We start from the raw sequence: 57,671 nt of genomic DNA on the forward strand, positions 1-57,671 counted from the left end.
TGCGATGACATATCATCAGATGCAAAGTCACCCAAGTGGGAACCACAATTACCGCAGTTCCGTGCCTCGGGAGGCACGCCTACAGTTGATACCAAAAGCGTTTCTGGAATCCTTACCTCGCTTAGGCTCGGATCGCGAGCAGGCTCGCTCCTACAGCGGCTTCGTAGAAATGCAGAAACCCGTGAACTTTTCCAAGGTTTTCCATCCAATCGAGTGTAGCTTGTAGCTCGCAGCTGCCCTACAACGCAAAACGCCCGGTCATAGCCGGGCGTTTTGGTTTGGACTGGACGCTTACTTCAACGACAGCATCAAGTTCGGATTGAAATCTTCGTCAGCGAGATCCGTCAGATACCCCTCGACAAAATCACGGGTTTCCGCATCGGCCTTCGCGGCCAGCGCTTGCATGGCATCGGACAACACCATGGTTTCGCCATTCAGCGCTACCTGAGATGCAGACAGGCTCAGCCCCATATCGATGACCGCATACTCCAGATTCTCTGCCTGGCGCGTCATCACCATGCGAGACAGTACCGTTTCACCGTCGCCGCATTGCAGTGACAGCAATTCCTCGCCGCTCGCTAGAGAAAACTTATCCGCTTCAATCAGGCTGTCTACCAGACCTCCCAAAGCACTGTCTTGGCCTGCTGCGTGACACAGCTGCCCAGCGACCGATTGGTCAACCTGCGCCTGTGACATGGATGCACACGCTAGTAAGACTGCACCTGCAAGAATCCGCATGACTCTTCCCTCTGTTCTCTGATTGGGCCAACGCTTCGGTTACGGGAGGCAATTATACGAACAAATAATTACTTTGGGTAACCATCATGATGCAAAAAGGTTGAACTTTTATGACATAAGGCAATGCGATATTCGGGCCAAGTTCATAAATTTGCCATACCTGAAGCTTAGATTCCCAACAAAATCAGGGACTTCAGTGCACCGGCGTCCCGAAATGAATGAAGCAGGCATACAAATTGCTGTAGCCAGAAAGCACCACAACTATTTACCCAAACCGTTCCAGCAAGGAGGCTGGACCACCAAGAGAGTGTCTCTATGTCAGTTATCATCATGCCCGATACCGTCTACCGGCCCCACGCCAACAGCCGCAATAAAGCCTCTCTCAGCCCGTTAAGCCTGACGGCAATCGCACTCACCCTGTGTGGCCTCACAATTGGTGTTCTGGATATCAGGTGGTCTCTACAGTTGGTGAGCCTGGGCTGTGTCTATTCTGGTGCACTGTTGGCCACAATGGGGCTTCTTGTCCATTTGCTACGAGGAAATGCGGCCTGGGCCGTGGATGGGAGCCTGCTGCTGGGGCTTGCAGCGCTGGTCTACAGTGGCCCAGTGCTGCCCGTCATGGTGCAGGATTACCTTGAATATCTTATGCCCTGAAGCCCAGATAATCGGAGAGCACTTGAGACATGGCAGCCAGAGATAAAGGCTTGATGATCTGGCCATCCATGCCCGCACGGCGAATGGCGCCAGCCTGTTCGTCCACTGCATGGGCACTCAACGCCAGAATCAGGCAAGAGGAGCGACCGTACCGCTCCTCGAATGCCCGCATGGCCGCAGCACTGGCAAAACCATCCATCACTGGCATATCGAGATCCATCAATACCAGATCAAAAGGCGTGACACTGTCCTGAAACGCTTCTAAAGCAGCCTGGCCATTGGGAGCCATCACCACTTGCTCCACCCCAAGTTTTTCCAGATAGCCCTGAGTCACCAACTGGTTGATCGGGTTGTCTTCGGCCACCAATACATTCAACTGCTCGATCGAAGCAACAGCGTCCCGATTGACAGGGGCTCCGCCAACCGGAATCCCCCCCGTGAACAGGTGCAACAGCTCGTGCACAGTGAGCACCGACCTGCGCAGCAGACGCAAGGTGTCCGGTAACCCGTCCGGGATCTCGCTGCGCATGCCAAGCATCAGAATCACCGAACTTTGTGGGCTGTAGGTGTCGAGCAATTCCAGCACCTTCTCCAGCGCATCCTGTGAAGGCAAGCCATTGATCAGCAAGTTGAGACCAGGCTCCATCGCCAGCATCTCCATGGATTCAGGCTCTGCCAGGCAACGTACTTTCTGAAAACGCGCGTCATTGCTGATCCAGTCGGCCAGATTGCCCTGTACATCCCAGAGCAGGGACGGTGGAGCCGCCATGTCGGCCATGGGGAACGCCGCCTCATCCACCGGCAGCTGCACACTGAAGCTGAATCTGGCCCCTCGTCCTGGCGAACTATCCACCCGAATCTCGCCCCCCATCAGACTCACCAGCTCATGACTAATGGACAGACCCAGCCCCGTTCCGCCAAAGCGTCGGGAGGTATCCGGTGATGCCTGGGAAAAATGCTGGAACAAGCGTGATTGCTCTTCCTGACTCAAACCAATCCCGGTATCCGTGACCGCAAACGTCAACAAGGGGGCCTGACCAGGGGAATAGCGGCAGGCCAGCGACAATACCACCCTGCCCCCACGGGTGAACTTGACCGCGTTACCCAGCAAATTGATCAGTACCTGCCGTAATCGAACCTCATCACCCAACACTGTAGACGGCGTATTGGAGTCCACATCCAGCAGCACCAGCACCTCATTGTCGCTGGCGGAGAGCTGGAACATCTGGGCGCACTCTACCAACAGGCCGGGCAAATCAAACGACTCATTCACCAGCTCCAGTTTGCCCGCTTCAATCTTGGCAAAATCCAGGACGTCGTTGATCAAGGCGCTGAGAGTACGGCCTGCACTGTCAATCAGGGTGATGTATTCACGCTGACGTGGTGATGGGTCCGTCTCACGCAGCAGCTCGGCCAAACCAATAACACCATTCAGGGGCGTCCGGATTTCATGACTCATCCGTGCCAGAAACAGGTCCTTTGCCTGGCTTTCCGCCCTGGCACTGATCGCTCTGGAGTTGTTGCGGTAAACCATCATCCCCAACCCGAGCACGAGCAGGTAGACCATCACCACACCCGCCACCAGCAGAATGCCCTCGTTAATCTGATCCTGACGGGACGCCACCAGCAGACTGTCGGCCAGTGCCAGCAGCATTTCCGACATGCCATCCAGCGACTGGATGGAATGGCGACTACGATCGTAGGCTTGATCCCAAGTCATTATCACCTGAGGCGCAAGAATCAACTCGTTCTCGGTCCAGTCGAGAAAATGCTGTAACTCCTGCCGCACCAGTCGCCATTGTTGCTGCAGCTGAACCGCCCCTGTGCGGGCGGCAAGCGCCTTGACCTCGCCATCAATAATGGCCAGCTCCCGCTGCAATTGCTGCCAGGCATTTTCCAGCCGACGGGCATCGTTATCCCCCAGGTAACCTCCCCTCAAGCTGACATACAGAGCCAGGGCTCGTATCAGGCCGATATTTTCTTCACTCTGACGAAAGGAATTGAGCGGTAAAGACAGGACCTCATTGGGCTGGAGTCCCGGACCAATGGACATATCGGAGATATAAAGGATGGTCGACAAGGTGTTGGCCACCCGGTCAGCTACCTGATTCACATTATCGAAGGGGCCGGACACATCCTCGATGGGAATACCGGTCTTGGCAGTCAGTCCGGCCCAGCTCTCGCTGATCAGGCCCGCCTGATCGTTCAGCGCCGGCAGGTTGCGTTCACGAATCGAGTCAAGAAATGCCGCCATGCGGCTACTCGTACGTGCCCGGCTCAACGCATAGCGGGAGAGAATTTCCGGGTCCTGGGTATGAATCGCCACCGGAGCGAGATCACGCATGTCCTGCAACGGACGCAATGCCTCCAGCCCACTCTCGAATAACGCCAAGTCCTTGCGCATTCCCGCATTGGCATCAAGAATCTCTATCCGATGCTGGATAATCAACACCATGGCGATCAGGAAAGGCACCGTCACAATGGCAAACAACAATGCCATGGCCGTTCCTGTATGCAGTCCATTATGTGATGGTCTATCCATCGGCCCATCCCGAAAAGGGCTAGTATTCATGATTAATCGTTGCGAAATACACTACGACAACAGCACATCCCTAATGACAACAATACATTGCACCACTCTGCGTCCCAATACTGTAAAAGTTTGCTATTTGTTGCTTATTACAGCCTGTTTGGCATTTTCTGGCTGCCAAACTGCCGGACAACAAGGTGAAAGCACCGACAATCGTGGCGTCGCCAGGAAATTACCGCCACTGGCCGCAGACCCGGCTTCCGTCAATGAGGTTGCCCATGCCCTGCCTCAGGACAAGAGTGACCTGTCTCGCTTCACGATTCCGCAAACGTTGGTAGGGCTGAAGCTGGACGGCGAAATCAGTTCCGGCGCGGCACGCACTTTCCGCTACATGAGCGAAAACCGCCAAGAGACACTGCAGCTGGTACTCAGCAACCTTCCCGCTGGCTGGGAATCCATGACTCCCGAACGCGCCGTGGCCAGCTACTATAGCGAAACCCGGCAACGGCGCGTACAACGGGCATTGAGCAATCCGGCAAACGCCCTCTCAATCCTTAGTGAAGGACTTCTGGATCTGGAAGGCCAACCCGCAGCCCAAGCCCAAATGCGCTGGATTGAACCCAACAAACCCATCCAGAACCAGTCTCTGGTGATCACCATGGTCGATGGCAGCTTCATTCGCATCAGCAATGCCAGCTATAAGCAGAATAGTCGTTGGCTGCAGCAACAGGCCAAGCGCTGTCTTGCAGAGTTCAAGGCCGCACAGGAATAGCGGCAAGCTGCATCTCAGTTCTTCGCTGTCGCTCGGTTCGCACCCTGGAAGGGAGCTCCTGCAGTGGCTTCGTAGAAATGCAGAAACTCGGAAACTTTACCGGGCTTTCCAGTCGTAGCTCGTAGCCAACGCCTCTAGCCTGTATATTTCACCTTTTACAGTGGACACTCGTCTCGCTTCCGTCGCGGCTCCAGCGCTCTCCACATGACAGCCCCGGATTCGCGTTGCAGCTTGAGGCTTGTAGCTTGTCCCTGGCAGCTCACAACTCGAAGCTAGTAGCTCATGTCTCTCCCCACCTTCTCACCCATCCAGCCTGCCAATATCGAATGGCAGGAAAACACACCCGTGGCCTCCGACTACGATGATCCGTATTTTTCCCGTCAGGATGGCATGGCGGAAAGTCGTTATGTCTTTCTGGATGGCAACCGGCTGAGCGAACGTTTTTCCGGCCTGCAAGCTGACCAGTACTTTGTCATCGGTGAAACCGGCTTTGGCACCGGGCTTAACTGCCTGCTCGCGGCACAACAGTTTCTCGCCACTGCACCAGCAGGCGCTCGCTTGCATCTGGTTTCGGTGGAAAAACACCCCCTGCGTCATGATGACCTGCGTACCGCCCTGGCCCATTGGCCCGAGTTAGCCGAGCTGGCCGCTGCATTGCTGGCCGCATACCCGGCACCCACCCCCGGACTGCACCGCCTGCAGCTGCATGATTCCATCAGCCTGACCCTGCTCTACGGTGAGGCGGAGCAACTCTGGCCGCTGTTCAATCACCCGGTGGATGCGTGGTTTCTGGATGGCTTTGCTCCATCCTGCAACCCGGACATGTGGCAGTCTGCCCTGTTTTCCCAACTGGCAAGGCTCAGCCGCCCTGGCACCACCCTGGCCACCTTTACTGCAGCCGGCTTCGTTCGACGCGGCCTGCAAGAAGCGGGATTCCGCATGGAAAAGCGCAACGGTTTCGGTCACAAGCGTCACATGCTCACCGGCACGTTCAGCACAGACAGCACGACGACGGACATCCCGGCAAGACAACAGACCTCCCCAAGCGTGCTGGTCGTGGGCGCGGGTCTGGCCGGCGCCACTACCGCCCGAGCGCTGGCCGAAAGGGGCTGCCAGGTCATCGTCACCGACCCCGCAGGCATCGCCGCCCATGCTTCCGGTAATCTGGCCGGGGTGGTCTACAGCACCCCAAGCGCCCACCTGACACCGCAAAACCGCTTCTATCAGCAAAGCTACAGCCATGCCCTGCGATGGCTACAGCACCATGATTTTCCCTCGTCACCAGAGCAAGGCCGGCTGAACGGCGTGGTCCAGCACTTCGTAGACGACCGGCAAAAAGCCAAGATCACCCAGGCCATGGACAGTGGCGCCTGGCCAGAGGAACTGCTGAAGCCCGTCGGGGGGATTGGTGTCGAGCTGGTGGGCGGCGGTTATTTGAGTCCGGCGGACTGGTGCAAGCACCTGCTGAACCACCCCGGCATTACGCTAATCAGCTCTGTCATTACCGATATAGAGGAAGGCGCACCGGCCCGTGCCATGCTCGCCGATGGCGGCCAGCTTCACGCCGATGCCATCGTTCTGTGCACCGCTGGTGCCACTCCCAGATTACCGGGGTTGGGCTGGCTTCCCCTTAAACACATTCGTGGTCAGGTCAGCTATTGCCGCGCAACTGAGGCCTCCAAACAGTGGCAACAGGCCCGCTGCCACGGCGGCTACCTGACTCCTGCCATCAACGGGCTGCACTGCGTTGGCGCCACCTTTAACCTGCATGATGCCAGCCCGACACCGAGCAAGAGCGACGATGACGAAAACCTGCAACAACTGAAAACTTACCTGCCCGGGCAATGGCAAGAGTTGGGCGGCGAAGACATCGAGATCGCTGAACGACGGGTCGCATTTCGCTGCCAGAGCATCGACTTCCTTCCGTTGTGCGGTCCTTTACCCCTGGCCAATGAAAACCCGCACCGCGCTGCCCGGGGACTGTATCTCAACCTGGCCCATGGCAGCCGCGGCATCACCGGCACACCGCTGTGTGCCGACCTGATCGCCGACATGATCTGCGGCACACCGCTACCCGTTGACCAACAACTGGTTGACGCCCTTGCCCCGGAACGGTTTATTGTCCGCAAACGACGAAAACAACCCGAGTGGAAACCATGAATCTTGTCAGCTTGCCGATTACCGCCATTTACGCCGCCCTGAGCGCCTTCCTCGTCATCGCCCTTGCCGCCAATGTGGTGCGCTTCCGCCTCAGCAAACATGTCTCCCTGGGCGACGGTGGCCACAAGGAAGGCAGCCGCGCCATCCGTGCTCATGGCAACACCGTGGAATACGTCCCGCTGGCCTTGATCCTGATGGCCCTGCTGGAACTTAACGGCGCCAGCGATACGGCCCTGCACATCTATGGCATCTTGCTGGTCGGCGGGCGACTCCTTTACAGCTATGGCCTGCTATTCCCCAAACCCAGCGCCAACCTGCCAAGACAACTCGGCGTGCTCAGCAGCTGGATTGTGATTGTGGCGGCCGGGGTGCAGTTGTTGATCATCTAAAAACAGTTACGAGGTGCGAGTTTCGAGTTGCGCAAATCAAAGCCAAATACCACTGCAGATCTTTCTTTTGATCTTGCCTTTCGAAACTCGTCACTCGCGCATGAACCCGGTAAAGGCTACAACACCTCCGCCTGGCCGCACTTTTTCGCTATTAACTATTCACTGTTAACTATTAACTGATCTCTATGCCTCTCATCGTTCCCTGGAAAGACATTCCCGCCGACACCCTCGACAACCTCATCGAGGAATTCGTCACCCGTGACGGCACCGACTACGGCGACCACGAAATCGCCACCAGCACCAAGGTGGAACAGGTCCGTCAGCAACTGAAGCAAGGCTACGCTTTTGTGGTGTTTGATGAAGCCACGGAGAGCGTGTCGGTGATGGGGAAGGAGCAGGCGGAAGAGGCAATTAATAGTTAATAATGAATAATTAATAGCTGCGCGAGCAGCGATTTCTGTAGTTTTAAAGCAATGAGGCCGCGCTCAGACTCTGGGCGCGGCCTCATGCGTTTCAAAACATGAAAAACCGTCTCACGACGTTATTAATTATTCATTATTAACTATTAATTGCTACGAAATCGCCCCTTCCCGCGCCCACTCACACCGTACCCTGAGGGGCATATCGGAAGGTTCGTGGCAGACATCTGCGCTGTCCCACACGAAGGTGTGGAAACCAGACAATTCGGTTTCCAGGTGAACAACAGCATTCACCCAGTACATGTTCTTGAGCAGGGATTCGAACTTGGCAATCCAGTGCTCCCATTCGTATTCCACCGCACGGTAGGACATGCCGAAATGAATGACCTGGGTCTGGAATGTGCCCCCCATGAGGTCGTCTCCCGGCACGGTAAACATCTCGCGACAAAGGAACGGCCACTCATCTGCCTGGGGCAGCTGGCGAATCGCTTTGCGATTTTGAAAACAGCTGGCCTTGCGCTCCTGAATGGAGCCAAAAGGCAAATGTTTGATACAGCCGTAAACGATGGATTCGTTATCCAAGAAACACCTAAACAGCAGGAGCTAATGTCAAGTTGCACGATGCAACGCGATAAAGGGTTTGCCTAACCTACCAAGTTTGGCGCTTCGATTCACCGGTTTGTTTGGCAAAATCCTCCCCTGCTCCTCGCCAGGACCCGGATCGCCTGCAAGCAGGCTCCCACAGCCACCCGCCCGCAACAACATCAGATCAGTGCTGTAGGAGCTCCCTTCCAGGGGGCGAACCGAGCGCAGCGAGGCGACCGAAGGGAGGGTTTTAATTAGTTGTAAGTGTGGTGCTCGTGCTCAAGAGAGCCAAGGAGCCAGCGTGACCGCAGTTCCTCGCTGTCGCTCGGTTCGCCCCCTGGAAGGGAGCTCCTACAGCGGCTTCGTAGCATTTTTCCGGTGTTTCCCTTTTCAACTTTCAACTCAGCCCCTGCAACGGCTAATTAAGGACATGCATATCCCTGCTGGCTTCAAGCGCTCAGCCATGAAAATGAACCAATGCCATCAGCACGGTATCTTCCCCGTTAGAGTGAGTCGAGGAACGGAGCCCTGTGACGGCGTAGAGCAAAAAACCTGTCTGAGCGGAGCGAGTCTTTCTTGCGTCCGTCACAAGGTGAGTACCGGAGTGTGCCTGCGGAGCAGGCCGAACGGAGTCGGGGCAAGGGGGCGTAAGCGGGGTTTGCAAAACATGTTTTGCCCGCTGGAGCGCCATTCCCCTACCGGGGAATGGCCGGAATGCCAGAGGGGTGCGCGCTACACCCCTTTGAGCCCGTCCGGCGAGGACACGCACCTATCATAGTGCGATGAAATACCAGCAGAGACCTTGTCATCAAGGTGGGGACCACCATCACAGCAGGTTCGCACCTCAAGTGGTGCCTGTGCAGTCGGTACAAAAGGCGTTTCTGGAATCCTTACCTCGCTCAGGCTCGGATCGCGGTCGAACGACCGCTCCCACAGCGGCTTCGTCGAGGTTTTTTGGTGTTTCCCTTTTCAACTTTTAACTTTCAACTTTGAACTCAGCCCCTGCCGCAACCCCGCATTTGCTGCTGGTACTGGTTAGCCATCTGCGCGGTGCGCTGGGCTGCACCTTTCATCCACTGGTTATTCTTCCAGGTGCCACGGGCATAACCGCCATGACCGGCATAGTAATTGAGATAGAGGTTGTAGGTATCGTTGCGGGCAACGCCGTTTTTCTTGTAGCTCTGGTAGTGATACCAACCCACAAATTGCACCGCATCTTTGAAGTCATCGCGGTCCGCGCCTCGGCGCCCAGTAACGTCCTTGTAGTGATCCCAAGTGGAATCCAGCGCTTGAGGATAACCGTAAGCTGTAGAAGGACGCTTCCAGGGGATGAAGCCCAGCAACTTGGTTCTCGGCGGCTTGGCCTTGGCGTTAAAACCGGATTCCTTGTAGATGGTGGCCATCAACACCGGTACCGGCACACCGTATTCCTTTTCGGTGTTCTTGGCGTATTTGTACCAGTTGTTGAACCAACCACCTCGCTGGTCAAACACCGAACAGACATTGTCGGTATTGGTAGGCGTACCGGCACAACCACTCAGTATCCCTACCAGCAACAACAACATCAGACGGATTTTCATAATGCTCCCGGGTCAATACCGTGCTCTTCAAACAGGGACAGTAGCGCGGCCTCGTCACACACCTCAACCCCAAGGGATTCAGCCTTGGCCAACTTGGAACCCGCAGAAGCCCCCGCTGCCACCATGGAGGTATTCTTCGACACCGAGCCCGCCACCTTGGCACCCAGCTGCTGCAAACCTTTCTTGGCCTGGTCACGAGTGAACTGCTCAAGGGTACCGGTCAGCACCCAGGTCTGGCCTTCCAGGGGCTTGCTCTCGGCCTGCTCCGGCGCCCGGGCCTGCAGCTCGACCGCCATGGCTTCCGCCTGTTCCAGGCGCGCCTGCCAGTCATTCTCAGCCAGCGCCTTGCGCAGCTGCAGCATGACACCGGAACGCACCCCTTTGGGCTCTGCCCCGGCACCTTCAGCGGCACCAGCCACCAACTCGGCCACAGTCTTGTAATGGCCGGCCAGCGTTTCCAGCGACTTGTCGCCAATACCTTCCAGATCCATACCCAGACGCTTGGCGGATTTGAGCAGGTGCGCCAGAGTCAGGGTACCGGTAAAGGCTGCGGACGGTTCACCGCTGGACTGCGGCGACACACCTTCCGTCAGCAAACCATCGATCACCGCTTCGTTATCCGCCTCGGCAAAGAAAGCACCGATGGCCTTGGCCACTTCCATACCCACGTCCGGCACCGCCAACAACAGGATCGGCGGCGCACGACGAATCGTCTCCAGATCCCCGAAGCAATCCGCCAGGTTCTTGGCGGTCTCTTCGCCAATCTGCAGGATGCCCAGCGCAAACAGGAATCGGCCGAGAGAGACCTTTTTCGACGCTTCCAACGCGGCGATCAGGTTATCCGCCGACTTCTCGCCCATGCGCTCCAGGCCCGCCACCTGTTCCGCTTTCAAACGGTAGAGATCGGCAATGGTGGCAATCAGCTCCTGATCCACCAGCGCATCCACCAGCTTGTCACCCAGGCCATCAATATCCATGGCCCGGCGGGAGGCAAAGTGCTTGATCGCTTCGCGCTGTTGGGCACCACAAATCAAGCCACCGGTACAGCGGGCCACCACCTCCCCCTCACCACGGAGAATATCGCTGCCACAGACGGGACAGTGAGACGGTAGGGAAATCGTTTCGGTATTGTCAGGGCGGCGCTCGGGAATGGCCCGCACCACTTTGGGAATCACATCCCCGGCGCGGTACACCACCACGGTATCGCCGACACGAATATCAAGACGCTGGATCTCATCAATGTTGTGCAAAGTGGCATTGCTGACAGTGACCCCGCCCACGGACACCGGTTCGAGGCGAGCCACTGGTGTCAGCGCCCCGGTACGGCCCACCTGCCAGTCCACGCCGTTCAGTACGGTGAGCTCTTCCTGGGCCGGGAACTTGTGGGCGGTGGCCCAGCGCGGCGCACGGCTAACAAAGCCAAGGTCCCGCTGCCAGTCGAAGCTGTCCACCTTGTAGACCACGCCGTCGATGTCGTAGTCCAGGTTGTCACGCTTGTCGAGAATGCCGTGGTAGAAAGTCAGCAGCTCATCAACGCCCTGGCAGACCCGCACCTCCGGATTCACCCGCAGGCCCCAGCCACGCAACATATCGAGCATGCCGGAATGGGTCGCCGGCTCTTCCACGCCTTCCAGCTGCGCCATGGAGTAGGCATAAAACTCCAGCGGCCGCTCGGCCGTGATCCGCGAATCCAGCTGGCGCAGGCTGCCTGCCGCGGCATTACGCGGGTTGGCAAACACCTTCTGCCCCGCCGCTTCCTGGCGTTCATTCAATCGGTCGAAACCGGCATGCGGCATCACCACTTCGCCACGCACTTCCAGCCGGGTCGGAATCGTATCGCCTCGCAGGGTAAGTGGCACCGAACGGATGGTGCGCGCATTGCTGGTGATATTTTCCCCGGTCTGGCCATCGCCCCGCGTGGCCGCCCGCACCAGTTCACCGTTTTCATATAGCAGGGAAATCGCCAGGCCATCCAACTTGGGCTCGGCCACGTAATCAATCTCACCCTCCACATCCAGGCGCTCGTGAATACGCTTGTCGAAGGCTCGCAGTTCATCATCCTCGAACACGTTATCGAGGCTGAGCATGGGCACTTCGTGCTGCACCTGATCAAAGGCATCCAGCGGCACATCCCCCACCCGCTGCGTCGGCGAATCCGCCGTCACCAGCTCGGGATGCGCTTCTTCCAACGCCTTCAGCTCCCGATAAAGGCGGTCATATTCCGCATCGGGAACCGCAGGATCATCCAGCACGTAATAGCGGTAAGACCAGTCGTTGAGCTGGTCGCGGAGGGATTGGGCTTTTTGGGAAAGGTCGTTGTTATTCGTCACGTTTCAGGTAGTGAACAGTTAATAGTGAATAGTTAACAGCGAAAACCCGAGGCTTCGCCCGTAGGGCGGAAATCGGCGCGAGCCGATCTCCGCCAAAAAAACGGCGGAGATTGCCTTCAGCAATTTCCGCCCTACGATTTTGCTTTTACTCGTAGCTGACAGCTCGAAGCTCGTAGCTGCCTTTACGCACTCGGTACCCGCTGGCGGCGTTCGAATTCCTGAACGCGCTGACGCAGGTGCTCCATCATCTGCGGGGTCAGCACGCTGTGCTGTTCGTCCTTCAATTCGCCGTTGAGCTCGCTGGCCAGGCGCTTGCAGATGGACAGCATCTTGTCCAGGGAACCGATGGCATCAGTCGGTCCCGGCAACTTCATAAAGAAGGTCACACCGGCAAAGGTCTTGTCTTCCATGGTATCCAGATCAAAAGTGCCGGGCTCCACTGCGTTGGCCATGGAAAATTGCAGCTGATCTTTGCCATCCACTTTCACGTGACGGTGGAAGATATTCATCTGACCATAACGCAGGCCGGATTCCAGCAGCATGCGCAACAGCTCACCACCAGCAAACGGTTCGCCACGGCGGGCGATCAGGTGTACCACGATCACTTCCAGCACCGGCTGGGGTTCGCGGGGGCGCTCGGCCTGGCGCGGAGCGGGTTGCTCTACGCGGGGCGCAGGTTCAGGTTCGGGTTCTGGCTCCGGCTCGGGTTCCGGAATGGGCTCTTCGGCTTGCACCGACACGGGTTCTTCCACCGCGTCTTCTGGTTCATCAGCGTTAAACAGGCTCTGCTGCTCAACAGCACGTGCCTCACTGACCGCCTCATCCGGCTCCATCATGGTCGGCGGCAGGACATCCGGCTCGTTATCCGGCTCATCGGCATACACCCGCGGCTCACTGCGGCGCACCACTCGGGCAGCACCAATCACTTCTGGATTGTATGCTTCTGCGTCTTCTTCTTCCGGAGCATCCCGATAACGCGGGTCGATGCGCATCCGCAACCGCCCCTGACGTTCACGAAACATCCGCCGCAACCCATCCGCCAGGATCAGCAGAATCAGGATTACCAGAATACCAATCAGTGTTTCCAGGTTCAGGCCCATTGCCTCTTCTTCCTTGCTTACGCTGACAGGCCGCCCATCGGCGGCACCCCATCATTCCCGCATTAAATCGTTTTACATTGCTGCCATTTCGGCAGCCTCTTCCACGTCCACGGCAACCAGGCGGGACACGCCCGGCTCGTGCATGGTGACCCCCATCAGGGTAGCAGCCATCTCCATCGCAATCTTGTTATGTGTGATGTAGATAAACTGCACTTTTGCAGACATTTCCGACACCAGGTTACAGAAACGGCCCACGTTGGCGTCATCCAGTGGCGCGTCCACCTCATCGAGCAGACAGAACGGCGCCGGGTTGAGCTGGAAGATACTGAATACCAGCGACAGCGCGGTTAGCGCCTTTTCCCCACCGGACAGCAGGTGAATGGTACTGTTTCGCTTGCCCGGGGGCCGCGCCATGATTGCCACCCCTGTATCCAGCAAATCTTCCCCGGTCAGCTCCAGGTAGGCATGACCGCCACCGAATACCTTCGGGAACAGCTCCTGAAGGCCGCGGTTGATACGGTCAAAGTATTCCTTGAAGCGCGCCCGGGTTTCCCGGTCGATCTTGCGGATGGCGTTCTCCAACGTCTTCAGCGCGTCTTCCAGGTCATCGTTCTGACTGTCCAGATAGGTCTTGCGTTCCGACTGCTGCTCATACTCATCGATGGCCGCCAGGTTGATCTGGCCCAGGCGGGAAATGCGCTGGCCAATCAGATCCATTTCCTCGCCCCACTCCTTCTCGTTAGCCTCTTCCGGGAGGTTGTCGAGAATGGTCTTGAGGTCAAAATTCTGCTCGGATAGCTGCTCCGCCACGGTCTGACGACGGGTACTCAGGTCCTGCCACTGCATCCGCTTCTGATCCATGGTGCTGCGGATTTCCTGCGCCTGACGCTCGAACTGGCCACGCTGGCCTTCGAGATTGCGCATCTCATGATCCACCGCTTCCAGCTCCCGGCGTGCCTCGGTGAGCTTGTGCTCGGCTTCCAGACGCACCTCCAGTTTCTCTTCCAGCTGCATCTGCAGCTCGGCACCGGGCTCGTCACCTTCGCGGGTCTGTTCTTCCAGCAGCGCCTTGCGCTCAGCCATGGCCTGCACCTGGGCTTCCAGACGAGACAGGTTCTGACGCAGGGAGTCCGCCTGGGTCTTGGCGCCCTGCACTTCCATGGCAATCTGGTGTGACTGATCACGATCGTGACGGGCTTTCTGGCGGGACTCGTCCAGCCGCAGGCGCAGTTCGTCGCGGCGGGACAGCAGCCCCTCACGCTGGCCGCTGTCGGCTTCCATGAGGTCCAGCGCTTCCGCCAGCACCGCACGGGCTTCCTTCATCTGTTCCTGTTCCTGCTCGAGCTGCTCCTGGGTCTCTTCCATTTCCCGACCCAGACGCTCGCGGCGCATGGTGATCTGCTCCAGACGCACCTGACGGGCACTCACCTGGGCATTGATCTCACCCAGGTCCCGGTTCAGACGGGCCGCCTGGCGCTGCACTTCCTCGCGCTCTTCCTCCAGCTCACCGATCTGCTCACGGGTGCTTTCCAGCTGCTCCTTGAGCTCATCGACAGTGACCTGCAGGGTTTCAATTTCGTCTTCCAGGCTTTCCAGCTCGCGGCGACGCTCGAGGATACCGGCTTCCTGATCTTCCTCTTTGGCCACCTTCAGCCAGTCCGGGCCCAACCAGATGCCGTCACGGGTGACCACGGATTCGTGGGCAGCCAACTGACCACGCAGAGTCAGCGCCGCATCCAGGTTGTCTGCCACGTAGACCCCGGCCAGCAGGCCTTCCGGTACCTGACCGTCCACCTTGTCGCGCAGCAGGTCAGTGACACTGCCCTCACCCTTCACCGCGGCAGGGCCAACCAGCGCCAGACGGCCATGACTCAGATCGCCCAGCCAGTCGCTGACCTGATCCAGGCCACTGATGGCCACCGCCTGCAGGGCATCGCCCAAGACGGCTTCCAGGGCCTTTTCCCAGCCTTCGGCCACCTGCACCTGATCGGCCAGTCGTGGCTCATCATCCAGCTCATGACGGTTGAGCCAGTCGCTGACCGCACCATCATCGCCCATGGCCGCTTTCTGCAGGGCTTCCAGCGAGGTGCGGCGGCCCTTCAGGGTCTGCAGTTTCTCACGGGCCTCTTCCAGTTGACGGCCACGGTCGCCGTTTTCCCGGCGCATCTGGTTGATTTCTTCCTGCAGGGATTCGCTGCGCAGCTCGCTTTCCTCACGCTGGGCATGGAACTGCTCCACCTGCTCTTCCAGCTGACGCATTTCCTGGGCCAACGGACCGGCATCCAGGGATTCCTGCTCTTTCTTGAGTCGTTCGATGCGATCGTTCAGGCGCTCCTGGGATTTCTCCAGATGCTGGATGCGGGACTGTTCCACCTCAGCCTGCCGGCGGGACTCGCCAGACTTGCCGTTGAACTCTTCCCACTCCTGCTGCCACGCCTGCATGGCTTCTTCCGCCAGCGCCAGTGCCTCATTGGAGGCTTCCTGCTGTTCGCTGATCATCTCCAGTTCCGGCTCACGCTCGGCCAGAATGGCATCCAGCTCGGCCACCTTCTCGGTGTCCATCTTCAGGTGTTCGTCAGACTCGCGGAAACTGGCATTGATCTGGTCCAGCTCCTCGTACAACTGCTGCTTGCGCTCGCGCTGGTTCTGGATGTTCTGCTCCAGACGCGCCACCTCGGCACCCAGGGCATAGAAATGCTGCTGCACCTCGTTGAAGCGTTCCTGCACTTCATGGTGCTTCTCGCGAAGGCGCTCCACTTCCGCGTCCACATGACGCTGCTCGGCGATTTTCGCCTCCATGGACACGTCCAGCTCGCCGATCACGTGATCCAGCTGCTTCACCTGGGTATCCAGCCCTTTCCAGCGCAGGGCCTTGAGCTGCGCCCCTTTCAGGCGTTCTTCTTCCTTCAGCTGCTTGTACTTCTCGGCCGCGCTGGCCTGACGGCTCAGGCGCTCCAGCTGACGTCCCAGCTCTTCGCGAATATCGGTAAGACGCTCCAGGTTTTCCCGGGTGCGGCGAATGCGGTTCTCGGTCTCGCGGCGGCGCGCCTTGTACTTGGAAATACCCGCGGCTTCTTCAATATAGACCCGCAGCTCTTCCGGCTTGGCTTCGATCAGGCGGGAAATCATGCCCTGCTCGATGATGGCATAACTGCGCGGGCCCAGACCGGTACCCAGGAAGATGTCGGCGATGTCCTTGCGGCGGCACTTGGTGCCGTTAAGGAAGTAGTTGGACTGGCCGTCCCGGGTGACCTGACGCTTGACGGAAATCTCGTTGAACTTGCCGTATTCGCCAGTGACGGTGGCATCAGAGTTATCGAACACCAGTTCGATGGAGGCCTGGGCCACCGGTTTGCGGGCATTGGAGCCATTGAAGATCACGTCCGCCATGGACTCACCACGCAGGTGCTTGGCGGAGGATTCGCCCATTACCCAGCGCACCGCATCAATGATGTTGGACTTCCCACACCCGTTGGGCCCCACCACCGCGGTGAGATTCTCCGGGAAATTGGTGGTGGTAGGGTCCACGAAGGATTTGAACCCGGCCAGTTTTATGGATTTCAGTCGCATAGTGTTTGCTTAAACTCGGGCCAGCTGGCCAAAAATTGGGCGAAATCAATCACTTTCGCCGCCCCCTCAAGCCGTTACGGCGCACCGCGGGCATTTAAAAGGAGTAAGTCTAGCGACAACCGCAGCCGAATTCATCAGGCACAATACCGATAAGCGACGCAACACGCTTCACGCAGCACGCAACATGCCAAAAACCGGCGGCGGTTTTACCGGATTTGATGATTTCGGGCTCCAGCCCCGCCTTAACGGTGCCCCCCGGTCTTGTGGGAGCGGTGGTTCCACCGCGATTGGAGCAGAAGCGAGTTACGAGTCACGAGTTTCGAAAGGCAAACACCCCGGCGGCGGGTATTGGGGTTCGAAACTCGCTCCTCGTGACTCGTGACTTCCCTTTTCCTCGCCAAGGCTCGGATCGCTTGCAGGCAGGTTATTCACTGCGCTCACCCCTTCGGGGCCGCACTACGTGCGTTACTCCGCTGCGCTACGTTCCCACAGCAGCCTTAAGCGTTTGGGCGAGAAAAGAACGCCATTGCCAACAGCACCGTATATCCCCGTTAGAGTGAGTCGAGGAACGGAGCCCTGTGACGGCGTAGAGCAAAAAACCTGTCTGAGCGGAGCGAGTCTTTTTTGCGTCCGTCACAGGGCGAGTACCGGAGTGTGCCTGCGGAGCAGGCCGAACGGAGTCGGGGCGCGGGGGAGTCCAGAGGGGTGTCGCGCTACACCCCTTTGGGCCCGTCCGGCGAGGACACGCACGTCTCATGGTGCGATGACATATCATCAGATGCCAATTCACGAAGGTGAGGACCACCATCACCGCAGAATTCGCGCCTCACCGAGCAAAGCGAATAACTGGCGCTCCTACAGCCCCCCCCCTCCCCTGCGCTTTTTCTTGCAGCTTGTGGCTTGCCGCTTTTTCCCCACCCTGTGCATCACGAGACCCGACAGGTACCATTCTGCACAACCTGTCTTTTCCTCGCAGCGGAAAGCGCAAAGCTGGCAGCTGCTCTTGATCAAGGATTGAACGTGTCCCAAATCGCCGATGCTATCAGTTACCTGAAACGCAGCCTGGACCTGGCCCGCAGCAAGGAACTCCGCCCCTACGTCATCATTCCGTTGATTTTTAACATCGTGGTCTTTGGCGGCCTCTACTGGGCCAGCGGCAGCTGGATCAGTGGCTGGATTGCGGCTTCCACCGCCGATTGGGCTTTCACTGGCTTCTGGAGCTTCCTTAACGGCGCCCTGGAATTCATGCTCGACGCCGCCATCATTCTGGTCTGGATCCTGTTGCTGGCCCTGTTCGCCAGCATCTTCTCCATCGGGGTCCAGCTGATCGCCGCCCCCTTCATGGGCTTTCTGGCGGAAAAAGTGGATTTTCAGGTCACCGGCCACCCCATGCCGGAGGAATCCATCCCCGCCATGATCGTGCGTACTTTCAAGCGGGAACTGCGCAAAACCTGGTACTGGTTATGGCGCGCCTTGCTGGTGCTGTTCGTGGTTGGGGTGATTTACTTCATTCCGGTGATCAACATTTTCGCCTCTGCCATCTGGTTCCTGTGGTCCGGCTGGCTACTCGGCATGCAGTACATCGATTTTGGTGCAGACAACCGTCAGGTACCTTTTGAGGTGATGCTGCAACGCCTGCAGAAAAAGCGCTGGCTGGTGCTCACCTTCGGTGCCGTTGTCATGGGCCTGACCATGATTCCTCTGGTGAACCTGTTCATCATGCCAGTAGCGGTGATTGCGGGGACGCTGATCTGGGTGGAACAACTCAGTGACAGTGAACAAGGAACAGTTAACAGTTAACAGCGGCGCGAGCCGCGCTTGCATTAGTCTTCAAGCAAAGAGGCCTCGCCCAACCCATGGGCGCGGCCTCATACGTTTCAGGAACCCCAAACGCTTAACGCGCACTGTTCACTATTCACTGTTAACTGTTCACTTACCGCATAAACCCCAACTCACGCAGCTGATGAATCTTGTCCCTTGTCGCCGCTGCATCCTCGAATTCCAGATTCTTGGCGTGTTCCATCATCTTCGCTTCCAGCTTCTGGATTTCCTTGGCCACTTCCGCCGGTGACATGGCCTCGTAAGGCGACGCTTCCTCCGCCACCTTCTTGTGCTTGCCCTTGCCCGCCTTGCGGTCGAACTGGCTGCCACCGCTGTCATCCATGATGTCGCGGATTTTCTTGTTGAGGGCCTGCGGGGTGATGCCGTGTTCCTTGTTGAACGCTTCCTGCTTCTCGCGGCGACGGTTGGTTTCCTCGATGGCCCGCTCCATGGAACCGGTCATCTTGTCGGCATAGAGAATCGCCCGGCCATTCACGTTCCTGGCCGCCCGGCCGATGGTCTGGATTAGTGAGCGCTCGGCGCGCAAGAAACCTTCCTTGTCCGCATCCAGAATGGCCACCAGCGCCACTTCCGGCATATCCAGGCCTTCACGGAGCAAGTTGATGCCCACCAGCACATCAAACTTGCCCAACCGCAGGTCGCGGATGATCTCCACCCGCTCCACGGTGTCGATATCGGAATGCAGGTAGCGCACGCTGATGCCGTGCTCGCCCAGGTACTCGGTGAGATCCTCCGCCATCCGTTTGGTCAGCGTGGTCACCAGCACCCGCTCGCCCTTCTCGATGGCCTCCTTCGCCTCACCCAGCAAATCATCCACCTGGGTAGACGCCGGACGAATCTCGATCTGCGGGTCCACCAGCCCGGTGGGACGCACCACCTGCTCTACCACCTGGCCGGCGTACTTCTCTTCATAGGGGCCGGGGGTGGCCGACACGAACACCATCTGCGGCGCCAGCCGCTCCCACTCCTCGAATTTGAGCGGGCGGTTATCCATGGCAGAGGGCAACCGGAAACCGAAGTTCACCAGGGTTTCCTTACGGGAGCGGTCGCCCTTGTACATGGCTCCCAGCTGCGGAATGGTCACGTGGGACTCGTCCGCAATCAGCAGCGCATTTTCCGGCAGGTAATCGAACAGGGTCGGCGGCGCTTCGCCAGGGGCGCGGCCGGAAAATAGTCGGGAATAGTTTTCCACCCCGTTGCAGTAACCCAGCTCCTGCAGCATCTCGATATCGAACCGGGTGCGCTGCTCCAGCCGCTGGGCTTCCACCAGCTTGTTCTGCTCCTTTAGCTCCTTGAGGCGCTCGTCCAGCTCTGCCTTGATCATGTCGATGGCTTTCAGCACCACCTCACGGGGCGTCACATAGTGGCTCTTGGGGTAAATAGTGATGCGACTGACCCGCTTGATCACCTCACCGGTCAACGGATCAAAGATGCTGATGGACTCCACCTCGTCATCGAACAGCTCGATGCGAACCGCTTCCTTTTCCTCTTCCGCCGGGAAAATATCGATCACGTCGCCACGCACCCGGTAGGTGGCCCGGCGGAAATCCATCTCGTTGCGGGTGTACTGCAACTCCGCCAGACGGCGCAGCAGATCCCGTTGATCAATACTGTCGCCGCGCACCAGGTGCAGCACCATGGCGTGATAGCTGGCCGGATCGCCCAGACCGTAGATGGCCGACACCGTCGCCACGATGATGGTGTCCGGGCGCTCCAGAATCGCCTTGGTAGCGGACAGCCGCATCTGTTCGATCTGCTCGTTCACCGAGGCATCCTTCTCGATAAAAGTGTCCGAGCTCGGCACATAGGCTTCCGGCTGGTAGTAGTCGTAGTAGGATACGAAGTACTCCACCGCATTCTCCGGGAAAAACTCCTTGAACTCCCCGTACAGCTGCGCCGCCAGCGTCTTGTTGGGCGCCATGATGATGGTGGGCCGCCCGGTCTGCTGGATCACGTTGGCCATGGTGAACGTCTTGCCCGAGCCGGTTACCCCCAGCAGGGTCTGATGACCCAGACCATCATTGATCCCCTCAATCAACTGGGCAATGGCCGTGGGCTGATCACCCGCCGGCTGGTAATCGGAATGGAGCTTGAACAGGCTTTCAGACATGGAGGCATCCTGATGGCCGCCATCTTGGGGAAGGCAGCAGAATCACGGTTTCAAAATCGGCACCTAGTGTAGCAGAGCTGGCATGGCAAAAGCGTGATCGCTCCAACTCACCTGTGGGAGCGGTCGTTCGACCGCGATTAGCCCCGCCCCGAACGGCATACAACACGACACCGCCCCTCCCGCCCCACAGGAAATACGGGACATTCCCTGCCAAGTCCGGTAAAATGCCGGCCCCTTTCTGCGCCAAAAGCGCAGCCATACGACTCTTTATGACGAACGAGGAGTGCATGTCCGATATCAGCCTTTCCGACCGCGTACAACGCATCAAACCGTCTCCTACCCTGGCCATCACCGCCAAAGCCGGTGAACTTCGCGCGCAGGGCAAAGACATTATTGGGCTGGGCGCAGGTGAGCCGGATTTCGATACCCCGGATCACATCAAGCAAGCCGCCATCGAAGCAATCAACGCCGGCAAGACCAAATACACCCCGGTCGACGGCACTCCTGGTCTGAAAAAAGCCATTATCGACAAGTACAAGCGCGATAACGGCCTGGACTACGAAGCCAACCAGATCCTGGTCTCCAGCGGTGGCAAGCAGTCCTTCTTCAACATGGCCCTGGCCCTGCTGAACGATGGCGACGAAGCCATCATTCCTGCCCCCTACTGGGTAAGCTATCCGGACATGGTGCTGGTTGCGGGCGGTGTGCCGGTGATTCTCGAAACCGACGTAAACAGCCGCTTCAAGATCACCCCCGAGCAGCTGGAAGCCGCGATCACCCCGAAAACCCGTCTGTTCGTGATCAACAGCCCGTCCAACCCGTCCGGCATGGCCTACTCCATTGAAGAGCTGGCCGCCCTGGGTGAAGTGCTGAAGAAGCACCCGAACATCATCGTCGCCACCGACGACATGTACGAGCACATCCTGTGGACCGGCAAGCCGTTCGTGAACATCGTCAACGCCACCCCGGAGCTGTACGACCGCACCGTGGTCATGAATGGTGTCTCCAAGGCCTACTCCATGACCGGCTGGCGTATCGGCTACGCCGCTGGCCCGCAGAAGCTGATTGCGGCCATGAAGAAGGTGCAGTCCCAGTCCACCTCCAACCCGGCCTCCATCAGCCAGGCAGCCGCCGAAGCGGCGCTGGCAGGCGATCAGGGCTGCGTAGACGAGATGGTCAAGCACTTCAAGGAGCGTCACGACTATCTGACTGCTGCTCTGGATGCCCTCCCCGGCGTGAAATGCGTCCAGGGTGACGGCACCTTCTATGCCTTCCCGGACTTCTCCGAAGCCATTGCCAACATGGACGGCGTCGAAACCGACACCGACCTGGCCGCCCTGCTGCTGGAGACCGCAGAAGTGGCACTGGTACCGGGTTCCGCCTTCGGCGCACCGGGCTGCATGCGCCTGTCTTTTGCCGTTGGCATGGACACATTGAAGGAAGCCATCCGCCGAATTGAGCAAGCTCTGGCTAAATAATCGGCAAACGCACCACGGGGGTGTTGACGACCCCCAGGTGCGTCACTAATATACGCGCCTCAAGACATTCCGCCTTAGCTCAGTTGGTAGAGCAAATGACTGTTAATCATTGGGTCGCTGGTTCGAGCCCAGCAGGCGGAGCCAAACAGAGAAGGCCAGTATCGTAAGGTACTGGCCTTTTTCTTTGCCCAATGATTGGTTGTCCTGCAGTCGATTGTTAATCATGGGCAACTCGTGAGGCTCAATTCTCCCAAGTTGGTCACGCTCAAAAGCCATTTTTTGAAGCCCTGAACCAAATCCCCCCCCTGAAGACCACCTTGGAATTGTGGATACCCGACAGCATGGTAGAATCCCCTCCTGCCTGACAGTCACCCGACACGGAGACAGGCCTTGTCACTGCCGACCCAGAATGAGCTGAGCATGCATCAGGATCCGATCACACTCTCCCCCTCTCGCCACAACCGCTGGTATGAGCGTGTTTTACTCAACTCAGTGATCGGCCACCTCCTGGCACTGGCGAGCATTACCTTGGGTGCCCAATTCATCAGTTACCAGTCTTGGGTACAAAACGATAATCAGGTCATCACGCTCGGCCTGCTTGCTCTCTGCTACGTGATCAGCATCTACCTTGGCAAAAACATCGCGAGATTTGCAGGCGGCAAAGCCATTTCTCATATGCTGGGGACCAGTCTAGTCGCCGTGGCCCTAGTGATCACCGTGGTACTGTTACTAAGACTGGAATACGCACGTAGCTCACTGGTAATTGGCGTTTGTATTCTGCTCACCACCCAGATGCTCTCCGTCGCGATAACTCAGCGCTTCAAGAAACTGAAGGTGGCTTTTGTTCCCACCGAGCACATTGAGGCCCTACTACCTCGCAATGCCAAAAATATGGAATATCGTGTTTTGAAAGAACCGGACCTTGGTGGGAGCCGCTTCGACGGTATTGTAGTGGACATGGATGCAGAGCTGGAACCTGACTGGATCCGCTTTATTAGTCACTGCAATATCTCAGGAATTCCAGTCTTTAATGCCCGTAAAGTTACGGAATCCCTCGATGGGAAGGTAAATCTTTCAACCCTGCAGAGCACAGATCTGGCAAACCTGCAGCCTCAACCGGTTTATTTGGCAGCCAAACGCGCCTTTGACATTCTGGTGACCTTGGCCGTTGCCCCACTGTTGTTGCCTGTTTGCATCATTGTTGCCATCTTGATTCGCCTCGACTCACCAGGCTCAACGATTTTTATTCAGCAACGTATTGGCAAGGGCAACTGCGTCTTCAGCATGTACAAGTTTCGGTCCATGCGCCCACTTGAAGACGCCAATGCAGCACCACAATTCGCCGATAAAGACGCTCATCGCATTACTCGACTTGGCGCCTTTATCCGCAAATTCCGCATAGACGAACTGCCGCAGTTTTTTAATGTTTTGAAAGGTGACATGAGCCTAATCGGCCCGCGCCCAGAACAGCCCGGCTTTGTGGAAAAGTTTGAAGAAGAAGTACCCTATTACAGCTATCGCCACATTGTAAGGCCAGGCATTACAGGCTGGGCGCAGGTCAACCAAGGTTATGCGACCGACACAGAGAGCACTCGCGAGAAAGTCGAAAACGACTTTTATTACATTAAGCACCTATCACCAAGCCTAGACTTCCTGATAATTATCCGCACACTCAGGACCATAGCCACAGGTTTTGGCGCAATGTAGTCAGAACAGGTTTTGAAAAGCCGGCATGATAGAAATTCATGTCATGCCAGCGTTTCTCACGACACCCTTTCAGCTCAACCAGCAGAAAGAAGGTTTTCGAAGTAAGTAATAGTTTTTTTCAGCCCTTCGTCCAAATTTATTCCTGGCTGCCAACCCAGCTGACTTTCTGCTTTCGTGATATCAGGTCGGCGCTGACGAGGATCATCTTGAGGAAGCGGCTCGAACACCAGTTTTGATGAAGACCCCGTCAAATCGATAACATGCTCCGCCAATTCTCGAACCGTAAACTCCCCCGGGTTGCCCAGGTTGATTGGCCCAGTCACAGATGAGTCACTGTTCATCAGGCGGACAAAGCCCTCGATGAGGTCGTCGACATAGCAGAAACTTCTTGTCTGATTCCCTTCTCCATAGACCGTAATATCTTCACCGCGCAGGGCCTGAACAATAAAATTGCTTACTACGCGGCCATCATCAGGGTTCATCCTGGGCCCGTAAGTATTAAAGATACGTGCAACCTTGATGGAAAGCTCAAACTGACGCTGGTGGTCAAAGAACAGCGTTTCCGCGCAACGCTTACCCTCGTCATAACATGAGCGAATACCAATAGGGTTCACCAGCCCCCAATAGCTTTCGGGCTGTGGATGCACCTCAGGATCACCATAAACCTCACTAGTGGATGCCTGAAACACTGTTGCTCCCAAACGCTTGGCAAGATCCAGCATATTCATGGCACCAAGAACACTGGTCTTCATGGTATGAATGGGGTCATGCTGATAGTGAACCGGGGAAGCAGGGCAAGCCAAATTATAAATCTGGTCTACCTCAACCATGAGGGGAAGGGTGACATCATGGCGGATCAACTCAAATTCAGGATTATCAAGCAAATGCAGTACATTGCTCTTTCTTCCGGTATAAAAGTTGTCAACACAAAGAACTTCGTTCCCCTCATTAAGCAAACGCTCGCAAAGATGTGAACCAAGAAATCCTGCACCGCCAGTGACTAGAACACGCATTTCACATCCTTCCTTTAAAAATTCTCAAGTAAACAGCTCCGCAGACATGAGTAAAGGTCATAAGCAAGGCTGCAGGCAAGCTGCGACCGGGATACTCCCTATGCATCATAAATACCTTTTTTGCCATTTCCAGCTTCGAACCGGAAATCTGCCCTTCAACCTTCCGGTAATTAAGAACAGGCAAGAGCAGCTTATGGCATACCACTCCGGATTCGAGAATACGGAGCCAGCAGTGATTATCCTCTACAGCCCGGTAGCGAATACTTTCTTCAAAAGGGTGACATAGCAACAGCTCTCGAAGAATAATCACGCTAGAGGTAGGAATCCTGTTGCGAATAGATTGCTGATTGAAATTCACAACTCCGAAACGCAAATCTTCGAACCTGGGAAACTTAATATGCCGGTCATCAGTGAAGTCCACCATCGCCGAGCAAGCAAATACGCCACCCCGCTCCTCCAGAAGGCGTAATTGCAGCACCAGCTTGTCCGGATGCCAAATATCATCAGCATCAAGAAAGGCTACGTACTTGCCCTTCGCTGCTTGCACCCCAACATTTCTTGGCCCAGCAGGCCCGCCAAAGTTTTCTGGCAGCGCAATTAGCCGAATACGTGGATCACGGTCACACCAGCCCTGAACAACCTCCCGTGTACTATCGCCGGAACAATCATCAACGATGATCATTTCCCAATTAGCAAAGCTTTGATCAATTACTGATTCGATGGTTTTGCCGATAAGTGCTTCAGCATTCCATGACGGGGTGACAACGCTTACAACCGGCAATGTATTCTCCATCATCCCCTGTCTCCTCGGGCAAACCAGGATCTCACGGTGTCCACCCAGCGGAACCCCAAACGGCGATTTACCGATTTGACAGGCAAAGTATTCGCCGAAAATTCGGCATCAGCCAGCTCGCCCCAATCTCTACGCTCTAACAGATCAACAACAGCTCGCTCACCAAGATCATTATCACCATATGATGGATCATCAGGCGAAATCCGCCCAGTCTCGATCATGGAAACAATTTTCCCTACATCAGCTCCCTCGTGATATCGGTAGCGAGTGGTCTCAATCGCCTTCACATGATCAACAAACTGCGGGAATCGATGGGAGCGGACATAAAGAAATCGAAGTGTTTTGCGTCTCACCAAATCAGGGTCAAGATCCTTCAGGCCATTATTTTCCATGTCCTCACGTGAGAGATAGACCTGAACAAACCCGGCTTCCTGGTAGGTTGAGGGTCCCAAACAAACCACCTGTTTACCACAGGCACCAGCTTCAACAGAGGAGCTCCCCCCGTTAAGAATGACCGTATCAGCCTGCTGAATCAGATCATAGGTGCTTGCTTTTTCTTCACTGCTAATGAAGTGAATTCCACGCTTTATAGCCCAATCCCGATAAAGAGAAAGAGACCTGTCGCCCTGCGCCTTACCAATATTTTCAGCCCAATTAGGATGACAACGCAGAACCACTTGCTCGGGCTTCACGCCAAAAACATCAAAAAAATCATCAAGAGCTTGCGTATTATCAACCCAGCTCGTCATCCACTCATCATGCCCAGCGAATTCATTTTTACTGCTTGGCACAATCAGGAACCGCTTACCCTCTGCCATCACCGGCCACGGAGCTGGCTCGGGGTTTCTATTGTAAAGGCGCCATTCCAGTGAATTGCGCTGAAGAAAACGCTCACCAATGAGTCTGCCAGCATAAGCAGCCTGGTGCGGAAGCAGAGGTTTGTCATCAAACTCAGCTACAAGCTGCCCAAGCCCCTTTAGTGATAAGCAGTTGGCATTGGGTATGAGTTGAATTCCATCACCAAACCAGGTTCTTTCATGGGTAATAAAAGGAATGTTCAGACTTTCACACGCATAAGTCAGTCCTCGAGTCAGATCCATTCTGCCATTAAAACAAATGACAGCCTCAAGCTGGTTAGCCTGAATCCACGACCTGGCACTTTCGTAAACAGAAGCCGTCGGTGCTTTCAGCCTTTCCCTTACCGAAACGACTTCTGGGTCCATCCATTCACCCTCAGACTCGGTACGAGTTACAGTACAGGAACTCGAAAGCACGAGCTTATCCAGCTTGGCATCGGAAAGCTGGCTTCCTTGAGTACGAATACCTGTAACGTTTCGACCTGTATAAGAGCGGACCCCGCCTACCATGCATTTCGTGCACTCTTTATACCTTGCCGAGCCTTTGATCTCCCTTGCATAGCAGTCCGACACTGCAGCATCACAGGTCAGGAAAAACACTTCATGTCCCGCCTCCCTAAACAGTTCAGAAAGGTAGAAGAGGTGTTCGACATGAGGCCGAAAGGAAAAAATGTTAGCAAATCCGACTCGCATATGAAGCTATCACCTATTTATCAAGAGGTCCCATGCTGAGGGTTTCAAAATCTACTACCTATCTTTCTGGCTGGCATTCCTGCAACAACTGAAAAATCTTCGACATCAGATGTCACTACTGAGTTGGCTCCAATGACAACCCCCTTACCAATTCTAACGCCTGGACACACAACCACATTGATACCCAGCCAGCAGTCAGGCCCGATCTCAATTGGACTATCAAGAGAATCAAGGCTGCCTTCCTTTTCACGAATGAACCTTTCCTGCTCCCGAATGGTTAATTCAGGGATTTCTCTGAAAGGATGTGTTCCTGATGAGATAAAGACGTTAGGAGCCAGAATGCAACCCTCGCCAATTTTAACAGACCCATTAATTGTGGCTCGTCGCTGAATCGAAGTTCCAGCACCAACAGAAATCATTGCTGCTGTTTCAATTTCAACACCATGAGATATCCATACTGCCGGCCCAACAAATAAACGCGCCTCTGGTGCAAGTGTAATAATAGTATCTCGGCCGATTTTTGTGCCGCGACCCAGTTCCATAGACTTCCAGTTGCCATCTATCAGCGCTTCGGGATGAACCCTTGCTCTGTCGCGAAGCGCAAAATGCAAGGAAGCCAACCATCGCACGATGAAAACTCGCCGAAAATGTCTAATCCTCAACATTCACCCAACCTCACTTTCAACGCGTAGCCAACAACAGCCAAGTACCTCACAACGGTCACAGTCAAGGCCATAAAGGCCATACTCTCAAACGACAGGGGTTCATGCCCCATCAATTGCAAACCGCCCCACCATAGCGACAGCCCCACAAGCCCGGAAGCAACCGTTATGGCAAGAAGAGGGCTTTCTTTACCCACCACGATAAGCATGCTCGACCAAAAGTCTGAAAACCGAAAAACCGCTATCACAATAAACAAGGGCAAAATGCTAGCTGCAAACACATATCCGGGATAGAACTCATTTATCAACCAAGCGAGCAGCATCGTCGCTGGTATAGAAAACAACAGACCTGCAGCTAGTATGAAGCAACTGGCCTTCACTACTCTCATGAAGACTTTCTCTATACCAAACTCAGCGTACGCACGAGCAAGACTTGGAAAAAAAGAGGCATTAACTATAACCTGCATAGATTGAGAAGCCGCAATAACAATCCATACAAATGCATAGCCAGCAAAATACTCGGGAGATAGCACCTCGGCGGCCACCCAACGATCGCCATTGGCAAAAATGAAGCCGATCACGATTACCGCTGCGAGTGAAATTGCGCTTGCCCAATCAATCTTGCTAAAACGAGCCAGTGCCACTGCTAACAATATCGAAAAAGAATACTTCCCTCTCCTGAACGTAGCGGACAAATGGAGTACAGAGAGACCGATCGATACCAACGCTTCAGCAAGGATGACATCAGTGGAGGAGTATCGATACGTAGAAGCTATATAACCTGCTCCCAGCACGATACAGGCACGATAAAGATTCTGATTACTGAAGCGTATTGATTCCCCCCGACTACGGCTTTCTATAGTAGCAAGGAGAAATGTCTGCTGACTGAGGCCATGTAATAGCCCCGCGAGCAGTCCCGCTGAGGCAAGTCCCGCCGCTTCACCTCCCAATACCGGCAGCAAAGAACCGACCAAGAAACAAACAATCGATACCATCAAAGACTGAAGCAACAAAACAAGCGAAGAGCGAAACCTGCCAGCAAGTAGATCCATGGGCATTTGTCGCTGCAGCATGGTTTGAAGGCCAAGACAACCGAGAATACTGAACGTGCTGGAGACCAAAAGTGCGGCGCTGTAGATGGCAAATTCTTCATGGCTGAGCAATCGAGCGTACAGCAATGGCCTCAGCATCATGACCAGCATGGCTATTGCCAAAATCGGCACATACCAGAGTTTCTTCATCTGTCAACCAAACTCATATCCATGCATGCGCAGGCATCTCAAGTAATGGCCTTTAATGTTTCCGGATCCCGGATGTCGTTGGCAACGCCATAGTCGAACAATGCAAACTGAAACTGAAGCAGCAGGCGTGGAGAATTGGTCGGAGTCATCCCCTTATGCAAGCACCATGTGTCTTCAGCAAATCCTTCTCCTGCATTCCCACAAATCTCTACAATGCTGCTATCTGGATAGGTTTCACTAACTTCTTCATCGCTATAACGGCGGATATTCCAACGATCCAGGAAGGACTTTGCCGGTGCCTTACCCTGAGAGCCCAAGACACAGACATGTGCACCATCCCCCTCCTTTACATCAGTCAGGTAGAAGAAGAATTTGAAAAAACGGAAATCATCCACGTCTCGATGAAACACATGAGCATGCCGGCTTCTGTCTTCATCCGTGGCATCAACAGGAAAAGTCCACCAAAGATTAGCACCAACAAATGTTGGCTTTGACTTAAGATAGAGGCCAGCTATCTGGTTCAAAACAGGATCACTAATTAGTTTGGCGACTTCCGGGCATTCGCTCAGCGTATTGAAGTATTGAGCCACCAGAATAGTCTTATCCAGCTGTTTCTCAGCGGCCACCCTGTCAGCAACAAGAAAGCCTTTATCAACATTCCGGTCTGCATAACAGTGCGTATCTCCAGTGAACTTTAGGATCTTCTCCACCACATGGCCCGGCAGTTTCAGCCCAAATGCAGCACCATCGCGTTCAAGATCTCTGGAAACCCTGACTGGATCCACGTCGGGGAAATAGGTATCCACCTCTAAACCAGGATTGACGCCCTCCCCAACCAACATTCTTCGACTATAAGTGAACAGCCAACGAAACAACGAAAATCGGGCAAAAGCACGCATCAATGTATAACCTGGCTGATGCCGCAAACTAACCAACAACTGTCGAACCTTGTTAATTGCGATACTTCTTGTCATCACACAACTCTCAACTAGACCAGTCGATGGAATCTTGACTCACTGGGGAAGCAAACTCGACATCCTTATCCAATCGCTTACCCACCACCTGATCATAAAACTTGGGGGGGAGCCCAAATCCAGGCCGAACACTTCTGATCGCGTCTGGAGTAATCACATCACCTTTCTGGAGTGTTTTGATAAAGTACAGAGAGCGCCGAAATTGTGCATTTCCCTGCTCGCTGGACTTTCTCCCATAATCAACAGCTCCCAGAGCTGACCAAACGGTTTTACTATCCCGGCACAGCGCTACCAGCTCTTTCGGTTCCAGCGAAAATGAATCGTCAGGGCCTCCGCCATTGCGATCCAAAGTAAAATGTTTCTCAATAATCGCAGCACCCAGTGCAACACTGGCAACAGCAGTTGTGTTATCCAAGGTGTGATCTGACAGCCCTGTGACCAAACCATAGCGGCGGATCATGTCAGGGATCGTCTGCAGATTGTAATCTTCTGCAGGTGCAGGGTAGCCGCTAACGCAATGAAGGATCGCCAGCTGCTCGCAGCCGCCTTCCCTCGCAGCTTCAATCGCCTCCTGAATTTCTTCGGCGTCGGCCATACCTGTAGAAATGATCATTGGCTTGCCGGTGCTCGCCACATAACGAATCAACGGCAGGTCGACAGCTTCAAAAGAGGCGATCTTGTACGCGGGAGCATTCAAGTCCTCAAGAAGATCTACTGCCGTGGGATCAAACGGTGAGCTGAAAACCTGGATGCTTCGCTTATGGGCATGCTCAAAGATGGGCTTGTGCCACTCCCAAGGCATATGCGCCTCTTCATAGAGCTCGTAAAGCGTTCGACCATCCCAGAGCCCACCTTTGATTTTGAATTCTTCAGAATCACAATCAAGCGTTATAGTGTCTGGCCGATACGTTTGCAGTTTGACTGCATCCGCTCCGGCACGTGCTGCCTCATCAACAATCTTGAGTGCCGTCTCAAGCTTGCCGTTATGATTGGCCGACAACTCAGCAATGATATATGGCGGGCGACTAGATGAAATTTCGCGGCCAGCGATAACTATCTTTGCTTCACTCATAATACTGACTCACTAACCAAGGCTTCCCATTCATTTTCCAACAGACCAAAACAGACGACATCTCTGTATTCCTTGCCATCATAATGTTGATCTCTCAGGCGACCCTCTTGTCTGAAACCCAGAGACAGGTGAAACCGAACGGAACGGTCGTTAAAATCCAACGCCTGACCACAAACTTTATGGAGAGAAAGGGCACTAAACGCAAAAGAAAGTGCCGAGTGTCCCAGCCTCCTACCAACCCCCTTTTCGGATCCAGGCGCAACATAAAATCCCCAATCAGCCACAGGCCGGCTGCGAGTGCGAGAAAGATTGACAAATCCCTTCGGTAATCCCTCTTCTTCGTAGATAAGCAGATCCACATCTGGGTTTTCGTCAACACTCTTGAACCACGCCCGATGCTCCTTAAGAGCAATTTCATGTGTTGTATACATATAGCGTCGTACATCTGGGTGATTTCGCCAACTGAGCACCATCTCAAGATCCGACTCAACCATACCTCTGATAAGCGATTCAGGCATTTTTGCCCCCTGTTATCTTCAGCATATGATGGAGCACGCGATCTAAACCCTGGCCATCGCAAATTTGTGATGCAGCCCGACTCATTGCTTCAAGAGCTTCACAATTGTCAGATTTCATCCGTTCAAGCCATTCTGCCAATGAGTGCGAAAGGCCCTCTTCCATGGCAATGAGATAGGCGGCACCGGAAGCGGATAAAGCGACAGCGCCGGCACGCTGATTTTCTGCAAGAATAACCAATGCGGTGGGCACCCCCAAGCAGCACCGCTCCCATGCTGAACCACCCGCGGCACCAATCACCAAATCGGCATGGCTCATCCGCTCAGCCATGTTTGAAACATTTACACTGACTGTCACTTTCAACGGCAAGCGCTGCTGCAACTCACGTACCTGTTGCAGGTGAGGCGCCCGTTCACCCAGCACCACGTCAAACTCAATCCCGGAGAAACCTCCGTGCTCCGCAACGGCAGTCAAAATCTGGCTAGTCACGTTATCGGCATCCACACCGCCAAGTGAAATCATGATGCGTTGCAGCTTTGCCTCAGATCGATATTGGAGGCTCACCGGCCTCCAACGCAGAAACTCAGAACGTAATAGTGCGTATTTTGGCCCGGCAAGACAGATAGCGGCCGAAGGAATCAGGCCTTTGTAAGAATCTTCGAACCGGCCCAGATTCTGATCTACAAGTAAATCGCACTGATGATCCCTGTTGGCAAGATCATCAATAACCAAGACATGCTCAACTTCCAAACGCTCAACGACCAGCTTTTCCCATTCAGCATCCAATGCATAGTGGTCCACCACCAACCAGTCCACACACCGATTAACCAAACAAGCAGCGGTCTCCAATGCATCATCGGCCAAAGATGAGCCAAGCCAGGACTTGTAATCTGTGCCTGCAAGACAATCGGGCTTGGGTTTGGAGCCAGAGGAAGTCAGTAAAACCAGCTCAAACCCGGCACTGATGATTCTCTTTCCCAGATGCCCTTCATGTTCACGACAAACAAACAAGCACTCATGACCTTCATCCCGAAGACGGGAAGCAAGGGCCAGGCAACGCATGACATGACCTGAACCGATCAACAGGGAAGCATCGGCACGAAAAACAACGTTCATGTTTCGAAACCGCCTTGAGCAGACCGCATAGCATGAAACATCCACTCAGCACGGGTCCAATCCTCTTGGGTATCAACATCCTGAACCCGGTGCCTTGGCAGCATCACTGGTACCGATTGAGGCCCAAATATAGTCGACTCATTCAACCATGCGTCTGCCTTTCCCCAATAGAATTGCCCAGCATCATGATATGCGTCTTCAAGATCCTGTGAGCGAGCCGCAAACAGCTCCGGGTTAAACATGGCTATTCTGCCATTAGCATCCAGCCTGAAAGCCCGCTGAATTGGAAATGCGTAACTGGTGGCTGAAAAGGCATAATCATGATCGCTATCCCTAATGAGACTCCAGCCCCGCTGCAAATCCCCCGTTTGAATAAAGGGCGCAGTTGCATAGATACAGCATGCAAACTCAACTGCGGCTCCATTCCCGCTCACCCACTCAACCGCATGACGAATGACCGGTAAGGTGCCAGTGAAATCATCAGACAGCTCGGGAGGCCTGATAAAAGGCACCTCAGCGCCATGCTGAATAGCAACTTCCGAAATTTCCGCATCGTCCGTAGAGACGATAACCCTGTCGAAGCACTGACTCTTTAATGCGGCCTCAATCGACCAAGCAATCATCGGCTTCCCAAAGAAGGGTTTGATATTCTTCTTGGGGATTCGCTTACTGCCACCCCGAGCAGGAATAACCGCCAGTCTCACGATGCCTCCATTGCCTTGGCCAAGGTAGCCACGACAAAATCCTGATCCTGGCTGCTCAGCCCCGGAAACATCGGAAGACTGATAGCTTCTTCGTAGTACTCCATGGCATGAGGAAAATCGCCAGCGGTAAAGCCCATCGCCTGATAATAGGGCTGGGTGTGAACGGGAATGTAATGCAAGTTGACGCCAATCCCTTGCTCTCGCAACAGCTCGAACACCCTGCGATGACGTGCCGGACCACCAGCGACTCGAATCACATACAAGTGCAAGCCCGAATAGCTGTCCGGGTGCTGCCAGGGAGTAATGACCGGGAGCGTCGACAATAATTCATCATAGCGCCCTGCCAGTTCGTGACGGCAAGCCACAAAATCATCAAGTCGCGCCATCTGGCTAAGGCCGAGTGCGGCCTGCAACTCAGTCATCCGGTAATTGAAACCAAGCTCCACCTGCTGGTAATACCAGGGGCCATCTGACTCATGTGTCATCTGCTTTGGATCACGGGTGATACCATGACTGCGCAGCAGCTGCATTTTCTCTGCAAACCCGTCATCATTGGTGACCGCCATACCGCCTTCCGCGGAAGTAATAATCTTCACAGGGTGGAAACTGAAAATGGTGATATCGCTATATCGGCCGCTTCCTATTGGCTCTCCATCGTACCGTCCGCCGATTGCGTGAGACGCGTCCTCAATTACCCGAAAAGCATACTTATCGGCCAGCTTGCTGATCGCCTTCATATCGCAAGGCTGACCACATAGATGCACCGCCACAACAACCTTTGGAAGTGCACCTTCCTTCTCTGCCATTTCCAATTTCGCTTCAAGGGCCGCCGGGCTCAAGTTGTAGGTGCGAGGGTCGATATCAACAAAATCGACGCTGGCGCCGCAATACAGGGCACAATTCGCGGAAGCGACAAAAGTGACAGGCGTGGTCCACAGTCGATCACCCGGCCCCAAACCCAAAGCAAGGCAGGCAAGGTGCAAGGCCGAAGTGGCGCTGTTAACGGCAATGGCATGGCGCGCGCCGCAATAAGAAGCTACAGCCTCTTCAAAAGCCGGCACCTTGGGCCCCTGAGTCAGAAAATCAGACTTGAGCACCTCAATCACAGCATCAATATCAGCCTGGGAGATATCCTGGCGGCCATACGGAATCATCAAATTTTCCCGATCTCACCAAAATTGTCGTCAATCCAGCTTTGTAGCTCCTCGTCTGACATCCACTCTCTATTATTGTCACTGGCGTAGACAAAACCCTCGGGAACCTTCGTCCCATCCTTTATCCGTTCCTTGCATGTAGCCCATTCATTGATGGTAGGGAGGATCTTGAAATGCTCTGGGTACTCGTAGGTGTAATAGGCATCTTCTGCACTGATCATCTGCTCGTGCAGTTTTTCACCCGGTCTAATACCGATTACGTCCTGCTCCGCATCTGGCGCAACGACACGAGCCAGATCCGTCACCTTCATGGACGGGATCTTCTTCACATAGATCTCGCCACCGACCATATCCTCAAAGGCATGCCATACCAGCTCCACCCCCTGCTCAAGGGAAATCATGAAGCGAGTCATACGTGGATCGGTAATGGGCAGCACTCCCTTGTCTTTAATCGACATGAAGAACGGGATTACCGAACCTCTGGAGCCCATCACATTGCCGTAGCGCACAACCGAAAACTTGGTTTCGTGGCCGCCAGCATAGGAGTTACCGGCCACAAACAACTTGTCGGAGGCCAGCTTGGTCGCGCCATAAAGATTGATCGGGCTGCTGGCCTTGTCAGTCGACAACGCCACCACACCCTTGACGCCCTTGTCGATACAGGCATCAATCAGGTTCATGGCCCCATTGATATTGGTTTTAACGCATTCAAAGGGGTTATATTCGGCTGTGGGGACAATTTTTGTCGCAGCGGCATGCACCACATAGTCCACACCATCAAGGGCACGATAAAGACGCTCACGATCCCGAACATCGCCAATAAAGAACCGAAGACGGTCATCTCCCTGATACAGCTTGGCCATTTCCCACTGTTTCATCTCATCACGGGAGAATACGATGATTTTCTTGGGGTTATACTTTTCCAGGGTCATGGGAATGAACTTGTGCCCGAAGGAGCCTGTTCCGCCCGTCACCAGGATTGTCTTGTCTTGAAACATCGAAATACCCTTAAACTCTACGGATAACCCCTGACAAGGCTAGCCTCCCTGGATCATCCTGATTAAGCCGGAGAGCCTTCCGGCTCAACCATACCAATAATTTGTTTTATTTCAGAAGGTTACAGAAATCCGCACTAGACACCAAACCCTTCAGGATTCTTTTCCTGCCAGCGCCAGTGATCCGCGCACATCTCATCAATCCCACGCTCTGCTTTCCATCCCAACACCTTCAAGGCATGGCTGGGGTCAGCAAAGCATTGCGCCACATCGCCCGGACGGCGGGCTACTATCTCATAGGGCAACCGACGACAGGAAGCCTCAGCAAAAGCGGTTACCATCTCCAGCACACTGTATCCTCGCCCCGTTCCCAGATTGGCAGTAATCAACTCACCACCATTCCTTACCGCAGCCAGCGCCGCCAAGTGCCCCTGCGCGAGGTCCATGACATGAATGTAGTCACGTACCCCCGTGCCGTCCGGAGTGGGATAATCGCCGCCAAACACACTCAGTTTTTCGCGCTTTCCCACCGCAACCTGAGCCACGTAGGGCATCAGATTGTTGGGAATTCCAGCCGGGTCCTCCCCGATTTCCCCACTACAGTGAGCACCCACAGGATTGAAATAACGCAATAACGCAATGCCCCATCGGCTATCCGACACCTTCAGATCCCGCAACATATCCTCAATATGCAACTTCGTCGCACCATAAGGGTTTGTGCTACTCAGGGGAAAGTCTTCACGAATGGGCACTGTCGCGGGATCACCGTACACCGTGGCCGAAGAACTGAACACCAGTCGCAAAACACCAGCACGGTCCATGGCCTCGAGTAACCGCAAGGTACCTAGCACATTGCAATCATAATAGCGTAAGGGCTGGGCAACCGATTCACCCACCGCCTTCAGGCCCGCAAAATGAATCACAGAACCGATATCATGAGCGGCGAATAGCTGATCCAGGCACTGACTATCGCGAATGTCGCCATGGATAAAGCACAACTCCCGCGCTGTTAACTTTTGAACACGTCGCAGGCTCTCCTCGCTACTATTGGAAAGGTTATCGAGGACAACCACCTCATAGCCCGCCTCCAGAAGCAATAAAACGGTATGAGAACCAATGTAACCGGCACCTCCGGTAACAAGTACTTTTTGCATCACATCTTTATCCTGCATTGGCTCTATGTCATTACACCTCGAAGAACTTGCTTTTGTTCAGACGAGACAAATCATCTTCGTTGCAGGCATGCCCTGAAGGCTACGAAGGCCCCCGGTGCCTAATCAGCCCACCGCAGCCATGGCTTTGGCAACATTACCTTCGAACAGGGCACGAATTCGCCCAAGCGCCTCGTCGTTTTCTGCCTCAAACCGCAGCACCAACTTGGGCGAGGTATTGGACGCCCGACACAGGCCCCAGCCATCCGCATAATCCATGCGAATACCGTCAATAACCCTACGCTCACCTTCCCCGAAATCTGCCTGATTCTGTAGATAGTCCACAATCGCAAACTTATTCTCTTCAGTGACATCGATATTGATTTCCGGCGTGGTACACAAGGACGGAAAGCGAGCAAACAGGGCATCCGCATCACCGCTTGAACGACTAATGATGCCCAGAATACGAGCCGCTGCGACGAGTGCGTCATCAAAGCCATACCAGTTTTCCGCAAAAAAGATATGGCCACTCATTTCACCCGCCAACAGGGCACCTGTTTCCTTCATGCGCGCCTTGATCAGGGAGTGACCGGTCTGCCACATCTCCGGCTCACCACCGGCCTGCCCAATCACATCAAACAAGGTGCCGGTACACTTCACATCAAAGATCACCTTTGCTCCAGGGTGACGACTGACCATATCTTCGGCAAGAGCCATCAGTAGGATATCCGGATACACCACCTCACCGGCAGGAGTAACCACACCTACCCGATCACCATCCCCATCGAAGGCCAACCCAAGATCCGCCTTCTCCGTACTCACTTTGGCAATCAGATCCTGCAGATTGCTGAGATCACCCGGGTCGGGGTGATGGTTGGGGAAGGTGCCGTCCACCTCAGTGAAGAGCGGCACCACCTCACAGCCCAACGCGGCCAGCACCTGCGGGGCTTGAACCCCGGCAATCCCGTTTCCGCAATCCACCACTACCCTCATGGGGCGGGCCAGGGAATGGGTGTTCAAGAACGCCGCCTCATAGGCCGCCAGTACATCACTCTCCTGATAGCCACCCGGTTGATCGGCTGATACCAGATCATCACTGACAATACGCTGATACAGCGCCTGGATCCGATCCCCCGACAACGTACTACCATCGATCACAATCTTGAAACCATTGTAGTTCCCAGGATTATGACTACCGGTCAACATCACCCCTGAATTAAGACCTTCCAGGTAATAAGTGGCAAAATACAGGGTCGGCGTCGGCACCATGCCCACATCCACCACATCACACCCCGTCGAACAGATCCCGTCGCTCAGGGCCTTCACCAGTGCAGGCCCGGACAGCCGTCCATCCCGCGCAACTACTACACGCTTTTGCCCCTGTGCCAGCACCTCAGAACCTATGCTGCGACCGATCTGGTGCGCCCACTCATCAGAGAGGGTCTCACCATAAATACCGCGAATGTCATAAGCCCGGAAAATGGACGCAGGAATAGGGTTATTCATTGGGGACACATCCTGATAGTCAGCCAGAACTTCAAGGGGCAATCATACGTGAAAACAGGCCAAATCGCAGGTATCAGAGAAAGGAGAGGTCGCGCTCAAACAAGGGCTCCCAGATAGAGAAAACGCAAATACCTCCCCGTTGGAGCGTCAGGCTTGCCATCACGCAACCCTCTGCTAACAGCACATCCGCTTCTCTGTGAACTATCCCTAATAGTCCAGGGAGGCTGATCGCGCCTTCCTGGCGCCCAGCCACCACCACTTTTGCCAAATGGACTACCCAGGACAAATTCTGCTTACCCTCCATGGAACGCGACCTGCCTCAAACAACAGAGATGTTCACGAGAGGGTCAGCTATTAACGACTTCAGAGTTATTCTGTCAGCCATCGGCCTTCGCGGTCGAACGACCGCAACTACAAGCTGGGAGAGAACTCGAGAGTTGAGAATTATTTCTGCTTTTCGGCTACATATCTGGCCAGGGCCAAAGAAGACGCATCCAGGCCATAAGCCGCCTCTGGATCCGCCAACACCCCCAGCATATCGGTGGCGATTACCTTGCCCATCTCGACACCCCACTGATCAAACGGATTGATACCCCAGATAACCGCCTGCACGAACACCTTGTGTTCATACATAGCCAGCAGAGCCCCGAGCACCCTGGGGGAAAGCTCATCCAGCACCAGCGTGGTACTGGGCTGGTTGCCGTGGTAACGCTTGTAGGCTGGTAAGGCCAGCGAGGGATCCAGCGCCCGCTCACCCAATGCAAGCAAGCGTGACTGTGCCAAACAGTTAGCATTGGAAAGCGCATGCTGCCCTTCCAGCTCGGCAACCGACGCCGAGTGCACAGCCTCGGTATAACGCCGTGCGGTCATAAGGAACTCGCAGGCAATCACTTGGGTGCCCTGATGTAGCAACTGAAAGAAAGCATGCTGGGCATTAGGCCCCACTTCCCCCCAGATCACCGGACAGGTGTCATACTCCACAGGCTCACCAGTACGAGAAACGCTTTTGCCATTCGACTCCATCTCAAGCTGCTCCAAATACGCAGGCAGATGCTTGAGACGGCCATCGTAGGGCAACACCGCACGGGCTCGGATATCCAGGAAATTGATATTCCACACATCCACCAGCGCCAACATCACCGGCATATTCTCTTTCCAGGGCTGCGTGCGGCAGTGCCGATCCATTTCATGGGCTCCCGCCAGCATCTCCCGAAACCCAGCCATACCTACCGTCAGCGCAATCGGCATACCAATGGCCGACCACAACGAATACCTGCCGCCCACCCAATCCCAGAACAGCAACTGATTAGTCGGAACGATACCCCACTCGGCCATTCTCTCCGCATTGGCAGAGATACCGATAAAGTGGCAGCGCAACAGGGAGGCATCGTCATAATCCAGCCCCAACCCACGTGCAAGCCACTGTCGGGCCGTATTGGCGTTATGCAGCGTGTCCACCGTAGTAAATGACTTTGAGGAGACCAAAAACAGTGTTGTGCGGGGATTAAGCTCCTGAAGCACCTGAGAAACCTGACTGCCGTCCATGGACGAAGCGAAATGCAGACGGGGCCGGGCCTGCCCGTCTGGGAGCTCACTGGACTGTAGCGCGAACGCAGCCATAAGGGGACCAAGGTCCGAGCCCCCCACCCCCACATTTACCACATCGGTGATCGCATCGCCCTGTACCCCTCGCCAGTGCCTTTCGAGAATGCGGTTAACCATACCCTCCATGGCATCAAGCTGCTCATGAACCAGCGGGGCCTTGTCGACAGGCTCACGCAAACACCAGTGCTTGGCTGATCGACCCTCAGTACAGTTCACCTCGGCGCCACTAAACAAAGCATCCAACCAGTGTCTCAACTGCCGCTCATCCGCCAGCTTGACCAACAGCTCCCGGCTCTCGTCGGTAATCCGCTGCTTACTGAAATCCGCCAGCAATCCTGCCCCTTCCAGGCTGAAACGGTCAAAGCGGCCATCGTCCGACGCAAACAGATCCGCCAGATGCAGAGAGTTATCCTGTTTGGCACGCTGTGCCAGCTGCGACCAAATCGTACTAATAATAAGAACGTCCTGCTCCGGAACCATAAATTACACTCGCCCAATCCCTCTATACACCAGCCCCTGCCCTCTGACAAAGTCCGGATCATAGATATTTCTGCCATCGAGGATCAAAGGTTGGCGCATGGTCACCCGTAGGCGCCGCCAGTCCGGGCCCCAGTAAAGCTTCCACTCGGTAACCAGCATCAACGCATCCGCGCCCGCGAGTGCCTCATAAGGGTCATCACACAACTGCAACGGCCCTCGGCCAGACGCCCAGGCCTCCAGCTCAGGTAGCGCCTTGGGGTCATGTACAGCCACCTCAACCCCCTGAGCCCAAAGAGCCTCAATGATTTTCAATACTGGTGCGTTATCCACTCGACGAGTTCCCGGCTTGAACGCTGCCCCCCAAATAGCCACCCGTTTTCCAGCCACATCCCCCTTGTAGTACTGCCAAAACTTACGAAACAGCACCTCTTTCTGGCGTTCATTGGTCTGCATCACCTGGGCAAGTAAACCCGGCCCGGCAGAACGGGCTTTCAGAGCATCAACTAGTGCCAAGACATTTTGATCAAGCCCCGCACCGCCAAAGCCGCATCCCGGATACAGGTAGGCCTCACCAATGCGGGAATCCGCCCCCATAGCGACCCGTACCACATCGATATCCACCCCCAGAGACTCAGAAAGAGAGGCCATGTCATTCATGAAACTGATTCGCGTCGCCAAAATACCGCTAATCGCCAACTTAGCGAACTCCGCTTCACGCAGGGTCATCACCTGAATGACATCCTTGCGGCGATTGAAGGGGCGTAACAGCTCACGAACCAGTGCCTCGCCTTCTCCTCGCTCACATCCCAGCAGAATACTTTCCGGCCGAGTGAAAGTTTGAAAGGCATTACCCTCCTGAATCAGATCTGGCATGGCTACCAACGCCGTAGCACTACCAGCCTCTCGCAGCTGATTACGTAAACGCTCCGCCGCCCCTACCGGCCCCACCGTCTGGTTGATGATTACCTGACACATGGCATTACCAGCGATTAACTTAACGATATCGTGGCTCCAGTCAGCGTCACCGGGAGACACCGCCAAAAAAACAGCCTCCGCCTCTGGCAGTTGCTCAGCATCACGGAAACTGGGACGCAAGCGCCCTGACTCCAGCTGTTCAGCAAACACCCGGTCCAGGCCCTGCTCCCGGAACAGCGGTCGGCCGCCTTCAAGCCTCTCCCTAGACCGCGGCTCATGCACAACCCAACAGACCCTATGACCAGTCTGCGCCATAGCTGTCGCTGTCACTTGGGCACACAGGGTATCGCCGTAAACCGTTATCTGCATAAAACCTCAGTAGCAAGCTTCAAGCCACAAGCTTCAAGAAAAACCACACCAGACGAAGAGCCCAGCACCCAACTCAATTACTTCATTTTCCCGGTCTAAGTTTCGCTCAAACCCGTCAACAATATTGGAAGGGATTGGGAGAGAGGACCTGGTGATCTCATCTCGAAAACCAAAATCACGATGCCGATCAAAGCCCGCCTAACACTTCAGCGCCAAGCCCAACAGAACGCTGCCAAATTTCCTGATTTCCAAATCGCATCCTTGCTCCTTAACTAAAGTCCCCATCCTTGGGAGCTTTTTCAACCCACTCAATCCAGCTCAAAGCTGTCAGCTCGTAGCTTTTACTTCCGCCGCCATCATCGCCCGCACCTGCGCACCCAACTCGGGATGCCGCGCGGCATAATGAAAAATAGCCTGCAGATAACCCGCCTTGTTGCCACAATCAAAGGTCTCACCCCGCATGGAGTATGCCTCAACCGGACTTTTTGACATCAAGGTTGCAATGGCATCGGTGAGCTGGATCTCATTACCTGCCCCCGGCTGGGTATGCAACAAAATGTCCATGATCTCCCCAGGTAGAACATAGCGGCCCACCACTGACAAACGGGAAGGAGCCTCCGCCACCGACGGTTTCTCGATCACCCCGGTCATCAGCGCAGAATGTCCCCGTGCAGGAGCCTCACCTTCCAGGGCCACAATTCCATACTGGTCCACCCGCTCAGCGGGCACCTCCTCCACCATGATTTGGGAGCAGCCGGTTTCCTGGTAACGCGCCACCATCTCGGCCAAGTCCTCCGTCTGATCACCACAATCCACGAGCACATCGGGTAACAGCACTGCAAAGGGATCATGACCCACTACTGGTGCCGCACATGCCACCGCATGACCCAAGCCGAGCGCCCGGTGTTGGCGAACTGCAATTACACTCACATCCTTGGGCAGAATATCGCGCACCTCTGCCAACAACTTGTCCTTGCCCTTCGCTTCCAGCTGGTACTCCAGCTCGAACTGGCTATCGAAATAGTCTTCAATAGCGGTCTTGGCAGAGTGGGACACCAAGATGATTTCCTTGATGCCAGCTCTCACCGCTTCTTTCACCACATATTCAATGGCTGGCCTGTCAACAATAGGCAACATTTCTTTTGGGATCGACTTGGAAGCCGGCAACATCCGTGATCCGAAACCCGCCACCGGTAGTACCGCTTTTCTAACCATTGCACTCTCTTTTTAACAGCTGTCTGCCCAGCCACAAGATAAACAGACCCAAAAACGCGCCGATAACATTATCAAGCATGTCATTCCAGGTCGTGGAGCGATGCGGAATCCACAATTGAACCAGTTCAATCAGGCCACCTAGCACCATGACGAGGACAAAGGCCACCAAGGGGGACACCCCGACCCAGCCTAGCAACAGCGCGATCAGAGAACAAAAGAACACGTGAGCGTAAGCATCAACTCCTCCCAGGGACAGGGCCTTGCTGATCGACGCTCTCAACTCACCAGGCAACATCGCTCCACAAACAAACAGCAGCATGATGAAAACCAATAAGGAAATCCGCCAGGTTTTACTCACAACACAGCTCAATCACTGCCAAAAAGGTCTCGGGTGTACACCTTATCCGCCACTGGCAGCAGCTCCTCAACCATCCGATTGGAGACAATCACATCACAGGACTCGGCAAATTCCTTAAAATCCCGAATCACCACCGAATCAAAGAATATGTCATCAGGCAAGGCAGGCTCGTACACTACTAACTCAACCCCCTTCTCCCTTAACCGCTTCATCACCCCCTGAATTGCAGACGCCCGGAAGTTGTCAGACCCCGCTTTCATTACCAGTCGATATATTCCCACGCGATCTGGCGCACGACGAAGAATATCATCGGCCACAAAATCCTTGCGGGTGCGATTGGCATCAACAATGGCTTGGATCAGACTGTTAGGCACATCCCGATAATTGGCAAGTAGTTGTTTAGTGTCCTTAGGCAGACAGTAACCCCCATAGCCAAAGGAGGGATTGTTGTAGTGCTCCCCAATACGAGGATCCAGGCAAACCCCATCAATGATCTGACGAGCATCCAACCCGTGGGTGGCAGCGTAGCTATCCAACTCGTTGAAATAGGCCACCCGCATGGCCAGATAGGTATTGGCAAACAGTTTGATGGCTTCCGCTTCGGTGGAATCCGTGAACAGCACAGGTATATCTTCCCGGATGGCCCCTTCGGCAAGCAAGGCAGCGAAGGTGCGTGCGGCCTCGGAATGGGCGCCCACCACAATTCTTGAGGGATAGAGATTATCAAAAAGGGCTTTCCCCTCCCTAAGAAACTCAGGCGAAAACAGGATGTTAGCCCCGCCGAATCGTTCCAGCAGGGAAGCCGTATAGCCCACTGGTATCGTGGACTTGATGATGATGCAAGCAGCAGGATTAATGGTCTGCACATCATTGATCACTGCTTCCACAGATCGAGTATCGAAATAGTTGCTTATCGGGTCATAGTCTGTAGGCGTGGCGACCACCACAAAGTCGGCCCCCTCAAAAGCAACGGATTTGTCCGTGGTGGCAGTCAGGTCCAGAGACTTGCTCGCCAGATATTCCTGGATTATTTCGTCATCAATCGGCGAGACCCGGTTCTGGATTTTCTCCACCTTGGCAGCGTCAATATCCAGCGCCACTACCGAATTATGCTGAGCCAGCAACACCGCGTTGGAAAGTCCTACGTAACCGGTCCCGGCAACCGCTATTTTCATTTTTGTCCTCATCGATCAAGCCTAATCCGGCCACCGAGGCCAGACGAAGGGAAGCGGCACAGTATACCCCCCCTCAGCCCCGACCTACAGGCTCCGGCAGAAGCGCCTCTCCGACACGAAAAAGGCCGCACCCACTTCCTGGCGCGGCCTCCTTCATTTCAACTCGGCATACTTCTACCGAGTTATTGGGCGTAGCGAAAATTCACACAATCGCCGCTATCAGCTGCTTCACACAAGCTTCGATATCGTTCTCGGCAGTGTTGACCTCAACCTCCGGCTTCTCAGGCGCCTCATAGGGACTGTCGATACCGGTAAACTCCTTGATGATGCCCTGTCGTGCCTTCTGGTACAGGCCCTTGGGATCTCGCTTTTCGCACTCTTCCAACGGCGCATCCACAAACACTTCGACGAACTCGCCGTCTTCAAACAACTCACGAGCGGCGTCACGGTCAGCACGGAACGGGCTGATGAAAGCAGTCACCACGATCAAGCCCGCATCCACCATCAACTTGGCCACTTCGGACACCCGACGGATGTTCTCGGTACGGTCTTCATCGCTCATGCCCAGGTTCTTGTTCAGACCATGACGCACGTTATCGCCATCCAGCAGGTAGGTGTGCTTACCCTGCTCAGTCAGCGCCACTTCCAGGGCATTGGCCAGAGTGGATTTACCAGAGCCGGACAGACCGGTCAGCCAGATACACTTGGGCTTCTGATCCTTAACCTTGGCACGGTCAGCCTTGGAGATGTTGGATTCGTGCCATACGACGTGGGCTTTGGATTCGTTGGCTTTTTCCTGATATGGGGACGACATAATTACCTCGCGTTGTTCGAAGGTCAGCTACTAGCCATGAGCTTCGAGCTGCTAGAGAAACATAACCAGGCTTGCGGCCCGGAACCATAAAATCATTTGAGCTTGCGCATGATGGCGAAGAGCATCCTTGAAAGTTGCTCCACTTCCTCACCCCACTTATTGCTCATATCCTCAGGTATATACCCAATTCTGTAACCGATGATCAGCTGGGTTTTGAGCTCCCCAGCTGATCCCTTTGCATAGTTAAGAAACAAGGCCTTTTCCCTCTCGGAAGCCCTTTCAAAACCCTCTGCGATATTTGAAGGCAAAGACAGCGATGATCGAGTTATTTGATCCCTGAACCCAAAATCTCGATGCCCTGCAAAGTGCTGATAAATCTCAACACTCAAATCAACAGATCTTCTCCAAATGTCCAAATTTTCCAATCGCATCCTTGCTCCATCTTGAAAAGCCGCCATCCATGGGAACTTTTTCCATTTTCTTCATCCAATCGAGCGTAGCTCGTAGCTCGTAGCTCGTAGCTCGCCTCGCTAAAACCCCCAAACCACCGGAATCACAGCAAGACTAATCACCGCCACCACCACACTCATCGGCAACCCTATCCGCACATAATCCCGGAAGGTATAGCCGCCGGGGCCCATGACCATCAAATTGGTCTGGTAACCCAGAGGGGTCATGAAGCTTGCGGATGCGGCAAACATCACGGCGACGATGAAGGGCATCGGGCTCACGCCCAGCTGCTCGGCCACGCCGATAGCTATGGGGAACACCAGCACGGCAGCGGCGTTGTTAGTGATCATCTCGGTGAACGCTGCAGTCAACAGGTAAATGATCACCAGCGCCATAAGCGGCGACAGACCGCTCTCGGGAAAGGCTTCCTGCACAATCCAGGCGGCCGCACCACTGGTTTCCATGGCCTTGCCCAGCGCGAAAGACGCGCCAATCACCACCAGTACCGGCAGATTCACACTCACATTCATCCGAGAGCGGTTTACCGTCACGCAACGGAAAGCCAGCATCAGTCCGGCCGCTACCATAGCGGCTTCCAGCGTAGACGCAAGCCCCAGCACATTGGCCAACACCATCGCCACCAGAACCCCTACCGCAACAGGCGCACGACGAAAATCAGGGGGAGTGGAATCTTTCAACGGGCTCACCAGCATGAAGTCGCGCCGGTAGCGGTACTGCTCCACAAACTGTTCGCTGGTTTCCAGCAAGAGCGTATCGCCAACGCGCAATACCAGCTCGCCCACCTTGCCCGCCATCCGCTGGCCATTACGGCTGATACTCAGGATCGCCGCCTGGTAGCGGGTACGAAAACCGGTTTCCTTGACCGTTTTGCCAATACCCGGAAATTCCGGGCTCAGCACCACCTCCACCAAATGGCGCTGGTGGTTATTCAAGCCCAACTTGTGCACTGCACCATGGGCAGACTGGAGACCATTAATCCGCTGCAATTCACGGGCACACTCCGGCACCCCCACAAACGCCAGCAGATCCCCCTCCTGCAAGGTCATCTCAGGGCCCACTGCAGTAAACAGCTTCTCGCCACGTTGAATTTCCGTCAGGTAACCGTAGGTCAGGTTGCGCAAACCTGCATCCTGAATGGTTCGCCCTGCCAAGCCGCTGCCCTTTGCCACCACCATTTCCACATGGTACTCGCGGGCATGCTCCCATTGCTCCGCCATCCCTTCGCGCTCAGGCAGCAAGTAGCGGCTTACCAGTAGCATAAACAGGCCACCCCCCAGCAGGACCGGGATACCCACCCAGGCCACATCAAAAATGCCAAAGGCAGGCAGCCCCTTCTCCTGCACCAGACCATCCACCACCAGATTGGTGCTGGTGCCAATCAGGGTACAGGTACCACCAAGAATGGCTGCATAGCTCAAGGGCAGCAGCAGCTTGGAAGCAGAGAGTTTGAGCCGCTGCGCCCACTCCTGCACCGCAGGAATCATCATGGCCACAACAGTGGTGTTATTGAGGAAGGCACTGAGAAGCGAGGCAGGGGCAATCAGACGGAACTGGCTGGAAAGCACCGATTTAGGCTGACCCAAAAGTCGATGTGCCACCCAATATATCGCCCCGGTATCGCGTAAAGCGGCTGCCACTACATACAGCGCCGCAATGGTCATCAAACCCGGGTTGGCAAAGCCTGCCAGCGCCTCCGCCGGCGTAATAATCCCCGTCACCAGCACCGCCACCAGCGCGGCCATCATGGTCAGATCCGCCGGCACACGGTTGGTTGCCAAAGCGCCCAGCACCGAGGCCACCACCAGCAGAGTTATCAGAATATCCAGGCTCACTCAGCGAATCCTTCCGGCAAGGCGGAGATGATCAGAAAAACCGCATTTTACAGCGAAAAAGAGATATAAAAAGGGGTTTGTAATTCGATATAGGTATAAGCAAAGACATATCCGAGCCCGCCCCCACCAACACCTCCGTGGAACGAAGCACAGTGAAGTAGCGTCCGCAGCCCTCCCCCCTGTGGGAGCGGGCGTTTGCTATGCCCTCCGGGTGCGACCGCAAAAAAACCGATGCCAAAGCATCGCGGCGGAACCGTCGCTCCCACAGGGAGAAGCCTTGGCCCAGGAGCCTCAGCAACTTCCCACAGGGGCGAATTCCTTAGTCTGGCAGGGAAACGGCGTTGGATACGCGGCGTGGCAGTTCTCGGGTGGCCATGGCAGCGGTTTCCTGGCTGCCCGTGGAACCAGGGGCATACCCTGCCACGTAAGTGCGCAGCAAAGACTTCATGGCCGCATTGTCGCCACGTTCCAGGGCCTTGCGGAACGCTTCCAGGGCAAACTGCACCTCATCCCAGTTCAGGGACTCCTCACTGGCCTGCATGATCATCTCATGCTCGGTGCGCACACTGCATTCACCAATAATCAGCTCTTCATAGAGCTTCTCACCCGGACGCAACCCGGAGAACGACAAGCCAATATCACCATGGGGGTTGCTCTCATCCTTCACAGAGAGCCCCATCAGATGAATCATGGTGATCGCCAAATCCACAATTCGCACCGGCTCGCCCATATCCAGCACAAACACTTCCCCGCCACGCGCCATGGCACCGGCCTGGATCACCAGCTGGGAAGCTTCAGGAATGGTCATGAAGTAACGAATCACATCCGGGTGGGTCACCGTGACAGGGCCGCCATGGCAGATCTGATCACGGAACAGCGGCACCACAGACCCTGATGAGCCCAGCACATTGCCAAAGCGCACCATGGAGAACACCGTATCCGATCCTCTCGATGCCATCGCCTGCAGCACCAGCTCAGCAAACCGCTTGGTGGCCCCCATCACATTGGTAGGGCGAACCGCCTTGTCTGTGGACACCAAAATAAAGTGCTGCACACCCGCGGCTTCAGCACCCTGCGCCGCTTCCAGCGTACCCAGAATATTGTTACGCACCCCGGAGGACGGATTGCTTTCCACAATCGGCACATGCTTGTAAGCCGCCGCATGATAAACCGTATCCACCCGATGCTCTGCACAAAGCCGAGCCATCAAGCCGCGGTTCACCACCGAGCCCAGCACCGGCACGATGTCCACCTTAAGGCCCTGACTCACCGCCAGTTTGCGCAGCTCTTTCTCAATGGCGTACAGCGCGAATTCACTCTGCTCGAACAACACCAACTGGGAGGGAGACAGCTTGAGAATCTGACGGCACAGTTCGCTACCTATGGAACCACCAGCGCCGGTGACCAGCACATGCTTGCCACTAACACAGCGGTGCAACAGATCTTGCCTAGGCGGCACCGGGTCGCGGCCCAGCAGATCCTCAATCGCTACATCACGCACCTCTTCCAGGCGCGCCTTACCCATAGCGATGTCTGCAATACCCGGTACTGTCTGCACCCGAATATTCAGGGTTTCCAGCCAGCGCACAATCTCCATACGGCGAGGCCGGCTAATCGAGGGCACCGCCATCAGCACCGCAGACACCTTGCCCTGCCGCGCCGCTTTCTCCAGCGCCTTACGAGGAACCACAGGCACACCGGCCAGCAGAGTACCCTGCTTGCTGGTGTCATCATCCACCACCAGCGCGGGAAAGAACTCGGTACTGGACTGCAAGCCAGACACCAGCTGGGCTCCGGCACCACCGGCACCAAACACCGCCACCGGCTGGCGATTCAAGCCACCCAGAATCTTGACCAGAAAGCGTCGCATGAGAAAACGGCTGCCGCCCAGATACAAAACTGCCAACATACCCCAGATCAGAAAAATCGAACGGGGAATCGCGGCATCCGCCACCATGTAAGATGCACCAGCCAGCACCGCCACGGATATCAGCACCCCTGCCAGCAGAGACCAGGCAACTTCCGCACCCAGGTAACGAACAATGGATTTATAGAATCCGGTGAAATACAGGATCGGCACTGCAACCAATGGTGCAGCAACAAACAACCAGGCATCGTGAATTTGAGGTGTCAGGGTATTGAGCCGCAGCGCGTAGGCCACTGCCACCAGCAGCGGCAAGACGACCAAGTCCGCACCAAGCATGATACAACGCTTGAAGAAGCGGGATATCGACACCAATCGATAAACAGAAGGGTAAAGCCACTCACTAGGCATCAATGGTCCATCCGTATGACCGTAACAGGGCTGCAAAATGACAGGTGCTGCTCTGTGACTTAATTCACATTCTCATTTGAGAACGCATTATAGGGAATCCTGCCTATAATCCAATCCACAAGTGACATTTGAATGTCATTCGAGGGCTTTGAACTCTACGGGATTGAAGCCCATCTTGGGAGCCCAAACTGTGTCATCCGGCACATTGAAGAGATCATTTTTCGTTCTATTACATTGCCAGCACTGCCGTAGCAGCAGGCATTTGCTATGGACTCCGGGTACGACCGCGAACCGATCGATGCCAAAGCATCGCGGCGGAACCGCCACTCCCACAGGGGAAACAGAGGCTAGCCCTCAGGGCAGCACACACTCACCGGCCAGCCCCAGCGGCGATATCGCGCCTCCAAGGCCTGCTTCAGACCGGCCTTGGCGGCCGGATCACCATGCACCACCCGAATCTCACTCGGCTTTTCCTGCATCCCCTCCACAAAATCCAGCAGATCCTGCTGGTCCCCATGGGCGGAATAGCCACTGATGGACGTCACCGGCATGGCGATCGAGTAACGCTGCCCCTCAAGCATCACCTCACCACCCTGCCCCTCCTGCTGAATCGCCCTGCCGGGAGTGCCCTGGGCCTGATACCCGACAAACAGCAGGTTATGCCGGGCATCATCCAACATGGCCTTTAAGTAATTCATGATACGGCCACCGGCACACATACCGCTGGCTGCAATCACCACCGCAGGCCGGGCGCTCTCGGCAAGATGGCGCACCATACGCTGGTGGGCCTCATGATCATCCACCGTCAGCAGCTGATCGAAATCGAACGGCTTGCGCCCCTCATCCAGTCGCTCCCGGGCCTCTGCATCCCAAAAGGCATCCAGTTCGCGATACACCTGGGTAAACCGGCTCGCCAGCGGTGAATCGAGCACAATAGGCAGTTCGTCCCAGTCGAGATGAGCATTCATCCGTGCCGATTGATGGCGATGGATCAAGCCTTCCAGCTCATAAAGCAACTCTTGGGTACGGCCAATACTGAATGCCGGAATCAGCAAAGTACCCTTATCCTCCATGGCCCGCACCAACGCCCGCTCAAGCCGTGCCGAGCGCGCCGCCCTGCCCTCATGCAGGCGATCCCCGTAAGTGCTCTCAATCACCAGACAATCCGCCCGATACGGCGATTGGGCCGAACGAAGAATCGGGGCCAGTCGTGCCCCCAGATCCCCGGAAAACACCGTCACATGCCCCTGCGCATCCCGACAAGACACCGATGCCGAGCCCAGAATATGCCCAGCGGGCAGCAGCTGGATAAACACCTTATCGTCGCCCAGAGGCACCGCCGTCCAGGCCTCGTAAGGCACCGCCACCAACCGCTGTTTCAGCAGCGTCAAGAACGCCTCAACCTGGTCAGGCTGCCGGCTGATACCCAGCTTGAACGCATCCTCCAGCACAATAGGAAGCAGCCGTGCCGAAGGCTCACTGCAATACACCGGCCCCTCATACCCCGCCGCAAACAGCCACGGCAAACGGCCCACATGATCAATATGCACATGGGTGAGCACCACTGCCTGAATCCGGGAAATATCGAAATCAATAGAAAGGTCCGACGCCGACGCGCCGGAAGGGCCCACATCCCGGCCCTGAAACAGCCCACAGTCAATCAGTACCGAGGCAGACTCGCTCACCACCCACTCATGGGCCGAGCCCGTTACCCCCTGCACTGCACCGTGGTGCACCACATAAGGAAAGCCCCCGTCCCGGGTCTCATCACGACAATCCATGTCGAATCCTCTAAAAATATCAGCTTCGAGCTACTAGCTTCGAGCTGCGAGAAAAGTCACCGAAGCACCCCGCGCCTCGTTAGAAGAGCTTACCCCCGAAAGTCACAGCGCGCCCCGTGGGAGCGACGGTTCCGTCGCGATTCCGGTCTTCTGTGGGAGCTCTCTGTGCTCGTCAGGGTATGCTTGCAAGCGAACACCAACCCCTTCGTCTGCAAGCAGACTCCCACAAAAAACCACCCTTGGACGCCGCCTGGGTTTAGCCTTTGAATTTCCTTGTAGCTTGTAACTCGTAACTCTTGCCCCTGGCTTTGACTTCCCTCGAAGCTCGCAGCTCAGAGCTCACAGCTGCCTTTCATCACCTTCTTCAGCGCATCACAGGTCTTCTCAATTTCATCCGCAGTCAGGGTTGGATGCACCAAAAACATCAGCGACGATTCACCCAGCGCCTTCGCCACAGGCAAACGTTCCTCCGGCCCCAACCCTAGATCCGTGAACGCTTTCTCCAGATACACCTCAGAACAGGAACCAGAAAAACACGGCACGCCTTCTGCCACCATGGCATTCATGATCCGGTCGCGCACCGCAGCTACATCACCTTCAACCGTTTGCTCGTCCACAAATACATAGCACTTGTAGCCAGCATGGCCGATATCGGCGGGGACCTCCGGCACTCTCAAGCCAGACAGAGACGCCGCTGTGTCCCAAATCGCCTGACAATTCGCCTGGCGCGCCGCCGTCCAGTCCGCCATCCGCTGCAACTGAATCCGGCCAATAGCCGACTGCATCTCTGTGAGCCGCCAGTTCGTACCCACCGACTCATGCAGCCAGCGAAACCCCGGCGGATGTTCACGCTCATACACCGCATCCCAGCTCTTGCCGTGATCCTTGAAGCTCCACATGCGCGACCACAGCTCACGATCATTACAGGTGACCATGCCACCCTCACCGCCGGTGCTCATGATCTTGTCCTGACAGAAAGACCAGCAGCCCACATGCCCAAGGCCACCCACCGGCTTACCCTTGTAAGTTGCCCCGTGAGCCTGCGCGCAGTCCTCAATCACAAACAGCCCGTGCTGTTCGGCCAGCGCCATCATGCCATCCATGTCACAAGGCCAACCGGCCAAGTGCACACACACAATCGCCTTGGTGTTCGGGGTAATCACCGCAGCAACGGTGTCAGGAGTAATGTTCTGGGTCTCCGCATCCACATCAGCAAACACCGGCGTAGCACCGGCATTAATCACTGACGTGGCTGACGCCAGGAAAGTACGCGGCGTCACCACCACTTCATCGCCAGCGCCAATACCCAACCCCTGCAGGGCCAGATCCAGCGCCAAAGTGCCGTTGGCCACCGCAATGGCATACTCGGTACCGGCAAAGGCCGCAAATTCGCGTTCGAATTCACGCCCTTCCTGGCCAGTCCAGTAATTCACCTTGCTGGAAAGCAGCACACGAGAAACCGCATCGGCTTCTTCCCTGGTAAAGGAAGGCCAAGGAGAAAAAGGGCCATTAAGCATGAGAAACCTCAGAAAAAACCATTATTTCGACCTCGCTGGTGTGCCCAACACAGTCAGTCCATCAGGAACATCAGACACTACCGTGGCGCCGGCTCCTACCGTCACCCCACGCCCAATATGAATGCCCTGTTTTACTTGGCTACCAATGCCCACCCAACAGTGCTCACCCACACTGACTGATCCGGCAAGTGCGGAACCCGGACATATATGGCTGTAAGCACCGACAGTGCAGTCATGATCTATCCCCGCCAGGGTATTAACAATTACCCCGCGCTCCAGGGTGCAATCCACATTGACTACAGCCCCCGCAACTACAAGCACACCGGGTTCAAAAACCGTGTACTGACTGACCGTGGCGGCTGGATCAACCAGCGATACCAGCGGCAATCCGCGATCCAGAAGCCATTCACACCACAGCTGTCGCGCCGGGCCATGGCCGATAGCCACGAAATAGCCATCGCAATCATGCCTATGGGACTCTTCCGGCGCGGCAATGATGGGCCAATGAGCATGTCGCACCTCACCCTCGACAAAACGCGAATCAAAGAACAGCACTTCAGACCAGCCCGCCCGCTCTGCGGTATCGGCAACAACCTTGCCATGGCCACCAGCACCGATAATTCCAAGTCTCCGACTCATCGCTGGCCGCTACCTGTAAATTTCGTCATGGTCGCCTCACCCTTCTGGCTGATACCATCGCGCTTTAGCACTTTCCATACCGTCAGAAACAAAATTTTGATATCCAGCCACAAGGTACGGTTTTCCACATACCACACATCCAGATCGAATTTTTCATCCCACGACAAAGCATTACGACCATTGATCTGCGCCCAACCCGTAATCCCCGGCCGGACCTCATGGCGGCGAGCCTGGTGAGTAGAATACAAAGGAAGATATTCCATCAACAAAGGGCGCGGCCCCACCAGACTCATATCGCCAACCAGCACGTTCCAAAGTTCAGGAAGTTCATCCAGGCTGGTGGAGCGCAGGAACTGGCCAATGCCGGTAAGGCGCTGCGCATCAGGCAGCAGTTCACCATTGGCATCACGCTCATCCGTCATAGTTCGGAACTTGACCATTTCAAAAGGGGCGCCATCTTTGCCAGGACGCACCTGACGGAAACAAACTGGCGCCCCGTGCTTGATACGCACTAAAAGCACAAGCAGCAGAATAACCGGGGCCAACAGCAAAAGCCCCAGCACGCTCCCACAGATATCGACTAACCGCTTCATGAAATTCCCATTTCCTTGAGCATTACCGCGTTAACCTTGTGGACATCATACTTTTCTTCAGCAATTTCACGGGAGCGCTTCCCCATAGCCACAACCCGCAATGGAGATTCGATCATCGATATCATGGCATCAGCAAGAGCCGGAGCATTCTGAACCGGCACCAGAAAACCATTATCACCATCGACAACGGTTTCCCGGCATCCCGGTGCATCCGTAGTAATCACAGCCCTGCCCATAGCCATAGCTTCAAGAACCGTTCGAGGGGTGCCTTCGCGGTATGAAGGCAGTACATAAACGCTACTCTGAGCAATCGCGGGCCTGACATCAGAAAGCTTGCCAAGAAATTCCAAGGTTCCATTTTCTACCCAGGAATCAAGCTCCGATTTCTTGATCGCATCCGGATTATCATCAATCCAACCAACCAGGAGAAACTTTGCCTCTGGATGAATGCTTCGCACATGCTCTGCAGCGGCAGCATACTCCCTGACACCTTTATCTCCCAACAAACGGGCAATTAACAAAAAAACGGGACGCTGCGGCAATGGAGTCACGCAGTATTCACTAACATCAACACCGGAGCCATTAACTACGCAGGAGGGGACAGACTTATCAAGTAAATTTCGGTCCCTAAAAAGAGCCTCATCATCAGGATTCTGAAAAAAAACAATACACGATTTGGCCAAAGAAAAACGATACAAAGACTGAATAAATAAGCGCAAGATACGCCGCAACCCTGAAGGAGATCCAATAAACGCGTACCCTAAACCGGTAATTAGGGAGTAACGCCTTTGAGCACCTACAAACCACGCCGCCAAAGTTCCGTAAATTACAGGCTTAACAGTATATGCCAGAACATACTCAGATTTTGTTTTTTTAATAACCCGACACAACATTAATATTGAGCACAGATCCTTCAGAGGATTTATTCCCGTTCGGCTCATGGGAATATTATGAACGCTCACCCCCATTGAAATAAGCTTTTTATCGACAAGGGAATCACACGAAATTCCAGGTGCCGCTGCATGAACCTCGTAGCCCAAATCGAGAATTTCTTGAATCAGATCTCGGCGAAACCCTATTAATGAGTCAGGATAACTAGCAATAATTAAAAATCTTTTTTTTACCATGATACCGTCAAGACTCAGAAAATATCAGAAACAATAAATTTAAGCAGCCGAACCAGTATCATCGCGCAACCCTCTCTACACTAAAGTATTTTGATATTGCCATGGATACTGCGAGAAGCAGCCAAAACATCACAAATCTTGTGCCATTATGGGTAATACCATACAGCATAGACGGCCCAGTTATACAAAAAAGACCCAACCAGCCAAAAGCTCTATAAACACGAAGAAACCATAAACACAAGAAAGACAAAAAAACCAAAAACCCTAAAAAACCATAACTATTAAAAACACTACCAAGGGTTGAGTGAACCTCATGACCAACAATTTGATAAACCTGATGTGCGCCATGTCCAAAGAAAATCTCAAAGAACCCGCTATCCGCAAAAGCAAAATACCCTCTTGCCGAGAGCGAACTATCGCTTTCTTCGGCCATCCCTTGGATTCTATTAACAAACACAAAGTCCCGTCCGTCACCAGCGTTAAAAAGAACAGCAATAACGGCCACCAGGACAGCAACAAGAATCAGCCATAGAAAAATCACACTTAGTGTTTTTCCGCTCCCGTAAGAAGACTTATCAAAAGGTTTTATGGCTATTATTACGACAGCAAAGTTAGATATCATTGCCGCTTTTGACAAAGACACTATAGAAAAAAACATCGCCACCATAAAAAAAATCACCGCCTGCCAATATTTCAAAAAACCTGCACGGTAAAAAAGATACCCGAAAGACAGAACACAAACGGAAAAATAGCCCAATTGATTAGGATTATTGAATGATCCAACCCCCCTGCCATAACCATCACCGACCTGAATCGAAAACCCTTTAGTTAAAACAGTAAAAAGGGCTATAAAGGAGGCCAAAACAACACCGAATAACACGGCGCTCACGCCGTAGTCTCTCACGTATCTCTGAATAGCCAGATAAAAAAGCAGATTATACAAATAAAACAAACCATTAATCATATACAGGGCATCATAACCAGCAATAGAGTACCCCCCCTCAACCAAAAAAACGTAAATAACAAAAATCGCAAAAAACGCAAAATCTGAGTCAGCCCTAAACCCAAAGGAGAAAAGTGTCAGCAAAAAGAAGGCTGCAAGAAAAAAATGGGAAGGCTGCATACCACCTGAGGCGAACAGGTACACGGGAAGAAGAGTTACCCCCAAAAAAAGGAAAACCCCTTGCAACCCTCCCCCTCTAGATTCAGACTCTCTCAAAATCACCACAACCACTCATTTCATGCTCGATTAAAGATAGCAAATCTTTTGATTGGCGAGTTCGGGAATACCTCATCACTGCGTCTTTAACTGGGTGGTAGCAGCTATACATTCCCTCCCCCGAAATACTATCCGCAATAACTGCCTCTAGTTCGGGGTACTCCTCAGGACCAAAGACTTTCCCAACGCCAGTTTCTGAGAGAACTTTACCAATCTCAAATTCCGGCCTACTTCCTACACAAATTATTGGTTTGCCAGCCACCATATACTCAAATACTTTTCCGGTCAGAACCCCCCTAGCCTCCTCCTTGGAACTTTCTAAAAGCAGCAGAAGGTCAGCTTGACGCTGAGCAAAGACAGACTCCTCCCGTGAAACATGCCCCATTACTCTAATGTAAGGCGCGTATTTTTCTTGCTTAATCAATCGCCTAGCCAAATCCACCCTAGAGCCATAAAAGTCAACAGTTATATCTCCTCGCCGAATAAGGTTTTGACTTTCGAGATTCACCAGAGCATTAAGCAGAGGAACAGGGTCTCTATGCCCTTCGTAAAGCATGCCTGTATGAACGATCCGAAACGGACACGAGGGTTTTGATTTATCTTTTGAAATTAATAAATCAACCTCGCCTTCATCGATATCAAAGCCGTTCGGAAAGCAAAAAGTCTTGACGTTTAGCCTTGTTGATAAGGTATTAACCATATCCTGAGAAACGGCTGTAATCATATCAGCATGACGCCCAACAGTTTCTTTCTCAACAATTTCATCAGATGAACCTTCAGCTGAAAGGTGCGATGACGTCCACAAGTCTCTATAATCCGCGACCCAAAAAACTTTTTTATTCTGCTTTTTTATATCATTCGCGATCAGGTGTGAC

The 57,671-nt window shown here is 54.7% G+C and carries 47 protein-coding genes and 1 tRNA gene (1 of these 48 running past the window's edge); 9 read left to right on the forward strand and 39 right to left on the reverse strand.

What is annotated here, in order from left to right:
• Window positions 1-291: 291 nt before the first annotated feature.
• On the reverse strand, window positions 292-696 hold the full coding sequence (locus Y5S_RS16325) for a hypothetical protein (protein ID WP_231552725.1): 405 nt from the start codon (window positions 694-696) through the stop codon (window positions 292-294).
• Window positions 697-1,053: 357 nt separating this feature from the next.
• On the opposite strand from Y5S_RS16325, the gene Y5S_RS16330 reads away from it, so the two are divergent.
• Entirely contained in the window at window positions 1,054-1,392 is a 339-nt protein-coding gene (locus Y5S_RS16330) for a hypothetical protein (RefSeq protein WP_035234553.1), read from the forward strand.
• Here the strand turns inward: Y5S_RS16330 and Y5S_RS16335 are convergent.
• On the reverse strand, window positions 1,382-3,892 hold the full coding sequence (locus Y5S_RS16335) for a hybrid sensor histidine kinase/response regulator (protein ID WP_231552726.1): 2,511 nt from the start codon (window positions 3,890-3,892) through the stop codon (window positions 1,382-1,384). The two genes, Y5S_RS16330 and Y5S_RS16335, sit on opposite strands and share 11 nt — an antisense overlap.
• Before the next feature lie 115 nt (window positions 3,893-4,007).
• Here Y5S_RS16335 and Y5S_RS16340 point away from each other — a divergent pair, with 115 nt between their 5' ends.
• From Y5S_RS16340 to Y5S_RS16355, 4 genes are all read left to right on the forward strand, one after another.
• Window positions 4,008-4,694, forward strand: coding sequence for a hypothetical protein (locus tag Y5S_RS16340; protein WP_035234554.1), 687 nt, complete (start codon window positions 4,008-4,010; stop codon window positions 4,692-4,694).
• Between the two features lie 282 nt (window positions 4,695-4,976).
• Window positions 4,977-6,854 carry a bifunctional tRNA (5-methylaminomethyl-2-thiouridine)(34)-methyltransferase MnmD/FAD-dependent 5-carboxymethylaminomethyl-2-thiouridine(34) oxidoreductase MnmC gene (gene mnmC, locus Y5S_RS16345; protein WP_035234556.1) on the forward strand — a complete coding sequence of 626 codons (1,878 nt, stop codon included), beginning with the start codon at window positions 4,977-4,979 and terminating at the stop codon, window positions 6,852-6,854.
• Window positions 6,851-7,243: an MAPEG family protein gene (locus Y5S_RS16350; RefSeq protein ID WP_035234558.1), complete on the forward strand. Its 393-nt coding sequence runs from the start codon at window positions 6,851-6,853 to the stop codon at window positions 7,241-7,243. The genes mnmC and Y5S_RS16350 overlap by 4 nt, the downstream gene beginning before the upstream one ends.
• A gap of 185 nt (window positions 7,244-7,428) precedes the next feature.
• On the forward strand, window positions 7,429-7,665 hold the full coding sequence (locus Y5S_RS16355) for a YheU family protein (protein ID WP_035234560.1): 237 nt from the start codon (window positions 7,429-7,431) through the stop codon (window positions 7,663-7,665).
• Window positions 7,666-7,815: 150 nt separating this feature from the next.
• Here Y5S_RS16355 and Y5S_RS16360 read toward each other — a convergent pair whose 3' ends face one another.
• From Y5S_RS16360 to smc, 5 genes are all read right to left on the reverse strand, one after another.
• Window positions 7,816-8,244, reverse strand: a complete 429-nt coding sequence (locus Y5S_RS16360) for a hypothetical protein (RefSeq protein WP_035234562.1) — start codon at window positions 8,242-8,244, stop codon at window positions 7,816-7,818.
• Window positions 8,245-9,242: 998 nt separating this feature from the next.
• Complete coding sequence (locus Y5S_RS16365; RefSeq protein ID WP_035234563.1) at window positions 9,243-9,827, reverse strand: transglycosylase SLT domain-containing protein; 585 nt, start codon at window positions 9,825-9,827, stop codon at window positions 9,243-9,245.
• A complete protein-coding gene (ligA, locus tag Y5S_RS16370) occupies window positions 9,824-12,157 on the reverse strand; it encodes an NAD-dependent DNA ligase LigA (RefSeq protein ID WP_035234564.1) in 2,334 nt (777 codons plus the stop codon). Before ligA ends, Y5S_RS16365 begins: the two co-directional genes overlap by 4 nt.
• A 182-nt stretch (window positions 12,158-12,339) precedes the next feature.
• The gene (gene zipA / locus Y5S_RS16375) at window positions 12,340-13,257 is read right to left on the reverse strand and encodes a cell division protein ZipA (protein WP_035234565.1); all 918 of its coding nucleotides are present in this window, start codon (window positions 13,255-13,257) and stop codon (window positions 12,340-12,342) included.
• A gap of 72 nt (window positions 13,258-13,329) precedes the next feature.
• A complete protein-coding gene (gene smc, locus Y5S_RS16380) occupies window positions 13,330-16,827 on the reverse strand; it encodes a chromosome segregation protein SMC (RefSeq protein WP_035234566.1) in 3,498 nt (1,165 codons plus the stop codon).
• Between the two features lie 1,020 nt (window positions 16,828-17,847).
• On the opposite strand from smc, the gene cysZ reads away from it, so the two are divergent.
• On the forward strand, window positions 17,848-18,627 hold the full coding sequence (gene cysZ, locus Y5S_RS16385) for a sulfate transporter CysZ (protein ID WP_035234567.1): 780 nt from the start codon (window positions 17,848-17,850) through the stop codon (window positions 18,625-18,627).
• A 133-nt stretch (window positions 18,628-18,760) separates the two neighbouring features.
• On the opposite strand, the gene uvrB is transcribed toward cysZ, so the two are convergent.
• Window positions 18,761-20,779, reverse strand: coding sequence for an excinuclease ABC subunit UvrB (gene uvrB / locus Y5S_RS16390; RefSeq protein ID WP_035234568.1), 2,019 nt, complete (start codon window positions 20,777-20,779; stop codon window positions 18,761-18,763).
• A gap of 287 nt (window positions 20,780-21,066) precedes the next feature.
• On the opposite strand from uvrB, the gene Y5S_RS16395 reads away from it, so the two are divergent.
• From Y5S_RS16395 to Y5S_RS16405, 3 genes are all read left to right on the forward strand, one after another.
• A complete protein-coding gene (locus Y5S_RS16395; protein WP_035234569.1) occupies window positions 21,067-22,257 on the forward strand; it encodes a pyridoxal phosphate-dependent aminotransferase in 1,191 nt (396 codons plus the stop codon).
• A gap of 68 nt (window positions 22,258-22,325) precedes the next feature.
• Window positions 22,326-22,401, forward strand: a tRNA-Asn gene (locus Y5S_RS16400).
• A gap of 246 nt (window positions 22,402-22,647) precedes the next feature.
• The gene (locus Y5S_RS16405) at window positions 22,648-23,964 is read left to right on the forward strand and encodes a sugar transferase (protein ID WP_231552727.1); all 1,317 of its coding nucleotides are present in this window, start codon (window positions 22,648-22,650) and stop codon (window positions 23,962-23,964) included.
• Between the two features lie 74 nt (window positions 23,965-24,038).
• Here Y5S_RS16405 and Y5S_RS16410 read toward each other — a convergent pair whose 3' ends face one another.
• The 31 genes from Y5S_RS16410 to Y5S_RS16555 form a co-directional block, all read right to left on the reverse strand.
• The gene (locus tag Y5S_RS16410; protein ID WP_035234570.1) at window positions 24,039-24,977 is read right to left on the reverse strand and encodes a UDP-glucuronic acid decarboxylase family protein; all 939 of its coding nucleotides are present in this window, start codon (window positions 24,975-24,977) and stop codon (window positions 24,039-24,041) included.
• Window position 24,978: 1 nt separating this feature from the next.
• Window positions 24,979-25,773, reverse strand: coding sequence for a glycosyltransferase family 2 protein (locus Y5S_RS16415; protein WP_197055167.1), 795 nt, complete (start codon window positions 25,771-25,773; stop codon window positions 24,979-24,981).
• Window positions 25,770-27,320 (reverse strand): capsule biosynthesis protein, encoded by a 1,551-nt coding sequence (locus Y5S_RS16420; protein WP_035234571.1) that lies wholly within the window; start codon window positions 27,318-27,320, stop codon window positions 25,770-25,772. Before Y5S_RS16420 ends, Y5S_RS16415 begins: the two co-directional genes overlap by 4 nt.
• Before the next feature lie 44 nt (window positions 27,321-27,364).
• Window positions 27,365-27,862: an acyltransferase gene (locus Y5S_RS19525; protein WP_156107823.1), complete on the reverse strand. Its 498-nt coding sequence runs from the start codon at window positions 27,860-27,862 to the stop codon at window positions 27,365-27,367.
• Window positions 27,863-27,978: 116 nt separating this feature from the next.
• Window positions 27,979-29,223, reverse strand: coding sequence for an MATE family efflux transporter (locus tag Y5S_RS16425; protein WP_035234572.1), 1,245 nt, complete (start codon window positions 29,221-29,223; stop codon window positions 27,979-27,981).
• Between the two features lie 38 nt (window positions 29,224-29,261).
• A complete protein-coding gene (locus tag Y5S_RS16430; RefSeq protein WP_035234574.1) occupies window positions 29,262-30,197 on the reverse strand; it encodes a hypothetical protein in 936 nt (311 codons plus the stop codon).
• Between the two features lie 10 nt (window positions 30,198-30,207).
• Window positions 30,208-31,269: a pseudaminic acid synthase gene (pseI, locus tag Y5S_RS16435; RefSeq protein ID WP_035234575.1), complete on the reverse strand. Its 1,062-nt coding sequence runs from the start codon at window positions 31,267-31,269 to the stop codon at window positions 30,208-30,210.
• Entirely contained in the window at window positions 31,266-31,787 is a 522-nt protein-coding gene (pseH, locus tag Y5S_RS16440; protein WP_197055168.1) for a UDP-4-amino-4,6-dideoxy-N-acetyl-beta-L-altrosamine N-acetyltransferase, read from the reverse strand. Before pseH ends, pseI begins: the two co-directional genes overlap by 4 nt.
• Window positions 31,780-32,901: a UDP-2,4-diacetamido-2,4,6-trideoxy-beta-L-altropyranose hydrolase gene (gene pseG, locus Y5S_RS16445; RefSeq protein ID WP_035234577.1), complete on the reverse strand. Its 1,122-nt coding sequence runs from the start codon at window positions 32,899-32,901 to the stop codon at window positions 31,780-31,782. Before pseG ends, pseH begins: the two co-directional genes overlap by 8 nt.
• Window positions 32,898-33,605, reverse strand: a complete 708-nt coding sequence (gene pseF / locus Y5S_RS16450; RefSeq protein ID WP_035234578.1) for a pseudaminic acid cytidylyltransferase — start codon at window positions 33,603-33,605, stop codon at window positions 32,898-32,900. The genes pseG and pseF overlap by 4 nt, the downstream gene beginning before the upstream one ends.
• Window positions 33,602-34,759 carry a UDP-4-amino-4,6-dideoxy-N-acetyl-beta-L-altrosamine transaminase gene (gene pseC / locus Y5S_RS16455; protein WP_035234579.1) on the reverse strand — a complete coding sequence of 386 codons (1,158 nt, stop codon included), beginning with the start codon at window positions 34,757-34,759 and terminating at the stop codon, window positions 33,602-33,604. The genes pseF and pseC overlap by 4 nt, the downstream gene beginning before the upstream one ends.
• A complete protein-coding gene (pseB, locus tag Y5S_RS16460) occupies window positions 34,759-35,757 on the reverse strand; it encodes a UDP-N-acetylglucosamine 4,6-dehydratase (inverting) (protein WP_035234580.1) in 999 nt (332 codons plus the stop codon). Before pseB ends, pseC begins: the two co-directional genes overlap by 1 nt.
• A 134-nt stretch (window positions 35,758-35,891) precedes the next feature.
• Window positions 35,892-36,908: a UDP-glucose 4-epimerase GalE gene (gene galE / locus Y5S_RS16465; RefSeq protein ID WP_035234627.1), complete on the reverse strand. Its 1,017-nt coding sequence runs from the start codon at window positions 36,906-36,908 to the stop codon at window positions 35,892-35,894.
• 123 nt (window positions 36,909-37,031) lie between these two features.
• On the reverse strand, window positions 37,032-38,411 hold the full coding sequence (locus Y5S_RS16470) for a phosphomannomutase/phosphoglucomutase (RefSeq protein WP_035234581.1): 1,380 nt from the start codon (window positions 38,409-38,411) through the stop codon (window positions 37,032-37,034).
• A 444-nt stretch (window positions 38,412-38,855) separates the two neighbouring features.
• Window positions 38,856-40,496: a glucose-6-phosphate isomerase gene (pgi, locus tag Y5S_RS16480; protein WP_052041667.1), complete on the reverse strand. Its 1,641-nt coding sequence runs from the start codon at window positions 40,494-40,496 to the stop codon at window positions 38,856-38,858.
• A 3-nt stretch (window positions 40,497-40,499) separates the two neighbouring features.
• The gene (locus Y5S_RS16485) at window positions 40,500-41,780 is read right to left on the reverse strand and encodes a UDP-glucose dehydrogenase family protein (protein ID WP_035234583.1); all 1,281 of its coding nucleotides are present in this window, start codon (window positions 41,778-41,780) and stop codon (window positions 40,500-40,502) included.
• A gap of 33 nt (window positions 41,781-41,813) precedes the next feature.
• Window positions 41,814-41,936, reverse strand: coding sequence for a four helix bundle protein (locus tag Y5S_RS20170; RefSeq protein ID WP_156107829.1), 123 nt, complete (start codon window positions 41,934-41,936; stop codon window positions 41,814-41,816).
• A 171-nt stretch (window positions 41,937-42,107) separates the two neighbouring features.
• A complete protein-coding gene (gene galU, locus Y5S_RS16490) occupies window positions 42,108-42,995 on the reverse strand; it encodes a UTP--glucose-1-phosphate uridylyltransferase GalU (RefSeq protein WP_035234584.1) in 888 nt (295 codons plus the stop codon).
• On the reverse strand, window positions 42,988-43,353 hold the full coding sequence (locus Y5S_RS16495) for a VanZ family protein (protein ID WP_231552728.1): 366 nt from the start codon (window positions 43,351-43,353) through the stop codon (window positions 42,988-42,990). The genes galU and Y5S_RS16495 overlap by 8 nt, the downstream gene beginning before the upstream one ends.
• Window positions 43,354-43,361: 8 nt before the next feature.
• A complete protein-coding gene (locus tag Y5S_RS16500) occupies window positions 43,362-44,528 on the reverse strand; it encodes a nucleotide sugar dehydrogenase (protein ID WP_035234585.1) in 1,167 nt (388 codons plus the stop codon).
• 202 nt (window positions 44,529-44,730) lie between these two features.
• The gene (gene cysC / locus Y5S_RS16505; protein WP_035234586.1) at window positions 44,731-45,342 is read right to left on the reverse strand and encodes an adenylyl-sulfate kinase; all 612 of its coding nucleotides are present in this window, start codon (window positions 45,340-45,342) and stop codon (window positions 44,731-44,733) included.
• 92 nt (window positions 45,343-45,434) lie between these two features.
• Window positions 45,435-45,773, reverse strand: coding sequence for a four helix bundle protein (locus Y5S_RS16510; protein ID WP_035234587.1), 339 nt, complete (start codon window positions 45,771-45,773; stop codon window positions 45,435-45,437).
• A 99-nt stretch (window positions 45,774-45,872) separates the two neighbouring features.
• A complete protein-coding gene (locus Y5S_RS16515; RefSeq protein WP_035234588.1) occupies window positions 45,873-47,645 on the reverse strand; it encodes an SLC13 family permease in 1,773 nt (590 codons plus the stop codon).
• 319 nt (window positions 47,646-47,964) lie between these two features.
• Window positions 47,965-49,920, reverse strand: coding sequence for a nucleoside-diphosphate sugar epimerase/dehydratase (locus Y5S_RS16520; protein WP_231552729.1), 1,956 nt, complete (start codon window positions 49,918-49,920; stop codon window positions 47,965-47,967).
• 347 nt (window positions 49,921-50,267) lie between these two features.
• Window positions 50,268-51,701 carry an MBL fold metallo-hydrolase gene (locus Y5S_RS16525; RefSeq protein ID WP_035234590.1) on the reverse strand — a complete coding sequence of 478 codons (1,434 nt, stop codon included), beginning with the start codon at window positions 51,699-51,701 and terminating at the stop codon, window positions 50,268-50,270.
• Between the two features lie 332 nt (window positions 51,702-52,033).
• Complete coding sequence (locus Y5S_RS16530) at window positions 52,034-53,218, reverse strand: DegT/DnrJ/EryC1/StrS family aminotransferase (protein WP_035234591.1); 1,185 nt, start codon at window positions 53,216-53,218, stop codon at window positions 52,034-52,036.
• Between the two features lie 21 nt (window positions 53,219-53,239).
• On the reverse strand, window positions 53,240-53,857 hold the full coding sequence (locus Y5S_RS16535; protein ID WP_035234592.1) for an acetyltransferase: 618 nt from the start codon (window positions 53,855-53,857) through the stop codon (window positions 53,240-53,242).
• Window positions 53,854-54,450, reverse strand: a complete 597-nt coding sequence (locus Y5S_RS16540) for a sugar transferase (protein ID WP_035234593.1) — start codon at window positions 54,448-54,450, stop codon at window positions 53,854-53,856. The genes Y5S_RS16535 and Y5S_RS16540 overlap by 4 nt, the downstream gene beginning before the upstream one ends.
• Entirely contained in the window at window positions 54,447-55,577 is a 1,131-nt protein-coding gene (locus Y5S_RS16545; RefSeq protein ID WP_035234594.1) for a glycosyltransferase family 4 protein, read from the reverse strand. The genes Y5S_RS16540 and Y5S_RS16545 overlap by 4 nt, the downstream gene beginning before the upstream one ends.
• 58 nt (window positions 55,578-55,635) lie before the next feature.
• Window positions 55,636-56,811 carry a hypothetical protein gene (locus tag Y5S_RS16550; protein ID WP_156107825.1) on the reverse strand — a complete coding sequence of 392 codons (1,176 nt, stop codon included), beginning with the start codon at window positions 56,809-56,811 and terminating at the stop codon, window positions 55,636-55,638.
• Window positions 56,783-57,671, reverse strand: partial view of a glycosyltransferase family protein gene (locus Y5S_RS16555; protein WP_035234596.1) — the 3' portion only. It continues 407 nt past the right edge of the window; 889 of the gene's 1,296 nt are visible here — the last part of the coding sequence; its start codon lies beyond the right edge, outside the window — the gene reads right to left on this strand; the stop codon is at window positions 56,783-56,785. Before Y5S_RS16555 ends, Y5S_RS16550 begins: the two co-directional genes overlap by 29 nt.

Source organism: Alcanivorax nanhaiticus, assembly GCF_000756665.1.
Taxonomy (GTDB): Bacteria; Pseudomonadota; Gammaproteobacteria; order Pseudomonadales; family Alcanivoracaceae; genus Alcanivorax; species Alcanivorax nanhaiticus.

What these genes read in the sequence shown, in the direction of transcription:
- pseI (WP_035234575.1), bottom strand. Translation starts at nt 31,269, where the DNA reads ATGAGTGAAGCAAAGATAGTTATCGCTGGCCGCGAAATTTCATCTAGT.
- Y5S_RS16500 (WP_035234585.1), bottom strand. Translation starts at nt 44,528, where the DNA reads ATGAAAATAGCGGTTGCCGGGACCGGTTACGTAGGACTTTCCAACGCG.
- Y5S_RS16420 (WP_035234571.1), bottom strand. Translation starts at nt 27,320, where the DNA reads ATGCGAGTCGGATTTGCTAACATTTTTTCCTTTCGGCCTCATGTCGAA.
- cysC (WP_035234586.1), bottom strand. Translation starts at nt 45,342, where the DNA reads ATGTCGTCCCCATATCAGGAAAAAGCCAACGAATCCAAAGCCCACGTC.
- Y5S_RS16535 (WP_035234592.1), bottom strand. Translation starts at nt 53,857, where the DNA reads ATGAGTCGGAGACTTGGAATTATCGGTGCTGGTGGCCATGGCAAGGTT.
- Y5S_RS16530 (WP_035234591.1), bottom strand. Translation starts at nt 53,218, where the DNA reads ATGCTTAATGGCCCTTTTTCTCCTTGGCCTTCCTTTACCAGGGAAGAA.
- Y5S_RS16425 (WP_035234572.1), bottom strand. Translation starts at nt 29,223, where the DNA reads ATGAAGAAACTCTGGTATGTGCCGATTTTGGCAATAGCCATGCTGGTC.
- Y5S_RS16325 (WP_231552725.1), bottom strand. Translation starts at nt 696, where the DNA reads ATGTCACAGGCGCAGGTTGACCAATCGGTCGCTGGGCAGCTGTGTCAC.
- Y5S_RS16355 (WP_035234560.1), top strand. Translation starts at nt 7,429, where the DNA reads ATGCCTCTCATCGTTCCCTGGAAAGACATTCCCGCCGACACCCTCGAC.
- Y5S_RS16545 (WP_035234594.1), bottom strand. Translation starts at nt 55,577, where the DNA reads ATGGTAAAAAAAAGATTTTTAATTATTGCTAGTTATCCTGACTCATTA.
- Y5S_RS16330 (WP_035234553.1), top strand. Translation starts at nt 1,054, where the DNA reads ATGTCAGTTATCATCATGCCCGATACCGTCTACCGGCCCCACGCCAAC.
- Y5S_RS16540 (WP_035234593.1), bottom strand. Translation starts at nt 54,450, where the DNA reads ATGAAGCGGTTAGTCGATATCTGTGGGAGCGTGCTGGGGCTTTTGCTG.
- Y5S_RS16340 (WP_035234554.1), top strand. Translation starts at nt 4,008, where the DNA reads ATGACAACAATACATTGCACCACTCTGCGTCCCAATACTGTAAAAGTT.
- galU (WP_035234584.1), bottom strand. Translation starts at nt 42,995, where the DNA reads ATGGTTAGAAAAGCGGTACTACCGGTGGCGGGTTTCGGATCACGGATG.
- Y5S_RS16415 (WP_197055167.1), bottom strand. Translation starts at nt 25,773, where the DNA reads ATGATGGAGAATACATTGCCGGTTGTAAGCGTTGTCACCCCGTCATGG.
- pseG (WP_035234577.1), bottom strand. Translation starts at nt 32,901, where the DNA reads ATGAACGTTGTTTTTCGTGCCGATGCTTCCCTGTTGATCGGTTCAGGT.
- Y5S_RS16510 (WP_035234587.1), bottom strand. Translation starts at nt 45,773, where the DNA reads ATGCGATTGGAAAATTTGGACATTTGGAGAAGATCTGTTGATTTGAGT.
- Y5S_RS16395 (WP_035234569.1), top strand. Translation starts at nt 21,067, where the DNA reads ATGTCCGATATCAGCCTTTCCGACCGCGTACAACGCATCAAACCGTCT.
- Y5S_RS16470 (WP_035234581.1), bottom strand. Translation starts at nt 38,411, where the DNA reads ATGAATAACCCTATTCCTGCGTCCATTTTCCGGGCTTATGACATTCGC.
- zipA (WP_035234565.1), bottom strand. Translation starts at nt 13,257, where the DNA reads ATGGGCCTGAACCTGGAAACACTGATTGGTATTCTGGTAATCCTGATT.
- pgi (WP_052041667.1), bottom strand. Translation starts at nt 40,496, where the DNA reads ATGGTTCCGGAGCAGGACGTTCTTATTATTAGTACGATTTGGTCGCAG.
- pseH (WP_197055168.1), bottom strand. Translation starts at nt 31,787, where the DNA reads ATGCCTGAATCGCTTATCAGAGGTATGGTTGAGTCGGATCTTGAGATG.
- Y5S_RS16335 (WP_231552726.1), bottom strand. Translation starts at nt 3,892, where the DNA reads ATGGCATTGTTGTTTGCCATTGTGACGGTGCCTTTCCTGATCGCCATG.
- Y5S_RS16525 (WP_035234590.1), bottom strand. Translation starts at nt 51,701, where the DNA reads ATGGATTGTCGTGATGAGACCCGGGACGGGGGCTTTCCTTATGTGGTG.
- uvrB (WP_035234568.1), bottom strand. Translation starts at nt 20,779, where the DNA reads ATGTCTGAAAGCCTGTTCAAGCTCCATTCCGATTACCAGCCGGCGGGT.
- pseB (WP_035234580.1), bottom strand. Translation starts at nt 35,757, where the DNA reads ATGTTTCAAGACAAGACAATCCTGGTGACGGGCGGAACAGGCTCCTTC.
- Y5S_RS16350 (WP_035234558.1), top strand. Translation starts at nt 6,851, where the DNA reads ATGAATCTTGTCAGCTTGCCGATTACCGCCATTTACGCCGCCCTGAGC.
- galE (WP_035234627.1), bottom strand. Translation starts at nt 36,908, where the DNA reads ATGCAAAAAGTACTTGTTACCGGAGGTGCCGGTTACATTGGTTCTCAT.
- Y5S_RS16365 (WP_035234563.1), bottom strand. Translation starts at nt 9,827, where the DNA reads ATGAAAATCCGTCTGATGTTGTTGTTGCTGGTAGGGATACTGAGTGGT.
- Y5S_RS16485 (WP_035234583.1), bottom strand. Translation starts at nt 41,780, where the DNA reads ATGCAGATAACGGTTTACGGCGATACCCTGTGTGCCCAAGTGACAGCG.
- smc (WP_035234566.1), bottom strand. Translation starts at nt 16,827, where the DNA reads ATGCGACTGAAATCCATAAAACTGGCCGGGTTCAAATCCTTCGTGGAC.
- Y5S_RS16430 (WP_035234574.1), bottom strand. Translation starts at nt 30,197, where the DNA reads ATGACAAGAAGTATCGCAATTAACAAGGTTCGACAGTTGTTGGTTAGT.
- Y5S_RS16520 (WP_231552729.1), bottom strand. Translation starts at nt 49,920, where the DNA reads ATGCCTAGTGAGTGGCTTTACCCTTCTGTTTATCGATTGGTGTCGATA.
- Y5S_RS16410 (WP_035234570.1), bottom strand. Translation starts at nt 24,977, where the DNA reads ATGCGTGTTCTAGTCACTGGCGGTGCAGGATTTCTTGGTTCACATCTT.
- pseC (WP_035234579.1), bottom strand. Translation starts at nt 34,759, where the DNA reads ATGATTCCGTATGGCCGCCAGGATATCTCCCAGGCTGATATTGATGCT.
- mnmC (WP_035234556.1), top strand. Translation starts at nt 4,977, where the DNA reads ATGTCTCTCCCCACCTTCTCACCCATCCAGCCTGCCAATATCGAATGG.
- Y5S_RS19525 (WP_156107823.1), bottom strand. Translation starts at nt 27,862, where the DNA reads ATGGAACTGGGTCGCGGCACAAAAATCGGCCGAGATACTATTATTACA.